Source organism: Nonomuraea lactucae (assembly GCF_003313395.1).
GTDB classification, from domain to species: Bacteria; Actinomycetota; Actinomycetes; order Streptosporangiales; family Streptosporangiaceae; genus Nonomuraea; species Nonomuraea lactucae.
Window position 1 is genome coordinate 1 of record NZ_QNFZ01000168.1, and the last position, 46816, is coordinate 46816.

A 46816-nucleotide genomic window follows, 5' to 3' on the forward strand; every position below is an offset into this window, starting at 1 on the left:
CGGGGCGGGCGGGCGCCGCGGCGCTGGCCCGGGCGGCCGAGGCGCTCGACGCGCTGCCCGGCACGATGAGCACCGCCGACCGAGCGGGCATCGGATCGAACTCGTGGGTCGTCGCCGGCGAGCACACCGCCGGCGGCAAGCCGCTGCTGGCCAACGACCCCCACCTGTCGGCCTCGATGCCGTCCGTCTGGTACCAGGCGGGGCTCCACTGCAGGGAGCTGTCCGACCAGTGCGCGTACGACGTGACGGGCTTCACCTTCTCCGGCGTGCCCGGCGTCGTCATCGGCCACACGAACAAGATCGCGTGGGGGTTCACCAATCTCGGCCCCGACGTGGCCGACCTCTTCCTGGAGCAGGTGACGGGCGACACCTACCTGTTCAAAGGCGAGAAGGTCAAGCTGGAGGCCAGGCAGGAGAAGATCAAGGTGGCGGGCGGAGGGACCGTCACGATCACCGTCAGGAGCACCAGGCACGGTCCGCTGATCAACGAAGTGATCGGCGGCGTCAAACCCGGCGACGGCGCGAACGCGGTGGCCCTGCAGTGGACCGCGCTGATGCCGGGCAGGACCGCCGACGCCATCTTCGCGATCAACGAGGCCACCGACTGGCACGAGTTCAGGGCCGCAGCCGCGCTGTTCGAGGTGCCCGCCCAGAACCTCCTCTACGCCGACGCCGAGGGCAACATCGGCTACCAGTCGCCCGGCCGGATCCCCATCCGCGAGAGGGGTGACGGCACCCTGCCGGTGCCGGGCTGGACGGGCGAGTACGAGTGGAACACCGCCCCCATCCCCTACGACCAGCTGCCGTCCCTGGAGAACCCCGCCGAGGGCTACATCGTCACGGCCAACAACGCCGTGATCGACCCCAAGCGCTACCCGCCGCTGCTGACGAAGGACTGGACGTACGGCTACCGGTCGCAGCGGATCGCCGACCGGCTGCGCGAGGAGATCGGGAAGGGCAAGGTCGACACGGCGAAGATGTCACGCATCCAGCAGGACACGAGCAACCGCCTGGCCGCGACGCTCGTGCCCGCGCTCATGAACGTCACGCTCGCGGGCCCGAGCGAGCAGGCCAGGGAGCTGCTGAGGGGCTGGGACGGCTCGCAGGACCCCGATTCGGCGCCCGCGGCCTACTTCAACGCGGTCTGGCGCCACCTCCTCAAGGCGGCGTTCGACGACGAACTGCCCGAGCAGGCCAGGGCGACGGGCGGCGACCGCTGGTACGAGGTGGTCAGGCGGCTGCTCGACGCGCCCGACGACCCGTTCTGGGACGACACCGCCACCAAGAACCGCACCGAGACCCGCGACGACATCCTCCGCCGGGCGCTGGCCGGCGCCTACCAGGAGGTGTCCGAACTGCTCGGCGATGACACCGGGGCCTGGCGGTGGGGCGACCTGCACCGGCTGACGCTCACCCACGCCTCGCTCGGCACCTCGGGCATTTCGCCCATCGAGGCACTGTTCAACAGGGGGCCGCTGGCGGTGCCCGGCGGGAAGGACGCCGTCAACGCGACCGGCTGGAACGTCCAGAAGGGGTACGCGGTCACCGCTGTGCCCTCCATGCGGATGGTCGTGGACCTGGGCGACCTGGACAGGTCCGGCTGGATCAACCTGACCGGCGCCTCCGGGCACGCGTTCCACGACAACTACTGGGACCAGGCCGCGCTGTGGGCCAGGGGCGAGCTGCTGCCCATGCGATCCAGGCCGGAATCCGTCAGGAAGGCCGCCGTCCACACCCTCCGTCTCCGGCCCTGAGCGTCGGCCCGGACCGGGGCCGGGGCTCATGCCGAGATCGGGCGCGTACGACGACGCTGAGCGTGCTCACCCTGGCCTGGGTCACCCAGTTCGTACGGCTGCGCGAGCGCACGCGCGGTGTGCTGGTCGGCGTCTTCACCGCCGCGTCGGCCGTGGAGCTGGCGGCGATCACGACGCAGGCGTGGCGCGGCGTGCCATCGCACTTCAACACGGCCACCGGCTTCGACACGGTCGTCTCGCGGATCCTGGCGGCAGGGGGCGGCGTGCTGATCGCCGTGGCCGTCTGGGCCACCGTGGCCGCGTTCCGGTGCGCTCCTGCCCGCGCTCGCCTGGCTGGCCGCCCGCACGCTGCCCGCCGAGCAGTCCCGTGTCCGGCTCGTGCGGCTGGCGACGACCGCCTACGCCGGGATCGCCCTGCTCGTCTCCGGGCTGTCCCTGGCCGGGGTGACCGTGGTCGGCCCTGCGACGGCATCGGTGCTCTGCGCGGGCACGGTCTCCGGCCTGGCCCTCGGCGCCCTCACCCTGAGGCTCGAACGGGGAGGACGTCAACCGCGCCTTCGCCACCAGAGCGGCGCGCGGGGATAGCCGCCGTCGTCGAGTCCCGCCAGGCGTTCGAACACGTTGTACGTGGCCTGGTGGCCGCAGAGCAGCACCGAGACCAGCATGGCCAGCAGGTAGAGCGGCAGCATGGGCAGGCCCACGCACCACGCCCACTGGGTGGCGTGCCGGGCCTCGTGCTTGATGAGCCGCTCGTCCAGCGTGTTCGCCTTGGTCAGCACGACGTTGCCGACAGTGAACGCACCCGCGACGGGGAAGCGGTAGCGGTAGCCGTACGCGAGCACCAGGCCGTCGGGGCCAGGCTCCCTGGACGCCCCGCCGACGGCGGCGATGAGCAGACCCAGGGGGGTGGCGAGGTTGAGGTAGTTCGCCACCTTCCGGAACCGGTATCGGCCGTTCATGCGTCTCAGTCTTGACCAATCTTGACAAGTCGGAATAATGATCGACGTCCTGAAATCTCCTATAAGAGCAGGATCATGAGATTCACCACCCTGGGCGCGCTCATCGGCGCCATGGCCCTGGCCGGTGCCGGCGGACTCGCGATGACCCGCACGTCGAACGCCGATCCCTTAGGCACAATCGATCCCCCTCTCCGCGTCGTGGTGGCATCGACCAAGACGCCCACTCCGACTCCGACACCAACCCCCACGATCGGGAAGTACACCGCCAAGACGAAGGTCGTCAAGAAGGACGGCGTCTCCCATCTGAACGTCTCCATCAAGTACGACGGCGCGGCCCGCTTCACCGTCAGGCAGCGCGTCTGCAAGGGCAAGTCCTGCAAGACCGCCACCACCCAGCTCCCCGTCACCACGGGCGCGGGGAAGACCACCAAGAAGCTGGGCACGGGCACGTACAAGGTGAGGGGCAAACCCAAGATCTCCGCCAAGGTCCTGCCGTGGCCCACTCGCACCGTGACGGCCAAGCCCTCGACCACCCCCACTGTCACGGTCACGCAGACCCCGGCCCCGGCCGGCACGGTCACGGTGACCTCGACGGTGACGCAGTCGGCCACGGCCACGGTCACGGCCACCGCCCCCACGGTGACGGTCACGGCCACGGTCACCTTCACCTGCCAGCCGTCCCCGCCCGAGGCGTCCGCGACGCCCACGGCGCTCCCCACCGACCCGACGGCCGGCCCGTCCCCCTCGGACACCGCATCACCGTCGGACACCGCATCACCGTCGAACACCGCGTCACCGCCGGACACGCCACTCTCGGGGCAGACGGCCACCCCGACGGCCACGCCGCCGGAGGCGGCTACGCCCACGGACACGACTCCCTCGGCCACGGTGACGCCCACGCCCACGCCGAGTGACACGGTGACCCCGACTGGCACCGTGACCCCGACTGGCACCGTGACCCCGACGGCCTCAGCGGCCCCGGTCCCGACGTGCCCGGCGCCGACCCAGGAAGTCCCGCCATCGGACTCGCCGTCCCCCACCCCGACCCCGAGCGCCACACCTCAACCGACCGGCACCGACCCGACCCCGACCCCAGCGCCTCCGGCCCAGTGAGATAGTCCCTGCCCGGCGATGTCTCCGGGGTGCCGGGGCTTGGTACGCCCCGGCTCCCGGGGCTCGGCATTCCCGCCCTGGGGTGCCGGGGTTCCGGTGCCTCGCGTGTGGCACGGTCACGGCGTCCCGCGTGGGAGTGCCGGGGCGCTCAAGTGGGTTCGCCCGCCGCCCGGAAGGTCTTGTACGTGCCCTCGTGGTACAGCAACGGGTGAGCGTCGGCCGGGGTGCCGAGGGTGGTGACGGAGCCGACGATGATCGAGTGGTCGCCGCCGTCGTGGACGGCCGTGGTGACGGCCTCCAGGGTGGCGATGGCCCCGTCGAACAGCGCCACCCCCGAGGGCGAGCGGTGGTGTGGCCAGGGCGTGAGCTGGCCGTCGAGGGACCGGCCGCGGTGGGCGAAGAAGCGGGAGGCGTCCTCCATGGACTCCGGCAGCACCGATACGCCCCACACGCCGGACTCCAGCACGGCGGCGTGGAAGCGGGCCAGCTTCTCCGCGCAGAACAGCACCAGCAGCGGCTCCAGCGAGACGGACGTGAAGGAGTTGACCGTCATCGCGTGGTCGACGCCTTCGAGGCTGGTGGTGACGATCGCCACCCCGGTGGCGAACTTGCCGACGACCTTGCGGTACGTCCGCCGGTCCACGTGTCGCTTTACGGAACCATGGTGCACAGAAGCACTTTACGTCGGGCTCCGCGGCACCTGACCGTGCAGCAGCCATGAGCCGCCGGCCCGCGGCGAGGGCGACAGGAAGAAGGCCGCGATCACGGCGATCATGCCGCCGTAGAGGTAGACGTAGCCCGCGGTGCCGCCCGCGATGACCAGGTCGCCCTGGGAGAGCTTCAGCGAGAACGGCATCGAGACCAGCAGCCAGCCCGCGGCCGTGACGGCCGCACCCGACCTGACTCCCATCAGCCTGCCGGCGCCCAGGCAGACGCCGAACAGCCCGAGCAGCCACGCCACTGCGGCGGCCGGGACGGGGCCGAGGTGCCACGCCCCCTGCGTGAACCCGCCCACGATCCCGATGACGACCCCCAGCACGAACAGCATGCCGTAGACGGCCCCGCCCAGCGCCGACTCGGCCTGGCTGCGATGCTCCATGGCGAATGAGGTTAGTGGATCCCGGCAAACAGGTCGTTCTCGCGGTTGTGCGGCTCTCCGAGGCCCCCTGCCTCGACGGGGGCTCCCGGTACGGCGGGACCGGGCACGCCGCCGGCCAGGATGTAGTGCTCCACGCCGAGCGCCTCCTGGCCGATGCCGTTCGAGAGGGCGAACCACGGCTCCCGCACGGTGATCTGGGTGGCGTGGGCGCGCATGGCGGCCAGTTTGGCGCCGACCCACGGCCGCGCGTCGATCTCGGTGGTGATCTCCTCGTCCGAACTGCCGAACGGCATGTCGTCGACGCTCTCCACGACGAACCCGGTGCCGCCCTCGCGCAGCGCCTCCTCGGTGCGCCGCAGCACGGACCGGGGCACGGCGGTGTGGTAGAGCTTCGCGATCTGCCATGCCTCGTCCTCACCGAAGGCGGGGTCGGCCGCGAGCCGGTAAGCCCGCCACGCGACCCGGTGGGCCTGGATGTGGTCGGGGTGGCCGTAGAAGCCGTTGGCGTCGTAGGTGACCAGGACCTGGGGCCGCACCTCGCGGATGATCCTGACCAGCTCGCCCGCCGCCTCGTCGAGGTCGGCCTGCCAGAACGCGCCGGGCCGGTCGTTGGAGGCGACGCCCATCATCCCGGAGTCGCGCCAGCGGCCGGGCCCGCCGAGGAAGCGGTGGTCCTCCACGCCGAGCGCCCGGCAGGCGGCGGCGAGCTCGCCGACGCGGTGCGGTCCGAGGGCGTCGTCGCGGTCGGCGGACAGGTGGGCGAGACGGTCGGGGATGACCTCCCCCTCCTCGCCGAGCGTGCAGGTCACGAGCGTGACGTGGGCACCCTCGGCGGCGTATCGCGCCATGGTCGCGCCGGTGCCGATCGACTCGTCGTCGGGGTGCGCGTGCACGAGGAGCAGCCGTCGATCGGTCATGAATCAGAGCGTAACCAACCCCTGGATACTGGCAGGATTGGGCCCATGAGTGAGAGCTTCCCGCGTCTGTCGGCCAGGACCCGCCGGTTCACGCTCGGGGTTCCCAGGGGGTTCACGATCTCTCCGGACGGCGGCAGGGTGGTGTTCCTGCGCACCCGGTCGGGCACCGACCCGGTGACGTGCCTGTGGGAGCTCGACACCGAGACCCATGTCGAGCGCCTGGTCGTCGACCCGCGCTCGCTGGACGACGGCGACGGCGACGACCTCCCTCCGGAGGAGCGGGCCAGGCGCGAGCGCAGCCGTGAGCAGGCGGGCGGCGTGGTGGCCTACAGCACCGACTCCGCGGTGACGACCGCCGCCTTCGCCCTGTCGGGCGGCCTCTATGTCGCCGACCTGCCGAGCGGGCGGACGCGGCGGCTCGACACACCGGGCGCCGTGGTCGATCCGCGCCTGGCCCCCGACGGGCGGCACGTGGCGTACGTCACGGAGGGGGCACTGCGCGTGCGGGACCTGGCGTCGGGCGAGGACCGCGCGCTGGCCACGCCCGAGTCGCCGACCGTCACCTACGGGCTGGCGGAGTTCATCGCCGCCGAGGAGATGGAGCGGATGCGCGGCCACTGGTGGTCGCCGTCCAGTGACGCGCTGCTGGTCGAGCGGGTGGACGAGGGGCCGGTCCGCGTCTGGCACAGCGCCGACCCGGCCAATCCCGACCGGCCGCCGGTGGCCCAGCGCTACCCGGCCGCGGGCACGCCCAACGCGCTCACCGAGCTGTTCGTGCTGGGTCTCGACGGGTCGCGGGTGGCGGTGCCGTACGAGGACGAATACCTGACGACGGCCGCCTGGGACTCCCACGCGCTGTCGATCGTGACCATGCCGCGCGACCAGAAGGCGCTGCGCCTGTTCGCGGTCGATCCGGAGACGGGCTCGTCCACGCTGGTCCGCGAGGACACCGACCCGGCCTGGGTGGACGTGGTCACCGGTGTTCCGGCCCACCTGGACGACGGTTCGCTGGTGTGGGTGGCCTGCGCCGAGGGCGGCAACCGGCTGTTCGTCGGCGACCGCGCGGTCACCCCGCCGACCCTGCAGGTGCGGGCGGTGCTCGACGTCGACCACGACAGCGTGCTGTTCAGCGCGAGCGGCGACCCCACCGAGATCCAGCTGTGGACCTGGGACGGCCACTCGCTGCTGCCGGTCTCGACCCGTTCCGGGGTGTTCTCGGGGCGGATGTCCGGCGGCGTCGGCGTGCTCACCGAGCAGAGCCTCGACACCGAGGGCGTCTCGACGACGGTGGTGCGCCGCGACGGCATGGCGATCCCGATCCCGTCGCGGGCCGAGCGCCCCGGTCTCGACCTGCGGGTCTCGCTGGGCCGTTCCGGCCGCCGCGAGCTGGCCACCGCGGTGGTCCTGCCGTCCTGGCACGAGCCGGGCTCCGGCCGGCTGCCGGTCCTGATGGACCCGTACGGCGGGCCGCACGCGCAGCGGGTGCTCAACCGGCGCGGCGGCTACCTGGAGAGCCAGTGGTTCGCCGAGCAGGGGTTCGCGGTGGTCGTGGCCGACGGCCGGGGCACGCCGGGCAGGGGGCCGGCGTTCGAGCGCGCGGTGCTGAACGACCTGGCGACGCCGGTCCTGGAGGATCAGATCGACGCCCTGCAGGGCGTGGCCGAGCAGTATCCCGACGACCTCGACCTGGGCCGCGTGGCCGTCCGCGGCTGGTCGTTCGGCGGCTTCCTGGCGGCGCTGGCGGTGCTGCGCAGGCCGGACGTGTTCCACGCGGCCATCGCGGGCGCTCCGGTGACCGACTGGCGGCTGTACGACACGTGCTACACCGAGCGCTACCTGGGCCACCCGGACGAGCAGCCGGACGTGTACGACAATTCCTCACTTTTCGGTGACGCCGCTAAGCTTGATCGCCCACTGTTGCTGATCCACGGTCTGGCCGACGACAACGTCGTGGCCGCCCACACGCTCCGCCTGTCGTCCGCGCTCCTCGCGGCCGGCCGCCAGCACGGCGTCCTCCCGCTGTCGGGCGTCACCCACATGACGCCGCAGGAGGTCGTGGCGGAGAACCTGCTGTTGCTCCAGGTCGACTTCCTCAAGAGGTCTCTGGGCGGGTGACGCCCGGTTCACCCGCCCCTTCTTCGATGGAAAGGGTTTTGGTGAACGACAACATCCGGATCGTCGGCGCGCGCGTGCACAACCTGAAGGACGTGTCGCTGGAGATCCCCAAGAACAAGATCACCGTGTTCACGGGGGTGTCCGGCTCCGGTAAGTCCTCGATCGTGTTCGACACGGTGGCGGTGGAGGCGCAGCGCCAGCTCTATGGGACGTTCAGCTGGTTCATCCGCAACCAGCTGCCGAAGTACGAGCGGCCGCACGCCGACACCGTCGACAACCTGACGACGCCGGTCATCGTGGACCAGAAGCCGGTCAGCGGCAACGCCCGGTCGACCGTGGGCACGATGACCGACATCATGCCGATGATCAGGGCGTTGTTCGCCAGGCAGGGTGACCGGCCGGTGTCGTTGTTCTCGTTCAACGATCCCAACGGCATGTGTCCCGGGTGCCAGGGGCTCGGGCGGGCGGTCCAGCCGGTGGTCGACCGGATGATCGACCGGTCCAGGTCGCTGAACGAGGGCGCGATCCTGCTGCCCGGCTACAAGGTCGGCAGCGTCACCTGGCAGATGTACGGCGCGTACGAGGCGCTCGACCCGGACAAGCCGTTAGGCGACTACTCCGAGGAGGAGCTGCGCACCTTCCTGTACGGCACGGGCAAGGTGTCCGTGGGCGGGATGTTCAACATGACGTACGAGGGGCTGGTCAACCGTTTCGTCCGGCTCAGCCTCAAGCGTGACACCAGCGAGAAGAACCGCGAGGCCGCGAGGCCGTTCATCGAGGAGGGCGTCTGCCCGGCCTGCGACGGCGCCCGCCTGAGCCAGGAGGCGCTGGCCGTGCGGATCGGCGGCCTGAACATCGCCGACTACGCCAGGATGCAGGTCACCGACCTGATCGAGGTGCTCGCCGGACTGGAGTCCTCCATCGCGGACGGGGCGCGCCAGGCGCTGGAGCGGGTGGCCGACATCGGTCTGGGCTACCTCAGCATGGACCGTGCGACCTCGTCGCTGTCCGGTGGCGAGGGGCAGCGGCTCAAGCTCGTCAAGCACCTGGGCAGCACCCTGGTCGGCGTGACGTACATCTTCGACGAGCCGAGCACCGGCCTGCACCCGCGCGACGTGGGCCGGCTGAACCAGTTGCTGAGGGCGCTGCGCGACCGTGGCAACACGGTGCTCGTCGTCGAGCACGACCCCGACGTGATCGCGGTGGCCGACCACGTGGTGGACGTCGGCCCGCGGGCGGGCGTCCACGGCGGCGAGATCGTCTTCGAGGGGCCCGTCGAGCGGCTGCGCGAGGCCGGCACCCTCACCGGGCAGGGCCTGCGCCGGACCGGCCTGATCAAGCAGTCCGTACGGGAGCCGCAGGGCAAGCTGCCCGTCGAGAACGCCACCCTGCACAACCTGAAGAACGTCTCGGTGGCCGTCCCGACCGGGGTGCTCACCGCGGTCACGGGCGTCGCGGGCTCGGGCAAGAGCAGCCTCGTCGCCGAGGTGTTCATGGCGACCCACCCCGAGGCGATCTTCGTGGACCAGTCGGCCATCGGGGCGTCGTCCCGCTCCACCCCCGCCACCTACCTGGGGCTGATGGACGGCATCCGGCAGCTGTTCGCCAAGGCCAACGGGGTGGCGGCCGGGCTGTTCAGCTTCAACTCCGACGGGGCGTGCGAGGAGTGCCAGGGGCGTGGCATGATCATCACCGAGCTGGCCTACATGGACCCGGTGACCACGCACTGCGACACCTGCGACGGGCGCCGGTTCAAGGAGTCGGTGCTGGCCCACCGGCTGCGTGGCAGGTCGATCGCCGACGTGCTGGAGATGCCGGCGGAGGAGGGCGTCGAGTTCTTCACCGAGAAGCAGCTGCGCGCCAAGCTGCGCGCCCTGAACGACGTCGGCCTCGACTACCTCAGCCTGGGGCAGTCGCTCAGCAGCCTGTCGGGGGGCGAGCGGCAGCGCCTCAAGCTGGCGACTCAGCTCCACCGCACGGGCAGCGTGTACGTCCTGGACGAGCCCACGACGGGGCTGCACATGTCGGACGTCGACACGCTGCTCAGGCTGATGGACCGGCTGGTCGACCAGGGCAACACGGTGGTGGTGATCGAGCACAACCTCGACGTCATCCAGCAGGCCGACTGGATCATCGACCTGGGTCCGGACGGGGGCAAGAACGGCGGCGAGGTGGTGTTCACCGGCACCCCCGCCGAGCTGCTGGCCCACCAGGGCTCCCTCACCGGCGAGGCGCTCCGCCGGGCGGTGGGGTCGGTGGGGCAGGTGGGGTCGGTGGGGCAGGTGGGGTAACGCCGGCGGAGCCCTGGGGGTGGTGCCTCGATCGTCACTCTTCGTCCTCGAGCGCGTAGGCGACGACCCGGGACACCCCCAGCCTCGTCCCGTCCCGGTAGGCGGCCGTGTACGCCTTGGCGCCCAGGGCGCGGCGGGCCCGCTCGACGCACTCCTCGTGCGAGCGGGCCTGGATGCGCAGCCGCGACGGCGAGGTGCCGAAGGTCAGCCAGAGATGGTGGGCGATGCCCAGCAGCCGGGCGGCCCGCTCGTGCCGCCCGCGCGCCCCGGCGGTCCAGGCCATGACCTCCAGGCACTGGAGAAGGCCCCACCTGTCGTCCACGGCGCCGTAGTAGGCGGCCACCTCCCGCATCTTGGCCTCGGCCTGACGCCACTCGCCCTGCTCCCAGCGGGCCATGCCGACCGCGTACAGGGCGTACGCGCGGTAGAGCGCCGCGTCGTGCGCCTCGCAGATCCGCACGAGCTCCTCGCCGTACGCGGCGGCGCGGGCCGGGCGCAGGGCGGACGCGAACAGCGCGGAGAAATACAGCGTGAGCCCCACGGCGTGGACGTCGCCGGTCGCGCGCTGCCGGGCGAGGGCCTCCTCCATCAGCGCCAGCCCGCCCTCGGCGTCGCCCGCGGTCAGCGCGCCGACGCCGGACATCTGGATGGCGGAGGCGAGCGTCGGCTCGTCACCCAGCCGCAGCGCCAGCGCCAGGCACTCGTCGATGCTGGGCCGGGCCACCGGATCGCCCTGGTAGAGGGCGAGCAGCCCGTTTGCCCACAGGCCCATCACCCTGGCGACGCTCGGTCCGTCCACCAGCGCGAGGCCGCGTCTCAGCCAGTGCCGGCCCTCGCTGAGAGCGCCGCCGACGAGCCAGTCACCCCAGAGCGCGGACGCGATTTCCAGCCCGATGGGCGCGTCGCCGGAATCGTCGAAGCAGAGGTCGAGGGCGACGCGGACGTTGGCCATCTCGCGGTTCAGCCTCAGGTGGCTGTCGACCTGGTCGGGGGCTATCCGGTCCACGCGCAGCCGCCCGATCAGCCGGTTGTAGTGGTCGATGTAGCGCCGGCGCAGCCCATGCTCGTGCTCGGCGGGCAGCCGTTCGCGGCCGTACGCGCGGATGGTCTCCAGCATGCTGTAGCGGATGCCCGTTCCGTTGGGCTCCGGCCGGCTCAGGATGGACTTGTCCACCAGTCCGGCCATCAGGTCCAGGACGTCCTCGCGCGCGAGGCCCTGTCCGGGGCAGACGGCCTCGGCGGTCTCCAGGTCGGCGCCCCCCGCGAACATCGACAGCCGCTCCCACAGCCGTCGCTCGCCGGGCGAGCACAGCCCGTAGCTCCAGTCCATGGTGGCTCGGAGCGTCTGGTGGCGCGGCAGCGTGCCGGGGCCGACCTCGGCCGGCCGTTCCAGGCATTCGTCGAGCTCGTTCACCAGGTCTTCCACCGGTGTCGTGCGCAGCCGCACCGCCGCGAGCTCGATGGCCAGCGGGATCCCGTCCAGGCGCTGTGCCAGCCGGGCGACCGCGGGGGCGTTGTCGCCGTCGATGAGGAAGCCGGGCCGGATGGTCGCCGCCCGCGCCTCGAAGAGCCGCACGGCGTCGGACCGGGCGATGTCCCGGGTGCTGTCCCCCGGCGCCGGGAACCGCAGCGACGGCACGGCCAGCACCTGCTCGCCGTACACCCCGAGCGACTGGCGGCTGGTGGCCAGGATCCGCAGCCACGTGGTGCCGCGCAGAAGCTGGTGCACCAGGTCCGCGCAGGCGTCGAGCAGGTGCTCGCAGTTGTCCAGCACCAGCAGCATCCGTTTGTCGGTCAGATGCTCCACCACCACGGCCACGGGGTCCGGTCCCGTTTCGCGGACCCCCAGCGCGGCCGCCACGGCCGGCACCAGCAGCGCCTCGTCCTCGATCATGGCCAGCTCCACCAGCCGGACCCCGTCCCGGTACTTCGGTCGTACGAGCTCGCTGACGTGCAGCGCCAGCCGTGTCTTGCCGACCCCGCCCGCGCCGGTCAGGGTCAGCAGGCGGGTCTTGGGCAGGGCCCGCCTGACCTCGGAGATCTCGTGCCTGCGTCCGATGAAGCGGGAGGTGAAGGCGGGTGAAAGGTCCGCCACCTGCCGTGCGGCGGGCAGTAGGTTCTGGAGCCTGTCCTTCACGGCCATGCTCATTCCCCGCCCGGGGGGCCCTCGCCGGACCGCCGCGCCTGCTCGGCGACCCAGGCGGCGATCTGTGCCCTGGAGTTGAAGCCGAGCTTCCGGAGGATGTGCTCGGTGTGGCCTTCGGCGGTGCGCTGAGCGATCACCAGCACCGCCGCGATCTCCCTGCTGCTCATCCCCCGGGCGATGAGCCGGGCGATCTCCGCCTCCCGCGGGGTGAGGGTCTGGTCGCCGTCCGCGGCCCCGGACCGGCGGGAGGCGCCGGACCGGCCGCCCGAGGACGTGTCCTCCATGAGGGCGTAGGCGAGCGCGTCGTCGCGGGAGAGCCTGGTCCCGCGCTTGACGGCCGCCCGGAAGCCCGCCTCGCCCAGCGTCCGGCGCGTACGGGTCTCACACTCCTCGTGGTAGCGCAGGAGATGGCCGTAACCCAGCAGCGGCACGCCGATCGCCTCCCAGACGTTGTGGAGGACGCCCAGCAGTTCGGCCGCCCGCGCGAACTGCCCGTCGGAGGCGGCGGCCCAGGCCAGCACCTCAAGGCTGACCCCGACCCCGACCGAGTCGTCCAGCGCGTTGAACACCCGCAGGCTCTCCTGCTCCATCGCGGTCGCGCGCCGCAGATCGCCCTGCCGCCAGTGCTCGATGCCGAGCGCCGTCATCGTGTACGCCCGGTGCCAGGTCTCGCCGTGGGCATCGCAGACGGCGAGGCTCTCCTCGGCGGCGGCCACGGCGCGCCCGTGGTCGCCGAGGAAGGAGTGCGCGAGGGAGAGCCGGGTGAGCGCCTGCACCTCGCCGGCGGGGTCTCCGGCGGCGCGGTGGCGGGCCACGGCGTCCTCGAAGCAGCCGATCGCCTTCGCGGTGTCCCCGTCGTGCATGGCCACCATGCCGGAGTAGAGCGCGACGTAGCCGAGGACCGGTTCCAGCCCGTACCGCTCGGCGAGCATCCTGCTGTCTTCGAGCAGCCTGGTGGCCGAGGCCCGGTCGCCCTGGATGATGGCGAGCCAGCCGCAGGCCCACATGGCCCGCGCTCTGACCTCCGACCCGCCCGCGGTGTCGGCGAGCCCCTGTTCGAGCCAGTCGCGCCCCTCACCCAGGTGGCAGCTCGTGATCCAGTGGTAGAGCAGGTCGCTCGCCATGTCGATGCAGAGCCCGGCGTGCTCGGCGTGGCAGTACTCCAGTGCGGTGCGCAGGTTCGGGTGCTCGGCCCGCAGCCGGTTGAGCAGCTTGACCTGTGCCGGGCCGAACAGCTGCGCCATCGCGTCGTGCGACAACCGCCGGTAGTACTCGCGGTACCAGCGTTTCACCTCCTGCTCGCGGCCGGACGCGACCAGCCGCTCCCGCCCGTACTGCCGGATCGTGTCGAGCAGCCGGTAGCGCACTCCGGTCGGATGCTCCTCCCTGATCAGGACCGACTTCTCCACCAGGCCGATCACCAGGTCGATGATCTCGTCGCGCGCGATGCCGTCGCCGGCGCAGACCGCCTCGGCGGCCTCCAGGTCCAGGCTGCCGGTGAACACCGAGATGCGCGCCCATAGCAGGCGCTCCTGCTCGGTGCACAGGTCGTGACTCCAGTCGAGCAGGGCGCGGAGCGTCTGGTGGCGGGATCTGGTGACGTGCGGTCCCCCCGTGAGCAGTTGGAAGCGGTCGTCCAGGCGGTCGAGCAGCTGCTCGGCGGAGAGCGCGCGCAGCCGCACGGCGGCGAGCTCGATGGCGAGCGGCAGGCCGTCCAGGCGGCGGCAGATCCGCTCGATGACGTCCCGGTTGTCGTCGGTGACGGTGAAATCGGGCACGACGGCCTGGGCTCTCTCGGCGAAGAGCTTGATCGCGTCGGACGTCGCGGACGAGGCGCCGTGCTGGCCGCCGTGCTGGACCTCGTCGTCCGGCAGCGGCAGCGTCGGCACGGTGAACGCCTGCTCGCTGGCGAGGCCCAGCGGCTGCCGGCTGGTGGCCAGGATGCGCAGCTCGGGGGCGGAGCGCAGCAGCCGCTGGGCCACCACGGCCGCCTCGTTGAGTAGGTGCTCGCAGTTGTCCAGCACGACCAGCATCCGCCGGCCGCGCAGGTACTCGGTGAGCACCTGGATGCCGGCCTGGGCGGAGTGGTCCTGGATCTTCAGCGCGGCGACCATGGTCTGGGGGATCATGCCGGAATTGTCGAGTTCGGCGAGTTCGACCAGCCACACGCCGTCGGGGAAGGCCCGTCGCAGGCCGGTGGCGACCCGCAGGGCCAGCCGGGTCTTGCCGACACCACCGGGCCCCATCAGGGTCACCATGCGCGAATCGCCCATGAGGCGCTTGATTGTGGCCACTTCGTGCTGACGTCCGATGAAACTGGTCACCTCGGCGGGCAGCCCTTCGGCCGGCCGTTGCTTCGAGGTGGTCGATGTGCCATTGGTCATCGATGCCTCGCATCGGCTCCGGCCAGTGGGTCACTATGCGCGGAGAAGAGCCGATGACACCAAGATATGCCCCGTGCCATCACCGCCAAGTTGCAGGGGCCGCCGCATATGCGCTGGTCATCGCGTGTTTTCGAAGACCGGCGCACCGGCCCGGGCGCGAATTTCGGGCAATTTTGGCGCGGGGAGTGCGGGAAGGGTTGAACGCTTGACGGAGCCCGTGCCCGTACGTGGACTGTTCTTTGTCGTCGCCGGTTCAGCCCTGGGCTCCGTTCGCCGCTCCGACCAGGGCGACCACGTTGCCGAACACGTCCTCCCCCCGCGCCATCGCGGCGTGGGCCTCGGGCAGTTCGTGGAAGGCGATGGTCCTGCCGAGGCAGGGATCGATGGTTCCGGCACGGACAAGGTCGTGGTAGGCGCGCGCCTGGTCGTCGTTGGTCCCGTGGGAACCCTGGAATCGCTTCTGCCTGGTCCAGTGGTAACGCAGGTCGACCACCGCGTCGTAGCCGGTCGTCCCGGCGCAGATCACCACCATGCCGCCGGGCCGGCACAGGTAGATACTGGTCGGCACCGTCGCCTCGCCCGGGTGTTCCAGGACGATCGCCGGGTCCCGCCGTTCGCCCGCGATCTCCCACAGCCGCTTGCCGAAGGCGCGGGCACCCGCCGTCCAACGGGCCTGGCCGTCCGCGTCATCGCTGCGCGGTGGCACGCCCCAGTGGTCGAACTCACGCCGGTTGACATAACCCACCGCGCCGTACTTCATCGCGTACTCGCCACGGCGGTCGTCGGAGACCACCGCGATGGCCCTGGCGCCGGCGGCGGCGGCAAGCTGGGTGGCCTGTGTGCCGAGTCCCCCCGAACCACCCCAGACGAGGACGATGTCATCCGGCTGGACCGTGTTCCCCTCCCAGCCGTGCAGCATCCGGTAGGCAGTCGTGCCGACCAGGGTGGGCGCCGCGGACTCCGCCCAGCTCAGTTGCTCGGCCTTCGGCAGGATCTGGTGGGACTGGACCCGGCAGAACTGGGCGAACGACCCGAAATTGGTGTCGTACCCCCAGATCCGGGCGGAGGGCGCGAGCATGGGGTCCTTGCCGGCCGCTGTCCAGGGGTCGTCGGCGTCCCAGTAGCCGGGGTGGATCACGACGTGGGCGCCGACCTCGACGCCACGTACAGCCGAGCCGACGGCATAGACGATCCCGGAGGCGTCGCTGCCCCCGATGTGGAAGTCGTACGACTCGCCGCGCCTGCGCCGCAGGGCGATCACGTCGACCGGGTAGCCTCGCGCGGCCCAGACATTGTTGTAGTTCACGCCGGCGGCCATGACGGCGACGAGCACCTCGTCGGGGCCGATCGGCGGCACGTCCACCTCCTCCACCTGGAATGCCTGAGCCGGGTCGCCGAAGCGGTCCTGCCGCACGACCTGCGCGTACATGCGCTCGGGTACGACGCCCAGCGGCGGCAGCGAGCCGATGGGAACGGTGCGCGAGCTGTTGCTGACCGTTTTCCGGCTTCCGTGCACGGCTGGCGGCATGACATTCCTCCTTGTGAGGGGACGAGCGGCGGTGGTTTCTCCGGGCGCCCCGAAAGGAGGGCTCACCCGGGCGAGGGCGCCGGTGATCTCGTCGAGAGCGGACGGGTCCTCGACGGTCGCCGGCGTGACGTACTGCTCTCCGGCGGCGATGGCCCGCATGGTCGCGCGCAGGATCTTGCCCGAGCGGGTCTTGGGCAGGCGGTCGACCACCGCCACGTGTTTCAGGCTCGCGATGGGGCCGATCTGCTCGCGCAGCAGCCTGATGACGTCCTTCGCCAGATCCTGCTCGGTGGCGCGAATGTCCGCGACCGTGACGACGAACGCGGCGGGAAGGTGCCCCTTGAGCGGGTCCGGGACCGCGATGACAGCGCATTCGGCGATGTCGGGGTGTGTGGTGATGACCTGTTCCATGGCGCCGGTGGACAGGCGGTGCCCGGCGACGTTGATGACGTCGTCCGTGCGGCCCATGACGAAGAGGTAGCCGTCCTCGTCGATGTACCCGCCGTCTCCGGTCCAGTAGTAGCCGGGAAATGTCGTCAGGTAGGACTTGACGAACCGGTCGTCGTCCCCGTGAAGCGTCGTGAGGCCGCCCGGGGGCAGGGGCAGCTTCACGACGATCGCCCCCTGCTCACCGGGGCCGGCGGGTGTGCCGTCGCCGCGCAGGACGCTGACATCGAATCCCGGCATGGGTCTGGTCACCGACCCTTCCTTGGGCGGATGCCGGTCGAGACCGATCGGGTTGGCCGCGATGGGCCATCCGGTCTCGGTCTGCCACCAGTTGTCGACGACGGGTTTGCCCACGCGTTCGCGGATCCATCGATAGGTGTCGGGATCCAGCCGCTCCCCGGCCATGAAGATCGTCCTCAGCTGGGGAAGGTCCACCAGCCGCGATGCCCCGGGATCGGCCTGGCGGATGGCCCGCAGCGCTGTGGGCGCGGTGAACAGGGCCGCGACTCCGTGCTCACGCGCCACACGCCAGAACGTCCCCGCGTCCGGGGTGCCCACGGGCTTGCCTTCGTACAGGACGGTGGCCGCCCCGGCGATCAGCGGTCCGTAGACGATGTAGGAGTGGCCCACGACCCACCCGACGTCGGACGCCGCCCAGAAGACCTCACCGGCGCGGATGTCGAAGATGTTCGACATGCTCCAGCGCAGCGCCACGGCGTGGCCGCCGTTGTCACGCACCACCCCTTTGGGCCGTCCGGTCGTACCGGAGGTGTAGAGGATGTACAGCGGATCGGTGGCCTCCACCGGCACGCACTCCACGGGATCGGCGTGCGGCACGACGGCGTCCCAGTCGATGTCACGTGGCGCCCTCAGCTGGGCCGTCGCCTGGCTCCGCTGGAGCACCAGGCAGTGCCGCGGCTGGTGCTCGGCACGGTCCAGCGCCTGTTCGAGGAGGGGGTGGTACTCCACCACGCGGGAGGGCTCAAGTCCGCATGAGGCGGTGACGACGACACGGGGCCGGGCGTCGTCGATGCGTGCCGCCAGCTCGGGCGGTGCGAATCCGCCGAAGACGACGGCGTGGACGGCGCCGATCCGGGCGCAGGCCAGCATGGCGAACACGGCCTCGGGGACCATCGGCATGTAGATCACGACGCGGTCGCCACGGCGGACGCCGAGGCGGCGCAGGGCGCCTGCCACACGTGCGACCTCGTCGCGCAGTCGCAGGTAGCTGAAGCCGGCTCGCTCCCCCGTCATCTCGCTGTGGTAGATCAGAGCCGTGTCCTGGCCCCGGCCGACGCGCACATGCCGGTCGACGGCGTTGTAGCAGGTGTTCAGCCGCCCGCCGGGGAACCAGCGGCCATGGGGCGCGCCGTCACGGGCGTCCAGGGCACGGGTCGGGCGGCGCTCCCAGTCGATGTCCTCGGCAGCGCGCAGCCAGAAAGCGTCAGGCTCGGTGATGCTGGCCGAATGAGCGGTCGCGAGGGGGCGGTGGTGGTCGGTCCGGATGGTCGTCATCGGTCTCTTTCCTCGTTACGGAGATGCGTGCGACCGCGAGGAAGGACCGGCACCGGCGGCTCGCCGGTGCCGGTGCGCGCACGTCAAGAGGACGCGGAGTCCGCGGTCGGGAGCGAGCCCACGGGGCAGGCGGCCACACCGATGGTGTCGCGGGTGAACGCCTCGACGTTCTTCTGTGCCCGCTCCGGGTCGGTGACCCAGGTCCGGTAGAAGTCGAACGGGCATTCCGCGACGCCCTTGTCGCCGTCGTTTCCGTCGTGGACGCCGGAGTATCCCCGGTGCAGCAGCTTGAACAGATGGTTGGTGGACTGGTCCTGGGCGCGGGCGTCGCGGATGGCGGACAAGGAGAGCTGGGCGTACTGGATGCCGTACTCCTCCGTGCCCGTCTCTCCGAGCGTCCGGCCGTCGAAGCCGATGATCGAGGAATGGCCGAAGTAGTAGTAGACGCCGTCGAAGCCTGCGGCGTTGGCGACGGCGACGTAGCTGTTGTTCGCCCACGCCATGGCCTTGGCCATGTTCACCGTCTGCTCCTGGGCGGGGTACATGTAGCCCTGGCAGCGGACGATCAGCTCGGCGCCCTTCATCGCGCAGTCACGCCAGATCTCGGGGTAGTTGCCGTCGTCGCAGATGATCAGCGAGACCTTGAGGCCCTTGGGTCCCTCGGTGACGTGGGTGCCGTCGCCCGGGTACCAGCCCTCGATCGGGCACCAGGGCAGGATCTTGCGGTACTTCTGCACGATCTCGCCGCGGTCGTTCATGAGGATCAGGGTGTTGTACGGCGGTCTGTTCGGGTGGTCCTCGTGCCGCTCACCGGTGATCGAGAAGACCCCCCACACGCCGGCCTCACGGCAGGCGGCGGCGAAGATCTCCGTCTCGGGCCCGGGGATGGTGGTCGCGGTCGCGTACATCTCCTCGCGGTCGTACATGATGCCGTGCAGGGAGTACTCCGGGAAGATCACCAGGTCCAGGCCGGGCAGGCCCTGCCTGATGCCGACGACCATGTCGGCGATCGTCCGCGCGTTCTCCATCACTTCGGGAGTGGTGTGGAGGCGGGGCATCTTGTAGTTGACCACCGCGACTCCGACGGTGTCAGGGCTGGACGTGATGTCACCGTGCCGCATGGCGGGCTCCTTCAGGTTGTGGTGATCTACGGTGGTGCGGGAGCTTGCGATCAGGTGGTGAACGATGCCAGCCGGGCCTCCCTCTCCTGGGCAGGTGTCCTGAAACCGAGGAGAGCGGCCAGGGCGAGCAGGCCCACGCAGGTCGCGGCGATCGGGCCAGGCCGGCGTAGACGACGGCGGCCCCTGCCACGAACAGCGAGAACCAGCCCACGCCCTCCGGTTCGAGCCGCACCAGGGTGGCCCCTGCGTAGAGCAGACCGACGTTGAGCATGGTCATCCCCCTTCGGCCCGCTCACGGGCCTGCCGCAACTACAACCATCTGGATTTATTCCAGATGAAAGTAATGTGGCGCGGGAGTGTCCTCACTGTCAAGACGTGGGCGAGAAACTTTCAGTGGGCCCGGACGCTCAGAGACACGCGATCACGTCGAAGTCGTAGCCGTCGGCGACCGCGAGATGCACGCTCTGCGCGGCCTGCCGGCCGCGGAACTCCACGGTTCCCCGCGGTCCGTGGTAAGCGACACGGTCGACGACGCTGTCCAGCGCGTCCGGCTGGAGCGACCCGGCGCGGCGAGCGAGCTGGGCCAGCGTCTTCAGGCCCTCGTAGCAGGACTCCGCGGCGACGTTCAGCGCCGGCGCCGTCGGACCGTGCAGGCCCACATACCTGCCGAGCAGGTCCATGGTGTCGGCGTTGGCAAGAGAGCGGAAGTATGCGGCCGCGGTGAACAGGTTCCTCGTGGCCGCGAGCCCGCTGGCCATGAGCATGTTCTCCTCCAGCATGACGCTGAAGCGGACGAGCTTCTCGTGCAGCCCGCGCCTGGCGAACACCCTGTTGAACTCGGCCGCGTCCTGTCCCACCAGGAGCATCAGCACGCCGTCGCAGCCGGACTGCTCGATCAGCGGGATCGCCCGGGCCGTCCGGCCCGATCCGAGCCCGACGAAGCATTCGCCCACGATTCGCAGGCCGAGCTCCTCGGCGAAGCGCGCCACGGCGCGCGCGGTGCCGCGCGGCCACACATAGTCATTGCCGACGATGAACCACCGTTTGGCGCCGATGTTGTCCCGCAGCCACCCCAGCGCCGGCCGGATCTGCAGACGGGGGATCTCGCCGGTGCACAGTGGCCCGCTACCCGCCGCACCGCCCTCGTGCAAGGCCGTGTACACGTAGGGCACCCGGTCGGCGAGGACCGGCGCGACGGCGTCACGCACCGAGGAGATGTGCCACCCGCTCACCGCGTCCACCGCGCCCGCGGCCACCAGGCGACGCAGCACGGCCGCCACGGCCTGCGGCTCCGCCCCTCCGTCGACGATCTCGGCGACCACCTGCCTCCCGATGATGCCGTCCGCGCTGTTGAACTCGTGCAGCGCGAGCTCGGTGACGGCCTGACAGGAGGGCCCGAGGAGACCGGCCGGACCTTGCAACGGGATCACCATCGCGATGCGCAGGATACCCGCCTCTGCCCGTGCCGCCGCGTCTGTCGCCATGTCGGCTCCGGTGGGTTGCGGAACGAGAGTAGTTGATATATTTTCATCTGGAATTGTCTCAGAAGGAAGTTTGACCCGCAAGGGGGCCCGGATGGGAGACGCAGGCATCGACGGCTCGTCATCCGCGGGCGCCTTCATCGTGGCGGCCCGCAGGGCCACCTCACTCGTGGAGCGGGTGGTCAAACCCGAGGGGCTCACCGTCGACCAGTGGCTCACCCTGGAGGCGCTGGCCGATGCCGGGCCGCTGACCATGTCCGACCTGGCGTCCCGGACCATGGTGACCGGCCCGACGCTGACCCGGGTCATCGACCGGCTGGTGGCCACCGCTCTGGCCTACCGGGAGGTCGACGCCTACGACCGGCGGCGGGTTCTGGTCCATCTCAGTACGCGGGGCCGGTCGGCGTACCAGCGTGTCAGCGCCGGGCTCACCGACATCGAGGACGACGTGCTGGCCCAGCTGGACGAAGTCACCACGACGCTCGTCCGGAGGGGCCGGATCGACCACGGTTCGTCGTCCGGCGACTCGACCGTACACACCCGCTGACTGACGCCGCCCGCCACGTCTCCCGCGCTCGGTAGAGCCGCAAGGCCGCCGCGCCCGCTCAGGAGACGTCCACCATCGGGGCCCTCGCATGCCGATCCACGGGCCACGACGATCATGCCGGCCTGCCCACCGAGGAGCACCAGTGAAGATTTCAGAGTACGTGACCTTTGACGCGGTCGGCCTCGCGGACCTGGTCGCCCGGGGTGAAGTGACACCCGCCGAGCTGGAGGCGGTGGCGCTGGCGGCGGCACAGGCGGTCAACGGCCAGATCAACGCCATCGTGGAAACATGGCCCGGCGAGGACGCCCCGGTCCCGGGCAGCACACCGCTGGCCGGAGTGCCCTTCCTGATCAAGGATCTCGGGGTGACCATGGCCGGCAAACGCGTCGAACTGGGCAGCCGGCTCGCGGCCGGGAATGTCGCCCAGGCCGACTCGTCGCTGATGAGGCGCTTCCGTGCCGCCGGGCTCGTGACGTTCGGGCGCACCGCGACACCGGAGATGGCCTACAGCATCACCACCGAACCCGTCCTGTACGGAACGACCCGCAACCCCTGGGACCTGCGGCGCAGTGCGGGCGGCTCCAGCGGCGGCGCGGGTGCCGCCGTCGCCGCCGGAGTGGTCCCGATCGCCCACGCCACCGACGCCGCGGGCTCGATCCGGGTTCCCGCCGCCTACAACGGCCTGTTCGGGCTGAAGCCCACACGCGGTCGCGTCTCCATGGGGCCCGACCTGGACGAGATCTTCAACGGCCTGGCGGTGCAGGGCTGCCTGAGCCGAACGGTGCGGGACAGCGCGGCGGTGCTCGACCAGATCCGCGGCCCGGAACCGGGTGACCCCTACTTCGCCACCGAGCCCTCCCGGCCGTACCTGGAGGAGGTCACCCGCGACCCGGGCTCCCTGCGGATCGGCCTCGTCGTGCGGCCCTGGGGCGGACGACCCACGACCGCCCCCGTGGCCGACGCCGTGAAACGTGCGGCGCACCTGCTCGAATCCCTGGGCCATCGGGTGGAGGAGGCCGAGGTCGACCTCGGAGTCGGCTGGGAGGAGTTCGTCCTGGCCAACGCCCGCCTGTGGACGGCCAACCTGACGGACTGGCTTGACGGCCTGGCCGCCGCCTTCGGCCGACCCCTGGACGACTCCACCCTCGAACCGGTGAACCTGACCAGTTACGCCTACGGGCAGCAGGTCAGCGGCACCCAGTTCGTCAGCGCGCTCGCGGTGCGCAACGCGGTCGCCCGGAGCCTGGCACGATGCTTCGGCGCCTACGACGTGCTGCTCACCCCGACCCTGCCCGAGCTTCCGGTGCCTCTCGGCACCTACGCGGAGGGCGTCGAGGCACTGGACGGCCTTGGCTGGCTGAACCGGCTGTTCGACCGCTCACCGTTCACCGCGGCGTTCAACGTGGCGGGCACGCCGGCCATGTCCGTGCCCCTGGCCTGGGACCACGAGACCGGACTCCCCATCGGGGTGCAGTTCGCCGCCGGTTACGGGCTCGAAGACCGCCTGTTCCGCCTGGCCGGACAGCTCGAACAGGCGAGTCCGTGGATCGGTCGCACCCCCGCGGTGTGGGCGGGCGACCACGAGACCGTGTGAGACCCCCGCGGCTCACGTCAGGGGCCGAATGCGGCGGCGTTCTCCCGGACCCACTGCGCGAAGGTGCGGGCCGGCCTCCCGGTGACCTGCTCCACGGTGGGCAGCACGGAGTCCCCCGCGATCGGCGGGTCGGTCCGCATCTTCAGGAAGAACTCGACGTCCTCGCCGGAGTAGCCGGCCTCGCGCCACTGGGCGACGATCTCGTCCTGGGTGAGCTCGACGTAGCGCACCTCGCGGCCGAGGACCTCGCCGATGGTGCGGACCTTCTCCGGCGGGGTCAGCGCCTCCGGACCGGTCAACCAGTATTCCCGGCCGGCGTGGCCGTCGCCGGTGAGCGCCGCCGCGGCCACCGCGGCGATGTCGGCCTCATGGATCATGGCGCTGCGGGCCTCCGGGAACGCCTCCCGGACGACCCCCTCGGTCCGTACGGACTCGGCCCACTCCAGGGCGTTGGACATGAACTCGACCGGCGCCAGATGGGTCCACTCCAGGCCGCCGGCCTCGACGGCGTGCTCAAGCGGGCTCTTGGCCACGTCGCCCTTGAGCACCGTCACCCTGCGCACCCCGGCCCGGCTCGCCAGGTCGACGATCTCCTCGCCGTTGGTCAGCGGTGCGTAGTCCTCCCCGTCGAAGCTGATCAGGTGCGCGGCCGAGGCGCCGGTGAACGCGGCTGCGAGGCTGGAGGCGTCGGCCAGGTTCCCGGCGACCGCCTCGGCCCCGGCCGGGAGGTCGGCCCTGACCGGGTCGCGGGTGAGGGCGCGGACCCGGTGCCCGGCGGCGAGGAGCTGTTCGACCAGGGAGCGGCCGACGTTGCCGGTGGCGCCCGCGACAAGGATGATCTTGGAATCGTGTGTCATGGCGGAGACGTTAGGAGCGATCGCGGTCGATTCCTGTCCGCGGCGGGTGGGAGAGTCGTCCCGTGTTGGAGACCTCGGCCCGGCTGCTCCGCCTGCTGGGCCTGCTGCAGGCGCATCGCCACTGGTCGGGGACCGAGCTGGCCGAGCGGCTCGCCGTGAGCTCGCGGACCGTGCGGCGCGACGTCGACAGGCTGCGGCTGCTGGGCTACCCCATCGAGGCGACCGGCGGCGTGGGCGGTGGCTACCGGCTGGGCGTCGGCGGCTCGCTGCCGCCGCTGCTGCTGGACGACGAGGAGGCGGTCGCGGTGGCGGTCGGGCTGCGCACCGCGGCCGGCGGCGCCGTCACCGGGATCGCCGAGACGTCCGTGCGGGCGCTCGCCAAGCTGGACCAGGTACTGCCCTCGCGGCTGCGCCGGCAGGTGGCCACGCTCAACTCTGCCGTGGTCACCATGCCCGCGCTCGGCCCCACGGTCGACGCCTCGCTGCTGGCCGCCGTCGCCGCGTCGGTGCGCGATCGCGAGCGGCTGCGGTTCGACTACGTCGCGCATGACGGCTCGTCCGGCGTCCGGGACGTGGAGCCGTACCGGCTGGTCACCAGCGGCCGGCGCTGGTATCTCTTCGGCTGGGACACCGCGCGGTCGGACTGGCGGACGTTCCGGGCCGACAGGATGTCCCTGCGCGTCCCGGCCGGCCCCCGCTTCACCCCGAGGCCGCTGCCCGCCGACGACCTGGCCCACTACCTCACCGTGGCCACCACCACGAGCCCGCACCGCTACCAGGCGGTGCTCACCATGTACGGCTCGGCGCGGGAGGTGGCCGACGAGGTGCCGCCCACCCTGGGCACGGTCGAGCCCGTCGACGACGGCAGGTGCACCCTGCGCATCGGCTCCGACAGCCTCGACCAGCTCGCGGTCTGGGTGGCCGCGTTCGGCTTCGAGTTCGACGTCCGCGAGCCGCCCGAGCTGGTGGAGCACCTCCGTACGCTGACCGCCCGCCTCCAGCGGGCGGCGTGGCCGTCGCGGGACGGCCACCGGAACCGGCTACCGGGTTGACCGCGCGGACGGCGTGGGCGTGCCGTGCCAGCTGCTCCACAGCGCCGCGTACGAGCCGCCCGCGGCCACCAGCTCGTCGTGCGAGCCGAGCTCGCTGATCCGGCCGTCCTCCACCACCGCGACCCGGTCGGCGTCGTGAGCGGTGTAGAGCCGGTGCGCGATCGCGATCACCGTCCGGCCCTGAAGCACCGCCGCGAGCGAGCGCTCCAGGTGCCGGGCCGCGCGCGGGTCGATCAGCGAGGTGGCCTCGTCCAGCACGAGCGTGTGCGGGTCGGCCAGCACCAGGCGGGCCAGCGCGAGCTGCTGCGCCTGCGCGGGCGAGACCGCCGTCCCGCCGGAGCCGACGACGGTGTCGAGGCCATCGGACAGGGCCAGCACCCAGTCGAGCGAGTCGACCGCCGCGAGCGCCTCCCGCACGGCCGCGTCGTCGGCGTCCGGCCGGGCGATCAGCAGGTTGTCGCGGAGCGTGCCCTTGAACACGTGGTGCTCCTGGGTGACCAGCGCGACGTGGCCGCGCAGCTCGTCCAGGGGCAACTCCACCAGCGGGACTCCGCCCACCGACACGGCGCCGGCGCGGGGGCCGTGGATGCCGGCCAGCAGCCTGCCCAGCGTCGACTTGCCGGCCCCCGAAGGGCCGACCATGGCCAGCCGCTCCCCCGGCCGTACGGTCAGGGACACGCCGTGCAGCACGTCGCGGCCCTCCCGGTAGGCGTAGTGGACGCCGGACGCCTCCAGCAGCTCTCCCGAGGGGCGCGCCGAGGAGGGCTCCCGGTCGTCGGGCACGTTCGCCACGCCGAGCAGCCTGGCCATGGCCGCGCCGCCGACCTGCAGCTCGTCGATCCACATCAGGAACCGGTCGAGCGGCTCGATGAGCTGCTGCGCGTACAGCGTGGCCGCCGTCACCTGGGCCAGCGACACCCAGCCGGAGGAGTAGAACAGCCCGCCGACGAGCAGCGTCGCGACCATCGGGACGACGTAGCCCAGCTCCACCGCCGGGAACCAGATCGTCCGCAGCCCGAGCGTGTAGCGCTCGGCCGCGAACGAGCGGGCGATGTCGCGGTCCGTCCGCTCCTCCCGGCGCCGCTGCAGGCCGAGCGCCTCGACGGCCCGCGCGCCCTCCACGGTCTCCGCCAGGCCCTCCGTCATGTCGGCGTAGGCCGCGTTCTCGCGCAGGTAGCCGTCGCGGGCCCGCTTGAGGTACCAGTGGGTGGACACCCACAGCAGCGGCGCCGATACCAGCATCGGCAGCATGAGCAGCGGGCCGACCAGCAGCACCGCGCCCATGGTGATCGCGAACGTCACCACCGCGATCAGCGTCTCCGGCACGGCGTGCCGTACGGTCCTCGACAGCGAGTCGACGTCGCGGGACGTGCGCGTGATGAGGTCGCCCGCGCCCGCCCGCTCCACCGTGGACAGCGGCAGTGCCAGCACCCGGTCGACGAACTCCTCGCGCAGCTCGGCGAGGACCTTCTCCCCGAGCTTGGCCGAGGCGAGCACCGCGTATCGCACGAGCACGCCCTGCAGCAGCAGGAAGGCGCCGATGCCGGCCACCACCAGGGCGACGTTCGCCCCGGTGCCGTCCTCGACGTCCTGCACCAGCGTGCCGAGCTGCCAGGGAACGGTCAGCCCGGCGACCGCCGAGAGCCCGTGCAGGGCCAGGGCGGCGGCCAGCCGCCCCGGGTATTTCAGTGTCAGCCGCCGGGCGTAGGCGCGCACCTGTCGCTCGTCGGCGACCGGCAGGATCTCGCGGGCCATCGTCAGTCCTCCCCTCTGGTGACGGTCGCGGCGTAGGCGGGCGAGGCGTCGAGCAGCTCCAGGTGCGTGCCCTCGGCGATCACCCTGCCGTCCTCCACGTAGATGACATGGTCGGTGCGGTCGAGCACCAATGGGCTGGTCGTGCAGACCAGCGTGGTGCGGCCGGCCCGCGCCTTGGCCAGCCGGTCAGCGATGCGGGCCTCGCTGTGGGCGTCGACCGCGCTGGTCGGCTCGACCAGGATGAGCACCTCAGGGTCGGCGAGCAGGGCGCGGGCCAGCCGGAGCCGCTGCTGCTGGCCGCCGGAGAACTCCCGCCCGGCCTCGGCCACCCGCGCGTCCAGCCCTTCGGGCAGCGCCTCGACGACGTCCTCGGCGCACGCGGTGCGCAGCGCCTGCCGTACGTGCTCCACCGAGGCGCCCCCGCGGACGTCCAGCTCGTCGCGGAGCCCGCCCGTGAACAGCCGGGCGCCGTTGTCGGCGACCAGGATGCGCGAACGGACCTCCGCGATCGGCAGCGACGCCAGGTCGGCCCCGCCGAAGGTGACGTCGCCGTCGGTGTAGCGGCCCAGGCGGTCGGCGATGGCGATCGCGTCCTCGGGCCGGGCGGCGGCGACCGCGGTCAGCGACCCGGGCTGGAGCGTGACGCCGCTGAAGGAGTCGCGCAACACGCCGCCCGCGCTGCCGCCCACGCCGCCGGAGACCTCCGGCCGGATGGACAGGATGCGCACCACGCGGCGGGCGGCCACGTGGCCCTTGGTCAGCTTGTCGGCGGCCTCGGTCAGGGTGCGCATGGGGCCGATCAGGAAGACCGCGTAGGTGTAGAAGGCCACGAGCTGACCGGCCGAGATCTCCCCGCCCACGGCGAACGACGCGCCGACGCCGGTGACGGCCGCGACGAGGATGCCGGGCAGCAGGATCTGGGCGCCCTCCAGCATCGACTCGACCCTGGAGACGGCTACGCCGGCGTGCCGCACCCGCTGCGACTCCTCACGGTAGCGATCGGCGAACACCTGCTCGCCGCCGATGCCGCGCAGCACGCGCAGCCCGGCCACGATGTCGGCGGACCGGGTGGACAGGTCGCCGGTGAGGTCGCGCTGCGCCTTCTGCCGCCTGTGCAGCGGCCTGAGCAGCGGCCCGACGGCTAACGCCATGATCGGAACGCCCACCAGCACCATGAGGCCGAGCGGCGGCGAGGTGGAGATGAGGATCACCGTCACGGTGACGATCGCCACGATCGAGCCGGTGCCGCGCAGCAGGATGTCCATCGCGCTGCCGATGTGCGCGATGTCGGAGTTGCCGACGCTCACCACCTCGCCGGTGGACAGCCGCTTGGGCAGCGTGGCGCCGAGGCGGGCGGCCTGCCTGGCGGTCACCTGGACCGTGCGGTAGGCGGCGGCCAGCCAGTTGTAGACCGCGAGCCGGTGCCGCATGATCCCGGTGTAGGCCTGCGCCAGCCCCAGCCCCAGCAGGACGGCCGACCAGATCAGCAGGGCGCGGGTGTCCTTGGCGGTGAGGGCGTCGATGCCCTTCCCGAGCACGGCCGGCACCAGGGCCTGCACCATCCACCAGACCGTCGCGAACGCGATGCCGCCCAGCAAGGAGGGCAGCTGCATGCGCGCGTTCCACCACAGATAGCGGAACGGGCTGCGGATGTCGGGCACGCCGGGATCGGCCTGAGGAAGGGAGCGCATAGCCTGTCAAGATTGACAAACCGCGTTGGCGCCCAGCAAACCATTTTCCGGCCGCCCGCGCGTTCTCCTGGGGCGTTGCGGTCAAGGCCCCCCGGAGGGGCGCGCGGCGCGGGAGGGTGCGCGAGAATCGGTCCCTGTGAGGCACGGGTACACCAACGACACGGTCGGCGACGGCGCTCTGGTCGTCAAGTGCTACCAGGGCCCCGAGGCGGCGTTCCGGCTGCGTACGGAGAGCAGGTTCCTGCGCCGGTTGAAGGGCCGGCTCCCGGTGCCTCCCATCCACAAGATCACGAAGACGAGCGTGACCACCAGGTTCGTGCCCGGCGCGCACGGCCAGGACCTGCTCGACGAGGGCCGCGCCGCCGAGGTGCTCGCCGCCTGCGGCCGCGCGCTCGCCCTCATCCACCGGCTGGGCATCGTGCACGGCGACTACGGGCCGCAGAACATGCTGTTCGACCCGGCGACGTGCGAGCCGGTGGCCATCCTCGACTGGGAGTGGGCGCACCCGGGCCCGCCGGTGGAGGACCTGTCGTGGTGCGAGTGGACCGTGCGCACGCACCACCCGGAGCACGTGCCGCTGCTGCCGTCCTTCTTCACCGCGTACGGCGAGGCGACGCCCTCGTGGGAGCCTCCGCCGTGGGAGGAGCGGCACTCGGCCATGCTGGTACGCTGCCGCGACCTGCTGGACTTCGCGGCCCGCTGGGAGCCGGGCGGCGAGGGCGAGAAGCTCTGGCGCCGCCGCCTGGAGACCACGGCCGCCTGGACCGCTCACTCTCCCTGATACAGACGGGCCAGGTCCACGAGCTCGACATCCGCACGGCGTTCGGCGTGGCCGCCTAGGTCACCGCTGAAGCCGGACCTGGCGAACAGGAGGAGCTTGGGCGGCCCGTTCACGCGAGTGACAGGGAGCAGCTCGCGCAGATGCTCAAGCCTGCGCAGATGCGGCAGGTCCATGGGGGTGAGCGTGCCCTTGGCCTCCCCTATCGCGATGATCCGGTCGGTGGCGCTGGATGAGCAACTGATGCAGGCGCACGATCGGCTCGGCGATCCGGAAGACGCTGCGCTTGTCCCGCAACGCGTCGTCGACCTGTTCGACCAGACCGAGGCTCCTCCCTGAGCAGGAAGCCTCCCTCTCGGAACATCGCGGAGGCGGGATTCAACAGGCGCCGCTGGACCCATCGGTCGAAGTGGTCGAGGTCCGCTGGCCCTGAGCCGCCGCTCATCTCCAGATAGGCGGGGGTGCCGCCCACCAGCGAGTGAACCCGGAACGCCAGCTCCGGATCGTGGCTCACTCCCCAGAAGTCGCTCGCGTCCCGGAACCCGAAGGGCCGTACGACGAGTTCCAGGACCGCTCTGCCGCGCAGCGGTGCGCCGCCACTGAGCAGCTGAGCCATCGTGGTGAGAGCGCTGCCGCAGAGGATCACGCGCGTCCGGGTGTGCTCCTTGGCAACCCCAGAGGGGTGAAAGCCTGCTGAAGGTAGGAGGGCAGCGCCGGCGTGGCCGAACCAAGGTAGGGGAACTCGTCGATGATCACAGGTACGGCCCGCTCCTCGCCCAGGCGGAGGAGCTCGTCCAGCGCTTCCCTCCAGGAGGCGAACGCCACGGGCTGGCGCAGCCCGCGGTGGGCGGCGTAGGCGGCTCCGAGGTCGGCGAGGTTCTGTGCCTGCGTCTGCTGGGTGGCCGCGAAAAGGAAACCGTCCGTCTCTCGGGCCACCCCCGCAAGGCGGCTACTTGGCGTTGGCCTTGAGGTAGTCGCTGTTCAGCTGGGCGATCGTGTCCAGGGGGATGCCCTTGGGGCAGACGGCGGTGCACTCGCCGGTGTTCGTGCAGCCGCCGAAGCCCTCGGCGTCCATCTGGTCCACCATGGCCTTGGCGCGCGACAGGCGCTCGGGCTGGCCCTGCGGCAGCAGGCTCAGGTGGGTGATCTTGGCGGCGGTGAAGAGGGAGGCCGAGCCGTTCGGGCAGGCGGCCACGCACGCGCCGCAGCCGATGCAGGTGGCGGCGTCGAAGGCGGCGTCGGCGTCCTCCTTGCGCACCGGGACGCTGTGCGCGTCGGGGGCCGAGCCGGCCGGCACCGAGACGAAGCCGCCCGCCTGGATGATCCGGTCGAAGGCCGAGCGGTCCACCACCAGGTCCTTCACCACCGGGAACGGCGCGGCGCGCCACGGCTCGATGGTGATGACGGCGCCGTCCTCGAAGTGGCGCATGTGGAGCTGGCAGGTCGTGGTGGCGCGCTGCTCGCCGTGCGCGACGCCGTTGATGACCATGCCGCACATGCCGCAGATGCCCTCGCGGCAGTCGTGGTCGAAGGCGATCGGGTCGTCGCCCTCGAGGATCAGCCGCTCGTTGAGCACGTCCAGCATCTCGAGGAACGACATGTCGGGCGAGACGTCCTCCACCCGGTAGGTCACCATCCGGCCGGAGTCGGAGGGGCCGCTCTGCCGCCAGACCTTCAGGGTCAGGTTCACTTGTAGCTCCGCTGGGTCATCTTGACGTACTCGTACTCGAGCGGTTCCTTGTGCAGCACCGGCACGCCGGACGGCGAGTGCTCCCACGCCGACACGTGCGCGAAGTTCTCGTCGTCGCGCAGCGCCTCGCCGTCGGCGTCCTGCGACTCGGCCCGGAAGTGGCCGCCGCACGACTCGGTCCGTACGAGGGCGTCCAGGCACATCAGCTCGGCCAGGTCGAAGAAGTCGGCGACGCGCCCGGCCTTCTCCAGCACCTGGTTCAGCTCCTCGGCGGTGCCGGTGACCTTGACGTTCTCCCAGAACTCCCTGCGCAGCTCGGGGATGCGCTCCAGGGCCTTGCGCAGCGACTCCTCGGTGCGCTCCATGCCGCAGTAGTCCCACATGAGCTTGCCCAGCTCGCGGTGGAAGGAGTCGGGCGTGCGCGTGCCGTTCACCGAGAGCAGCCGGTCGATCTTGGAGCGGACCTTGAGCTCGGCCTCGGCCACGTCCTCCTCGTCCACCTCGCCGTACGGCCCGGCGGCCAGGTAGTCGCCGATGGTGGTGGGCAGCACGAAGTAGCCGTCGGCCAGGCCCTGCATGAGGGCGGAGGCGCCGAGGCGGTTGGCACCGTGGTCGGAGAAGTTGGCCTCGCCGATCACGAACAGCCCAGGGATCGTGGACTGCAGGTCGTAGTCCACCCACAGGCCGCCCATCGTGTAGTGGACCGCCGGGTAGATGCGCATCGGCACGTCGTAGGGGTTCTCGCCGGTGATGCGCTCGTACATCTCGAAGAGGTTGCCGTACTTCTTCTCGACGGCGTCCCGGCCCAGCCGGTTGATCGCGTCGCGGAAGTCGAGGTAGACGCCGAGCCCGCCGGGGCCGACGCCGCGGCCCTCGTCGCAGACGTTCTTGGCGGCCCGCGAGGCGATGTCGCGCGGCACCAGGTTGCCGAACGCCGGGTAGATGCGCTCCAGGTAGTAGTCGCGCTCGTCCTCGGGGATGTCCCCCGGCGCGCGGCCGTCGCCCTTGCGCAGCGGCACCCACACGCGGCCGTCGTTGCGCAGCGACTCCGACATCAGCGTCAGCTTCGACTGGTACTCGCCCGACACCGGGATGCACGTGGGGTGGATCTGCGTGTAGCAGGGGTTGGCGAAGTACGCGCCCCGCTCGTGCGCCCGCCAGATCGCCGTGGTGTTGCAGCCCTTGGCGTTGGTGGACAGGAAGAACACGTTGCCGTAGCCGCCGGTGGCCAGCACGACCGCGTCGGCCACGTGTCGTTCGATCTCGCCGGTCACCATGTCGCGCACGATGACGCCCCTGGCGCGCCCGCCGGAGATGATCAGGTCGAGCATCTCGTGCCGGGTGAACATCTGCACGGTCCCGGCCGCCACCTGCCGCTCCAGGGCCTGGTAGGCGCCGAGCAGCAGCTGCTGGCCCGTCTGGCCGCGGGCGTAGAAGGTGCGTGACACCTGCGCGCCGCCGAACGAGCGCGTGTCGAGCAGACCGCCGTACTCGCGGGCGAACGGCACGCCCTGGGCCACGGCCTGGTCGATGATGTTCACCGAGACCTCGGCGAGCCGGTAGACGTTCGACTCGCGGGCGCGGAAGTCGCCGCCCTTGACCGTGTCGTAGAAGAGCCGGTAGACGGAGTCGCCGTCGCCGCGGTAGTTCTTCGCGGCGTTGATGCCGCCCTGGGCGGCGATGGAGTGGGCGCGCCGCGGCGAGTCCTGGTAGCAGAACGACTTGACGTTGTAGCCGAGCTCCCCCAGCGTGGCCGCGGCCGAGCCGCCCGCCAGGCCGGTGCCCACCACGATGACGTTGAGCTTGCGCTTGTTGGCCGGGTTGACCAGCTTGGCGCTGAACTTCCGCTTCTCCCAGCGGCCCTCGACGGGCCCCTCGGGCGCCTTGGCGTCGCGGATCTCCGTACCCTCTGCGTACTTCACTTGACGGCTCCGAACGTGATCGCGAGGGGCGGGGCGAGGAACCCGATGACCAGGACGGCGGAGACCAGCGCGGCGGCCCCCTTGAGCGCCCGGTAGCGGGTGCGGTTGGCCCAGCCGAGCGTCTGGAACGCGCTCCAGATGCCGTGCCGCAGGTGCAGGCCGACCATGACGACGGCCACGACGTAGATCAGCGTCACCCACCAGCGCGACGCGTCGAACCCGGCGATCATCCGGTCGGCGGGGGCCGAGCCGGAGCCCTTGGGGTTGACCACGCCGAAGGTCAGGTCCAGCAGGTGCCAGACCAGGAACAGCAGTATCGTGACGCCGCCGAAGCGCATGATGTGCGTCGTGTAGCCGCTCGCCTGCGACTTCTTCGTCACGTACTTCACCGGCCTGGCCTTGCGGGCCCGCCGGGCGAGGGAGATCGCGGCCCACAGGTGCAGGACCACCGAGGCGGCGAGGACGACCTCCACGATCGTCAGCAGCGTCCGGTACGGGGCGAGGGGCTCCAGCAGGGTGCGCAGCGCGTGCGCGTACTCGTTGAACGAGTCACGTCCCAGGAAGATCTTGAGGTTGCCGAGCATGTGGCCGACGAGGAAGAGCACCATCACGACGCCGGTGACGGCCATGACGGCCTTCTTGCCGTTCGACGAGGCCAGGAAGCCGCCGGGCTTCCTGGACGACGGCCTCTTCGCGGGGGGAGCGGACTTCGGGGAGCTAACAGGCGCGGTCGCGGCACCGCGCTCTATCGTGGCAGTCACGTCTTCGACGCTAGGTATCCAGCGATGATCCGTCCAAGTCATGGCGGATCTGGTTTCCATAGCCTCAAGCTATGATGTCTGGATTATACGGCTTGCGCGCGAGAGACGGCCGCGGCCGGTGCGAGGAAAATCACATGCAGTTGCAGCAGCTTGCCTACTTCGTGGCCGTGGCGGAGGCCAGGCACTTCACCCAGGCGGCCGAGCGGATGCGGGTCGCCCAGCCCTCGCTCAGCAAGCAGATCAAGGCGCTGGAGACCGAGTTGGGCGCGCCGCTGTTCTCCCGCGCGCGCGGCAACGTCATGCTCACCGCGGCCGGAGAGGCGCTGCTCCCCCTCGCCCGCAGGATGCTGGCCGACGCCGACACCGCGCGGCAGGAGGTGGCGGAGCTGGCCGGGCTGCGCAAGGGCCGGGTGCGGCTCGGCGCCACGCCGTCGCTCTGCGCCGGGCTGCTGGCCGACGCGCTGGCCCGCTTCCACCGCGACTATCCGGGCATCGAGCTGCTGGTGGAGGAGGGCGGCTCGCGCGACCTGGTCAGGGCGCTGGCCCGGGGCCAGATCGACCTGTCGCTGATCATCATGCCGCTGCAGAGCGACGACCCGTCCCTGGTGACCGAGGAGATCCTGCGCGAGAACCTCGTCGTCGCGGCCCCCTCCCACCAGGCGGCGCGCCGGCCGTACCTGCGGATCGAGGAGCTGCGGGGCAGGCCGATGGTGATGTTCCGGCGCGGCTACGACCTGCGGGAGGCGACGCTGTCCGCGTGCCGCCAGGCCGGGTTCGAGCCCACGCTGGCCGTGCAGGGCGGGGAGATGGACGCGGTGCTGCGGTTCGTGGAGGCGGGGCTGGGCGTGGCCGTGGTGCCGTCGATGGTGCTCGACGGGCGGCCGGGCCTGACCGGCACGCCGCTGGCGCCGCCCGGACTGAGCCGGACGATCGCGCTCGCCCACCGCAGGGACGTGGCGCCGGCCAGGGCCGCGCGGGCGTTCCGGGCGACCCTGCTGGCCTTCGTGGTCGAGGCCGGTCAGGAGGGCACGCTTCCACAAGGGGTCGAACTCATCGCACAATGAGCAACGAGAGTCCGGACTGCTGTGAAGAGACGGGTGTGACGATAACCTTTCCCGAATCGCTGACGCTGCTGCTCATCGAGGACGACGACGGCGACGCGTTCCTCGTCGAGGAGTTGCTCAGGCAGGCCGACGCGCCCGCGGAGATCATCTGGGTGCGCAGCCTGCGCGAGACGAGGGCCAAGCTGACCACCGACATCCAGTGCGTGCTCGTCGACCTCTCTCTGCCCGACGCGACCGGACTGGAAGCGCTGGAGGCGGTCCTCGCCATGGCGCCGCACGCGGCCGTGCTGGTGCTGACCGGTCTGCGCGACGCGCACGTGGGCGTGACCGCGGTCAAGGCGGGAGCGCAGGACTATCTGGTCAAGCAGGACGTCGACGCGCGGCTGCTGGCCCGGGCCATCCGCTACGCGATGGAGCGCAAGCGGGCCGACCTGGCGCAGATCGCGCTGGTCGAGGCGGAGCTGACGGCCAAGGAGAACTCCCGGCTGGAGAACGGCCTGCTGCCCGTCGCGCTGCTGCGCACTGAGGCGATCGAGCACACCACGCGCTACCTGCCGGGCAGCCGGGGCTCGCTGCTGGCGGGCGACTTCCTGGACACCGTGCAGACCCCGGACGGCGCGATCCACATCGTGATCGGCGACGTGTGCGGGCACGGCCCCGACGAGGCGGCGCTGGGCGTGGCGCTGCGCATCGCCTGGCGCACGCTCGTGCTGGCCGGGCAGACCGACGAGCCGTTGCTGCGCACGCTCGACACGCTGCTGCGCGCCGAGCGCAAGGCCCCGGAGATCTTCACCACGCTCTGCATGGCCACGATCACGCCGGACCTGCGCCTGGCCAGGATGCGGGTGGTGGGCCACCCGCCGCCACTGCTGGTGCGCGACGGCGTGGTGGACGTGGTGGACGGCACGCCGTCCGGCCCGCCGCTCGGCATCTTCAACGACGCCAGGTGGACGGTCATCGACGTCCCGCTGGGCGAGGAGTGGGCGATCATGCTCTACACCGACGGCCTGATCGAGGCGGCCATGGGCGAGCATGAGCCGCTCGGCGTCGAGGGCCTCGTCGACCTGGTACGCGCCCACGGCACGTCCGGGGATGGCGGGATCGACCTCGACCGGCTGATCGGGCACGTGGGCACGCTGACCGACGACCTCGCCGTGGTGCTGGTCCGGAGGAGATCGCGGTGACCATCAACCCCCTGCCACCCGCCAGGCAGCCGACCGGCCTCGGCAGGCTGCCGATGGCCCGCTGGTTCGTCGTCATCGGGCTGACGGTCACGCTGGCGTTCACGGTGAGCATCGTGCTCACGGTCCTGCTGATCGAGCGGGTCCGCGGAGCCAGGCCGCGCCCGTACGTCGAGGAGCAGCTCGACCGCCTCTACGTGGCGCTGGTCGTGCTCCTGCTGATCGTGGTCGTCGCCAGCGTGGTGCTGGCGGTCATCGTCCGCTACGTCGTGCTCAAGCCCATCGCCCAGCTCACCGAGCAGGTGCGCAGGGTCGCGGCCGGCGACTACGACCACCGGCCGATCGTGGATCGGCCCGCGGAGCTGTCGGAGCTGTCGAGCCACGTCGACTCCATGCGCGGGCGCATCGTGACCGCCTGGCGCACCGCCGAGGAGCAGGCCGCCGAGCTGCGCAGGTCCAACAGCGAGCTGGAGCAGTTCGCCTACGTGGCCAGCCACGATCTGCAGGAGCCGCTCCGCAAGATCGCCAGCTTCACGCAGATGCTCGACCAGCGGTACGGCGACCAGCTCGACGACCGGGCCAAGCAGTACATCCACTACGCGGTGGACGGCGCCAAGCGCATGCAGCTGCTCATCAACGACCTGCTCGACTTCTCCCGGGTGGGGCGGGTGAGCGGCGAGCGGACGGTCACCGACTCGGGCGCGGCGCTGAACGCGGCGCTGGAGAACCTGTCGGCGGCCGTGGAGGACTCCGGGGCGGCCGTCTCCTCCGGGCCGCTGCCGAAGGTCGTCGGCAACCGGCTCCTGCTCACCCAGCTCTTCCAGAACCTGATCGAGAACGCCATCAAGTTCCGCTCGGGCGAGCCCCCGCGCGTCAGCGTCACCGCCGAGCGGGCGGGCGCGATGTGGGAGTTCAGCTGCTCGGACAACGGGATCGGGGTCGAGCCCAAGTACGCGGACCGGATCTTCCTGATCTTCCAGCGGCTGCACGCGAGGGACGTCTATCCCGGCACCGGCATCGGGCTGGCTCTCTGCCGCAAGATCGTGGAGTATCACGGGGGGCGGCTCTGGCTCGACGGCGACGCGGAGGGGCCGGGCACGACGTTCCGCTGGACCCTGCCCGCGGCTGGAGAGGACGAATGATCGACTGGCGCCCCATCGAGGTGCTCCTGGTGGAGGACGACCAGGGCGACATCCTGCTGACCCGTGAGGCGTTCGAGGTGAACAAGGTGCGCAACCGCCTCCACATCGTCAACGACGGTGAGCAGGCGATGGCGTTCCTGCGCGGCGAGGCCCCCTACGAGGACGCGCCGCGGCCCGACCTGATCCTGCTCGACCTCAACCTGCCGCGGATGGACGGCATGGAGGTGCTGCGGGAGGTGAAGGACGACGCCGAGCTGCGGACCATCCCGGTGGTGATCCTGACGACGTCCGAGGCGGAGGAGGACATCCTCCAGGGCTACCGCCTGCACGCCAATGCCTACGTGTCCAAGCCTGTGGATTTTGAGCAATTTATCCGGGTTGTCCGGCAAATTGATGATTTTTTCGTCACGGTGGTTAAGCTCCCGTACCAGGGGAACCGCCTCTGACGGGCGGACGTGACAGGAATCACAGCGGGTCATCGAAAAAGTGAGTGACCCTTCTCACAAATGCCCGCGTGGGCGTCGTAACGTATCCCCCACCAAATGCGCGCCTGAGCGGAGACGGTGGCCCGCGGCACGCGCACCGAGCGAGATATCCCGGACCCGAGCCGAGAGGGTCCGCGGGAGGTGGAGAGGTCCCCGATGACCCAGACGACGCCCGACGCATCCGCAAGAAGGCAACGTGCGCAGGTCAAGGTGCGCACGCTACGCGCCGACCGATGGTGGCTGGCCCCGCTGCTGACCTTCCTCGGGCTCAGCTCTTTCCTGGTCTACGGCGTGTGGGCGATCCTCGACGGCAGCTACTACGTGCCGTCCGCCGAGTACATCGCCCCGTTCGCGTCGCCGTGCCTGGCGACCTCGTGCCCCGAGGGGGCGAGATTCCTCGGCCTGGCGCCCTTCGGCGACTGGTACACGCTGCCGCCCGGCCTGCTGATCCTCGGGCTGCCCGGCGGGTTCCGGCTGACCTGCTACTACTACCGCAAGTCCTACTACCGGTCGTTCTGGCTCTCGCCGGCGGCCTGCGCCGTTCAGGAGCCGCACGGGAAGTACACCGGCGAGACCCGATTCCCGCTGATCATCCAGAACGTCCACCGCTACTTCTTCTACCTCGCCCTCGTGATCGGCGCGATCCTCGCCTACGACGCCGTCCTGGCGCTCGTCCACACGCCGCTCGGCCTCGGCAGCTGGATCCTGCTGCTCAACGCCGTGCTGATCTTCGGCTACACCCTGGGCTGCCACTCCTGCCGGCACATCACCGCGGGACGGCTCAACCACTTCTCACGTCACCCGCTCCGCTACCGGGCCTGGACGTTCGTCTCCAAGCTCAACGCCAAGCACCAGCCCCTCGCGTGGGCGTCGATGTACTCGGTGATGGGCGCCGACCTCTACGTCCGCCTGGTCGCCAAGGGCATCATCGCCTTCCCGTACGCGTAAGGACCGCCTCCAGTGGAAAACACCTTGAACATCGAGCGTCACGAATACGACGTCGTCGTCATCGGAGCGGGCGGCGCGGGTCTGCGAGCCGCCATCGAGGCCCGCCAGCAGGGCAAGCGCACGGCGATCGTCTGCAAGTCGCTGTTCGGCAAGGCGCACACCGTCATGGCCGAGGGCGGAGCGGCCGCCGCGATGGGCAACGTCAACTCCGAGGACAACTGGATGGTGCACTTCCGTGACACCATGCGGGGCGGCAAGTTCCTGAACAACTGGCGGATGGCCGAACTGCACGCCAAGGAGGCCCCCGACCGGGTCTGGGAGCTGGAGGCCTGGGGCGCGCTCTTCGACCGCACCAAGGACGGCAAGATCAGCCAGCGCAACTTCGGCGGGCACGAGTACCCACGCCTGGCCCACGTCGGCGACCGCACCGGCCTGGAGCTGATCCGCACGCTGCAGCAGCGCGTGGTGGCCCTGCAGCAGGAGGACCACGAGACGCACGGCGACTACGAGGCCTACATCAAGGTCTTCGCCGAGTGCACGGTCACCCGCCTGCTCAAGGACGGCGAGCGCATCTCGGGCGCGTTCGGCTACTGGCGCGAGACCGGCAACCTCATCGTCTTCGACGCCCCCGCCGTGGTGCTCGCCACCGGAGGCATCGGCAAGTCGTACGTGGTGACCTCCAACTCGTGGGAGTACACCGGCGACGGCCACGCGCTGGCACTGCTCGCCGGGGCCAATCTGATCAACATGGAGTTCATCCAGTTCCACCCCACGGGGATGGTCTGGCCGCCCTCCGTGCGGGGCATCCTCGTCACCGAGTCGGTCCGCGGCGACGGCGGCGTGCTGCGCAACTCCGACGGCGAGCGCTTCATGTTCAAGTACATCCCCGAGGTGTTCAGGGACAAGTACGCCACCACCGAGGATGAGGCCGACCGCTGGTACACCGACCAGGCCAACAACCGCCGGCCGCCGGAGCTGCTGCCGCGTGACGAGGTGGCCCGCGCGATCAACTCCGAGGTGAAGGCCGGCCGCGGCTCGCCCCAGGGCGGCGTCTTCCTGGACGTCTCCTCCCGGCTGCCCGCCGAGGAGATCAAGAGGCGGCTGCCGTCGATGCACCACCAGTTCAAGGAGCTGGCCGACGTCGACATCACGGCCGAGCCCATGCAGGTGGGCCCGACCTGCCACTACATCATGGGCGGCGTCGAGGTCGACGCCGACACCGCCGCCGCGGCCGTGCCCGGGCTCTTCGCCGCGGGCGAGGTCTCCGGCGGCATGCACGGCTCCAACCGCCTCGGCGGCAACTCGCTGTCCGACCTGCTGGTCTTCGGGCGGCGGGCCGGGGCGGGCGCCGCGGCGTACATCGACGGGCTGGCCGCCCGGCCCAAGGTGTCGCCCCAGCTCGTCGAGGAGGCGCGCGCCGAGGCCCTCGCGCCCCTCGAACGCTCCGGCGAGAACCCGTACGAGGTGCACCAGGAGCTGCAGCGCACCATGAACGAGCTCGTCGGCATCATCCGCAAGGCCGAAGAGGTCGGCGAGGCCCTGGAGGTCATCGAGAAGCTCAAGGAGCGCGTCCGCCTCGTCGGCGCGGCCGGGTCACGCATCTACAACCCCGGCTGGCACCTCGCGCTCGACCTGCGCAACATGATCCTCGTCTCCGAGTGCGTGGCCCGCGCCGCGCTGCTTCGCGAGGAGAGCCGCGGCGGGCACACCCGCGACGACTTCCCGAGCATGGAACCGGAATGGCGCCGCAAGCTCCTCATCTGCCTCACGCCCGACGGCTCGTCGATCACCGTCAAGGAGCAGGAGCAGCCCTCGATGCGGCCCGACCTGCTCGCTCTGTTCGACACCGAAGAGCTGAAGAAGTACCTCACCGACGAAGAGTTGGCCGAGTTGGACGGGATTGCGAAGTCATGAGCTACAAGGCAAAGTTCAAGGTCTGGCGCGGTGAGGGCGGCGAGGGCAGGCTCGAGGACTTCACCGTCGAGGTGAACGAGGGCGAGGTCGTCCTCGACATCATCCACCGGCTCCAGGCGACCCAGGCGCCCGATCTCGCGGTCCGCTGGAACTGCAAGGCGGGCAAGTGCGGCTCCTGCTCCATGGAGATCAACGGCAAGCCGCGGCTGGGCTGCATGACCCGGATGTCCACGTTCGAGGAGGACGAGACGATCACGGTCACCCCGATGCGGACGTTCCCCGTCATCAAGGACCTGGTCACGGACGTCTCGTTCAACTACGAGAAGGCGCGGCAGATCCCGTCCTTCACGCCGCCGGCGGACGTGCGCCCCGGCGAATACCGCATGCAGCAGGTCGACGTCGAGCGGTCCCAGGAGTTCCGCAAGTGCATCGAGTGCTTCATGTGCAACAACGTCTGTCACGTGATCCGTGACCACGAGGAGAACAAGCCCGCCTTCGCCGGGCCCCGCTTCCTCATGCGGATCGCCGAGCTCGACATGCACCCGTACGACGTGGCGGACCGCCAGGAGGCGGCCCAGGAGGAGCACGGCCTCGGCTACTGCAACATCACCAAGTGCTGCACCGAGGTCTGCCCCGAGCACATCAAGATCACCGACAACGCCCTGATCCCCATGAAGGAGCGCGTGGTCGACCGCAAGTACGACCCGCTGGTCTGGCTCGGCAACAAGATCTTCCGCCGCCCGAAGTCGTAGCCGCTCCTAAGTCGAAGCCGCTCGCGTTCCGGCCGGTGCTCGCCACCGGCCGGGACCCGCGTGGGACTGGAACGCACCAGGGCCTGCGCCGGCGGCGAGGATCCCGATCAGCCGGGTTGCGTCCGTTGTCGGTCAGGCGGCCTGTGTCAGGTAGGCGGCCTGACGAGGACCTATCTGGTCGGCGGCGGCTACTTCGAGCGGCGCCAGAAGCCGCGCTTGTCCCGCTGCCGCCCCTCCTGGCCCGGCATCGGCTGCTCCACCGTCGCCTGCTCCACCGTCGCCTGCTCCGCCCCCGACAGATCCGCGCCCGGCTGGTGCGCGGTCGGCTGGTGCGCGGTCGGCTGGTGCGCGCCTGGCTGGTGCGCGGTCGGAGGAAGGTGGTCGGGCCGGGTCGCCCGGTGCTCGGGGTCGAAGGGGTGGGCGGTCTGCTGCCAGGGCTCGGAGTCGCCGGTCTCGGCGGCCGAGGCGGAGCTCACCGGGTGATCGGGCGGGCCACCGCTGTGGGAGGCGGAGCCGTCACCGTACGGAGCGGAGCCGCCCGCCGGGATGTCGGCAGGAGGAGGCTCCGGCGGGACCAGGGGCTCGAACGGCGCCCGGTAGCCCTCCGAGCGACCTGAGGCGGCGGACCCGTGGCTGTAGGAGTCGAACTCGTCCGGGTGGAGGACCACCGCCTCGGTCGGCGGGGCCGCGCGGTCATCGGCGGCGAAGCCCTGCTGGGCGTACGCGCCGGGGTCCTGGTAGACGGCACCGTACTGGACCTCCCCGCTGGGGTAGGTATGGACGGGCACGAAGCTGATGATCGGCGCGTACGCCGTCGCGGTCGGGTAGCCGGGCGGCGGGTACGCGGACGTCGCGTAGCCGGGACCGGCCGGGTAGCCGGCGGCACCGGGATAGCCCGGCTGTCCCGGACCGCCCGGGTAGCCCGGACCTGGGTAGCCCGGACCGCCCTGCGGGCCCATGCCGATGTCGGCCCGTATCGCCTGAGGCCCCGCCTTGCGCACCGCCGCCGCGTGGGCCATCCGGCGCAGCCGTCCCTCGAAGATGAGCACCGCGAACAGCGCTAGCAGCACCAGGATCAGCGCCGGGATGCTGAGCCGCCGGGTCAGGCCCAACTGGTCGAACTCCGGCTGCGCGGCCCGCACCTCCAACTGGACCGGCTCGCTGGCCGAGGTCTCGGGCGGGGCGCTGCTGGGAACCGTCGAGGGCGTCTCGGAGCCGACGATGGGCGGAAGCGAGACGCTCGCCTCCGTGCTCGGCGACGTGCTGGCGGGCGGCACCTCCACGCTCTGCGAGGTGACCGGCTGGAGGTTCTGACTGGGAGCTGACGGCGGCGGGGTCGGCGCCGGGTCGCTGGACTTCGTCTTCTTGGGGGCCGGCGTGCTCGTCTTCGGCGGAGACTTGGTCACCGTCCGGGTGACGGTGGTCTCGGGATCGTCGGGCGTGGGCGTGGGCAGCGTGGTGGTGACCGTGACCGTGACCTCTGGGTCGCAGGCCTCGCCCGCCTCGCAGGGATCGACCGGAGGGTCGGCCGCCGCCGTGGCGCTCGCACCCTGCACGATGAACGGTGTGGCGCCGAGCCCGGTCAGGCCGAGGGCCACGACCATGGCGGCGACGGCCATCGCTCGCGTGCGTGCCACCTGTGCCCCCCGCGCGTTCCCGAAACCTTGGTCAAGGGAATCTTAGTCGCGTAAAAGGCACAGTAAAGACTGATCTACAGGAGCTTTTTCCGGATACGTGCCCGTTGCGCCCGAGAAACACCCCATAGTGCGACGAGAAGCACCGCGATGCCCCCGGCCACCCAGGGCAGTCCCCTGGCCCCTGCCAGGAAGTTCACCGTGTGCGGCTGGTCGGGGCGCGCGCCGGAGGCGGCTATCTGGCGCGGCAGCGGCGCGCCGAACTCGCCGGTTGACGACGAGGGAAACTGCGGGTTACCGGATGGGACCGACAGGGGCGCGGGCGCCTGCTGCCCGAGAGCCGAGGGAGTGGCGTTGGGAAACGTCAGCCCCTGCTGAGGCATCCCCGCCACCTGAGGCGGCCCTCCGTAAGCCTGAGGCGGCCCTCCGACGGCCTGCGGCGGCACGCCCACGGTCTGGGGTGGCACACCGACGGCCTGCGGCGGCACACCCATCGTCTGGGGTGGCACACCCATGAGCTGAGGCGAGATCCCCATGGGCCGCCGAGGGTGAACCCCCACGGCTCCCACGGTCTGGCCGTGCCCAGGCCCATGGCCCCCGGGCACCGCCGCGAAGCCACCATCCCTCTGGGTGCTCCCCTGCCCGCCGTGAGCGCCTCTCACCGAGCCCCGGCCGTCCAAGGAGGCGCTGCCCGCGTGACGGTCCGTCGTGGTGCCGCCACCGCGGCCGTACGGGCCTGGGTCCGCCCCGCGGCCGCGCGTCACGGAAGGCAGCCGCTTCGCGCGGCCCTCCATCACGAAGGTCCCGCGCGGCTCGCCTGCGTCGCGTGGACGGCTCCGATCGGGCGCCACCGGGGCGGCCATGACCTCCGGGCCCTCGACCGGCATGGCGGCGGCCCTGCTCAGCACCGTCACACCCTCGCCGTCTGCCTCACGCAGCCGGCCCACGGCCGCGAGCACGACCTCCCGTACGCCCTTGGGCACCCGGAGCCGCACGTCGACGTCACGCCACCCCCTGACGTCTCCCAGCTCGCACACCGGGGCCCTCTTGAGCGACCCCGAAGCGCGCGATCCGGCGGCCTGCGCCGCGGACAGCGCCCTGCTCACAGCCGACTGGACCGCGAGCGACTCGGGCGCGGCGGGCACTGGCCCGGCCGCGGACGACGCGGAAACGACCGAGAACGCTCCTCGCCCGGCCGCCCTCGCCGCAGTCGATGTGTCCGGCCCGACCGGCCGGCGCGCCGCCGGCGCGAGTGGTGCCGCAGCGGGCTGGACGGTGGCCAAGGGGGCGGTGGTCGGGGGGGCGGTGGTCGAAGGGGCGGTGGTCGAAGGGGCGGTCGCAGGAGCGGGTGCCGCAGCCTCAAGCGTGCCCGCCGTCAGGGCCGTGAACGTGAGCGCGGCCGACGAGACCGGGCGCGACGCCTCGGTCGCGCCCGCAGCACCGTCACCCGCCCTCGGGACAGGGTCGCAGGCCACCCACGACAGGGCGCGCGCCGGACTGGCCGCCAGGGCGAGGCGGGCGTCGCGACCGGTGCCGTCGAGCCTGACCCTGAAGCTCAGCACGTCGCCCGCCCTGACCCGCTGCGCCCGCCCGTCAGGACCGTCCGTCCGGACCACCTGCCCCCGCCGGTCAGAACCGTCCGCCCCGACCCGCTGCGCCCACCGGTCAGGCGCGTCGATCCGGTCGAGCACCGCCGTCACCTCGCCCGCCGTCACCGCGCCCTCCGCGGTCACCCTGCTCGCCGTCGCGGGCGCGGTGGGCAGCCCCACCACGACCAGCGTCCCTGCCACGACCCAGCCCCGCTTGATCACGTCGCGTTCTCCCCCGGCGGCGACAAATAACTCCCAGCTCTCGTTATGTTACACAGAGTGACACTCTAGCCCCGCAGCACGCTCTCCACGGCCTGCATGACGGGCAGGTCCGCGCCCAGCCACGGCACGTCGTAGTACTCACCGGGCCCCAGCCACCGCAGCGCCAGATGCTCCTTCGCCATGGGCTCACCGGACGCCACGGCGGCCAGCCAGACGCGCAGCACGTATCCGGGGGCCAGCTCCCAGTCGCCGCCCACTCGCTCGCCCACGGAGATCTCCACCCCGAGCTCCTCGCGGCACTCCCGGACCAGCGCGTCGTGCTCGCTCTCCCCCGGATCCACCTTGCCGCCGGGGAACTCCCAGCCGCCGGCGAGCGCGGGCGGCTCCGCGCGTTGCGCGGTGAGCACTCGTTCACCGGGTGCGACGATCACCGCGGCGACCACGACCACTGTCATAGTGCGGCATTCTGCAGCTTCTTGAGCTGCGTCTGAACGTCGGGGTGCTGCAGCGGCCGGGTGAACCCGACGATGTTGCCCCGGCTCTCGTAGCCCGTCACCTTGATGGGACCGCACAGGCGGCACCGTGCCTCGATCATCTTCCCCTTCGACACGACCATCCCGACGTGGCCTGGGTTGTTGGGCGACGTGCCGGGACCCGCGTTGAAGAACACGAGGTCTCCCGGCTGCTCGCTCCCCTGAGAGATCTTCACTCCGAACGGCCACTGCACGAACGTGGTGCGCGGGATCGACAGCCCCGCCGCCCGGTAGGCCGCGTAGATGATGCCCGAGCAGTCGAACGCGTCGGGCCCGGTGCCGCCCCACAGGTACGGCTTGCCGCGCTGCGCCAGCGCGTACGCGAGGATCCTGGCGACCACGTCGCTGGGCGCGGCCTCGACCAGCGGCTCGTCGCACGCGTCGTCACCCTCAGGCGGCACCTTGACCTCCCCCGACTTGGCGTAGCGCTTGGCGATCTGCTCTACCTGATCTACGTACCACCAGGCCCGGTTGTAGACGAACAGGGCGCGCCGCACGTTCTCCGGAGCCCCGTTGCGCTTGAGCATCCTGGCGGCGCCCAGGATGGCGTCGGCCGGGTTGTAGATGTCGCCGATGCCGTCACCGTCGCCGTCTGAGGCGTAACCGTTGAACCGCGCGGACATCTGGATCCGCGCCTTGCCGCCCCACGTGCTGATCAGGAACTGCATCGGCCCCGCCGCGCCCGCGTAGTTGGTGCCCCTCTTCACGCCCGGCAGGTCGGAGCGGCCGTGGTCGGTCTCGCGCTTGCCGACCGCGGCCAGGATGTTCCACTGGACGCCGACCTTCTCGCCGTGCTTCCTGTAGAGCTCGAGATAGTCGGCCGGGATGTCGGAGGCGGCGGTGTCCGAGGCGTCCTCCGGCTGCTCGCCGCCGCTGCAGTCGGGCGGCTCGCCGCCGTTGCCGACGAACGACGGAATCCCCGTTAAGAGCACCGGAGACACGATCACCAGCGCGAGCAGCACCGCCCCGGCCGCGCCGAGCGCCAGGGCGACGCGTGTGCGGGAAAGGTTCACCCCTCGCTGTCCCCGTCCTGGCCCTCACCGGCGGGCTGCAGGTCGAAGACCCGCCAGTCGGTGCCCATCTGGCTCACCGTGACCGCGTAGTCGGCGGCGAGCTGCCTGCCGCCGCTCTTGGCGGCGATCTGCTGCGTGCCGGTGACGATGAAGACGACGGACGTCTTCTCGACGGACCTGATCGACTTGATCCTGGCCGTGGCCGTGGAGACGACCTCGTCGGCGCGGTTGCGCTCGACCGTGCCGGGTGAGGTGAGCGTCCTGGCCAGGACGTTGCCGAGGTCGGCCGTGGCGAACGCCTTCACCCGGTCGGCGTACGCGGCCGGGTCCTCGTCGAAGCGGAACGTTCCGTACGCGGCGGTGAACCGCTCGGCGAGGTCCGCGGCGGCGGCGAGCTGCGCCTTCGTCATCGGCAGGTAGGAGTAGATGTCGAACGGCGCGCCGCTGGCGGTGGCCAGCGGCGTGCTGCGCGCGGGTGGCGCCGTGGCGCTGCTCGTCGCGGTCGGTACGGGCTCGTCACCGGCGTCCCGGCCCGAATCGGGCCACATGGTGAGGTAGACGCCGACGGCGGCGATCACCACCACGATGGCGGCGAAGGCCAGCCCCCGCTTGTCACCCGGCTGGGCCATCCTCAGTCCTTGTCCTGGCTGCTCGGCTTGAGCCAGAACGGCACCGGCGGCTCGTCACCGCCCGAACCACCGCCGCTCCGGCGGCTGGGCAGCCAGAGCGGGGGCGGCTCGGCGGAGCGGGACGGCGCGTCCGCGGCGCGGGAGGAGCCGCCGAACGGCCCGCTTCCCGACGAACCGCGGCTCGACCGGGAGC

General features: G+C 71.2%; 39 protein-coding genes. 16 read left to right on the forward strand and 23 right to left on the reverse strand.

Annotated features, from left to right (window positions below):
- Both DQW85_RS11180 and DQW85_RS11185 read left to right on the forward strand, forming a co-directional pair.
- Positions 1–1754: penicillin acylase family protein (locus DQW85_RS11180; RefSeq protein ID WP_162794898.1), on the forward strand; the 1754-nt coding region annotated here is incomplete at its 5' end.
- A gap of 378 nt (positions 1755–2132) precedes the next feature.
- On the forward strand, positions 2133–2339 hold the full coding sequence (locus DQW85_RS11185) for a hypothetical protein (protein WP_113700275.1): 207 nt from the start codon (positions 2133–2135) through the stop codon (positions 2337–2339).
- Here the strand turns inward: DQW85_RS11185 and DQW85_RS11190 are convergent.
- Positions 2300–2713, reverse strand: coding sequence for a hypothetical protein (locus DQW85_RS11190; protein WP_113700276.1), 414 nt, complete (start codon positions 2711–2713; stop codon positions 2300–2302). The two genes, DQW85_RS11185 and DQW85_RS11190, sit on opposite strands and share 40 nt — an antisense overlap.
- A 75-nt stretch (positions 2714–2788) precedes the next feature.
- On the opposite strand from DQW85_RS11190, the gene DQW85_RS44395 reads away from it, so the two are divergent.
- Complete coding sequence (locus DQW85_RS44395; protein WP_162794899.1) at positions 2789–3826, forward strand: hypothetical protein; 1038 nt, start codon at positions 2789–2791, stop codon at positions 3824–3826.
- Positions 3827–3974: 148 nt separating this feature from the next.
- On the opposite strand, the gene DQW85_RS11200 is transcribed toward DQW85_RS44395, so the two are convergent.
- The 3 genes from DQW85_RS11200 to mshB are packed head-to-tail and all read right to left on the reverse strand — an operon-like array spanning position 3975 to position 5842.
- A complete protein-coding gene (locus DQW85_RS11200; protein WP_113700278.1) occupies positions 3975–4469 on the reverse strand; it encodes a flavin reductase family protein in 495 nt (164 codons plus the stop codon).
- 36 nt (positions 4470–4505) lie between these two features.
- Positions 4506–4925, reverse strand: coding sequence for a DUF6113 family protein (locus DQW85_RS11205; protein WP_113700279.1), 420 nt, complete (start codon positions 4923–4925; stop codon positions 4506–4508).
- 11 nt (positions 4926–4936) lie between these two features.
- A complete protein-coding gene (gene mshB, locus DQW85_RS11210) occupies positions 4937–5842 on the reverse strand; it encodes an N-acetyl-1-D-myo-inositol-2-amino-2-deoxy-alpha-D-glucopyranoside deacetylase (protein WP_113700280.1) in 906 nt (301 codons plus the stop codon).
- 45 nt (positions 5843–5887) lie between these two features.
- Here mshB and DQW85_RS11215 point away from each other — a divergent pair, with 45 nt between their 5' ends.
- Together DQW85_RS11215 and DQW85_RS11220 are read left to right on the forward strand one after the other, a co-directional pair.
- A complete protein-coding gene (locus tag DQW85_RS11215) occupies positions 5888–7957 on the forward strand; it encodes a S9 family peptidase (RefSeq protein WP_113700281.1) in 2070 nt (689 codons plus the stop codon).
- A gap of 41 nt (positions 7958–7998) precedes the next feature.
- Entirely contained in the window at positions 7999–10248 is a 2250-nt protein-coding gene (locus DQW85_RS11220) for an ATP-binding cassette domain-containing protein (RefSeq protein WP_338043373.1), read from the forward strand.
- 34 nt (positions 10249–10282) lie between these two features.
- Here DQW85_RS11220 and DQW85_RS11225 read toward each other — a convergent pair whose 3' ends face one another.
- From DQW85_RS11225 to DQW85_RS11250, 5 genes are all read right to left on the reverse strand, one after another.
- Positions 10283–12385 carry an ATP-binding protein gene (locus tag DQW85_RS11225; protein WP_162794900.1) on the reverse strand — a complete coding sequence of 701 codons (2103 nt, stop codon included), beginning with the start codon at positions 12383–12385 and terminating at the stop codon, positions 10283–10285.
- A gap of 8 nt (positions 12386–12393) precedes the next feature.
- Entirely contained in the window at positions 12394–14778 is a 2385-nt protein-coding gene (locus DQW85_RS11230) for an ATP-binding protein (protein ID WP_113700284.1), read from the reverse strand.
- Positions 14779–15031: 253 nt separating this feature from the next.
- Complete coding sequence (gene ccrA / locus DQW85_RS47615) at positions 15032–18268, reverse strand: crotonyl-CoA carboxylase/reductase (protein ID WP_113700285.1); 3237 nt, start codon at positions 18266–18268, stop codon at positions 15032–15034.
- Between the two features lie 83 nt (positions 18269–18351).
- Entirely contained in the window at positions 18352–19389 is a 1038-nt protein-coding gene (locus DQW85_RS11240; protein WP_113700286.1) for an aliphatic amidase, read from the reverse strand.
- Between the two features lie 407 nt (positions 19390–19796).
- Entirely contained in the window at positions 19797–20873 is a 1077-nt protein-coding gene (locus DQW85_RS11250; protein ID WP_205315034.1) for a substrate-binding domain-containing protein, read from the reverse strand.
- Positions 20874–20964: 91 nt separating this feature from the next.
- Between DQW85_RS11250 and DQW85_RS11255 the strand changes: the two genes are divergently transcribed.
- Positions 20965–21417, forward strand: coding sequence for a MarR family transcriptional regulator (locus tag DQW85_RS11255; protein WP_113700287.1), 453 nt, complete (start codon positions 20965–20967; stop codon positions 21415–21417).
- Positions 21418–21559: 142 nt separating this feature from the next.
- Positions 21560–23011, forward strand: a complete 1452-nt coding sequence (locus tag DQW85_RS11260; protein WP_113700288.1) for an amidase — start codon at positions 21560–21562, stop codon at positions 23009–23011.
- Between the two features lie 17 nt (positions 23012–23028).
- Here DQW85_RS11260 and DQW85_RS11265 read toward each other — a convergent pair whose 3' ends face one another.
- Complete coding sequence (locus DQW85_RS11265; protein WP_113700289.1) at positions 23029–23868, reverse strand: NmrA family NAD(P)-binding protein; 840 nt, start codon at positions 23866–23868, stop codon at positions 23029–23031.
- A gap of 62 nt (positions 23869–23930) precedes the next feature.
- On the opposite strand from DQW85_RS11265, the gene DQW85_RS11270 reads away from it, so the two are divergent.
- Positions 23931–24920 carry a helix-turn-helix transcriptional regulator gene (locus tag DQW85_RS11270; protein ID WP_113700290.1) on the forward strand — a complete coding sequence of 330 codons (990 nt, stop codon included), beginning with the start codon at positions 23931–23933 and terminating at the stop codon, positions 24918–24920.
- Here the strand turns inward: DQW85_RS11270 and DQW85_RS11275 are convergent.
- Positions 24909–26675 carry an ABC transporter ATP-binding protein gene (locus tag DQW85_RS11275; RefSeq protein WP_113700291.1) on the reverse strand — a complete coding sequence of 589 codons (1767 nt, stop codon included), beginning with the start codon at positions 26673–26675 and terminating at the stop codon, positions 24909–24911. The two genes, DQW85_RS11270 and DQW85_RS11275, sit on opposite strands and share 12 nt — an antisense overlap.
- 2 nt (positions 26676–26677) lie before the next feature.
- Complete coding sequence (locus tag DQW85_RS11280) at positions 26678–28366, reverse strand: ABC transporter ATP-binding protein (RefSeq protein ID WP_113700292.1); 1689 nt, start codon at positions 28364–28366, stop codon at positions 26678–26680.
- Positions 28367–28502: 136 nt separating this feature from the next.
- Here DQW85_RS11280 and DQW85_RS11285 point away from each other — a divergent pair, with 136 nt between their 5' ends.
- On the forward strand, positions 28503–29147 hold the full coding sequence (locus DQW85_RS11285) for a phosphotransferase (RefSeq protein WP_113700293.1): 645 nt from the start codon (positions 28503–28505) through the stop codon (positions 29145–29147).
- Here DQW85_RS11285 and DQW85_RS45785 read toward each other — a convergent pair.
- From DQW85_RS45785 to DQW85_RS11305, 5 genes are all read right to left on the reverse strand, one after another.
- On the reverse strand, positions 29135–29320 hold the full coding sequence (locus DQW85_RS45785; protein WP_205315035.1) for a hypothetical protein: 186 nt from the start codon (positions 29318–29320) through the stop codon (positions 29135–29137). The genes DQW85_RS11285 and DQW85_RS45785 overlap by 13 nt on opposite strands.
- 466 nt (positions 29321–29786) lie before the next feature.
- Positions 29787–30080 carry an ATP-binding protein gene (locus DQW85_RS45790; protein ID WP_205315036.1) on the reverse strand — a complete coding sequence of 98 codons (294 nt, stop codon included), beginning with the start codon at positions 30078–30080 and terminating at the stop codon, positions 29787–29789.
- A 13-nt stretch (positions 30081–30093) separates the two neighbouring features.
- Positions 30094–30834 carry a succinate dehydrogenase/fumarate reductase iron-sulfur subunit gene (locus DQW85_RS11295; RefSeq protein WP_113700294.1) on the reverse strand — a complete coding sequence of 247 codons (741 nt, stop codon included), beginning with the start codon at positions 30832–30834 and terminating at the stop codon, positions 30094–30096.
- Positions 30831–32756 (reverse strand): fumarate reductase/succinate dehydrogenase flavoprotein subunit, encoded by a 1926-nt coding sequence (locus DQW85_RS11300; protein ID WP_113700295.1) that lies wholly within the window; start codon positions 32754–32756, stop codon positions 30831–30833. Before DQW85_RS11300 ends, DQW85_RS11295 begins: the two co-directional genes overlap by 4 nt.
- On the reverse strand, positions 32753–33517 hold the full coding sequence (locus DQW85_RS11305; RefSeq protein WP_240197089.1) for a succinate dehydrogenase cytochrome b subunit: 765 nt from the start codon (positions 33515–33517) through the stop codon (positions 32753–32755). Before DQW85_RS11305 ends, DQW85_RS11300 begins: the two co-directional genes overlap by 4 nt.
- A 134-nt stretch (positions 33518–33651) precedes the next feature.
- On the opposite strand from DQW85_RS11305, the gene DQW85_RS11310 reads away from it, so the two are divergent.
- The 7 genes from DQW85_RS11310 (at position 33652) to DQW85_RS11340 (ending at position 41003) form a co-directional block, all read left to right on the forward strand.
- Entirely contained in the window at positions 33652–34581 is a 930-nt protein-coding gene (locus DQW85_RS11310) for a LysR family transcriptional regulator (protein ID WP_113700297.1), read from the forward strand.
- 35 nt (positions 34582–34616) lie between these two features.
- Positions 34617–35765: a PP2C family protein-serine/threonine phosphatase gene (locus DQW85_RS11315; RefSeq protein ID WP_240197090.1), complete on the forward strand. Its 1149-nt coding sequence runs from the start codon at positions 34617–34619 to the stop codon at positions 35763–35765.
- Positions 35762–36904: a sensor histidine kinase gene (locus DQW85_RS11320; RefSeq protein ID WP_240197091.1), complete on the forward strand. Its 1143-nt coding sequence runs from the start codon at positions 35762–35764 to the stop codon at positions 36902–36904. The genes DQW85_RS11315 and DQW85_RS11320 overlap by 4 nt, the downstream gene beginning before the upstream one ends.
- Positions 36901–37350, forward strand: a complete 450-nt coding sequence (locus tag DQW85_RS11325; protein ID WP_205315037.1) for a response regulator — start codon at positions 36901–36903, stop codon at positions 37348–37350. The genes DQW85_RS11320 and DQW85_RS11325 overlap by 4 nt, the downstream gene beginning before the upstream one ends.
- Before the next feature lie 195 nt (positions 37351–37545).
- Positions 37546–38337, forward strand: coding sequence for a hypothetical protein (locus DQW85_RS11330; RefSeq protein ID WP_113700299.1), 792 nt, complete (start codon positions 37546–37548; stop codon positions 38335–38337).
- A gap of 12 nt (positions 38338–38349) precedes the next feature.
- Positions 38350–40251: a fumarate reductase/succinate dehydrogenase flavoprotein subunit gene (locus DQW85_RS11335; protein ID WP_420819153.1), complete on the forward strand. Its 1902-nt coding sequence runs from the start codon at positions 38350–38352 to the stop codon at positions 40249–40251.
- A complete protein-coding gene (locus tag DQW85_RS11340; RefSeq protein ID WP_113700300.1) occupies positions 40248–41003 on the forward strand; it encodes a succinate dehydrogenase/fumarate reductase iron-sulfur subunit in 756 nt (251 codons plus the stop codon). The genes DQW85_RS11335 and DQW85_RS11340 overlap by 4 nt, the downstream gene beginning before the upstream one ends.
- Positions 41004–41191: 188 nt before the next feature.
- Here DQW85_RS11340 and DQW85_RS11345 read toward each other — a convergent pair whose 3' ends face one another.
- The 6 genes from DQW85_RS11345 to DQW85_RS11370 form a co-directional block, all read right to left on the reverse strand.
- Positions 41192–42640, reverse strand: a complete 1449-nt coding sequence (locus tag DQW85_RS11345) for a hypothetical protein (protein WP_162794901.1) — start codon at positions 42638–42640, stop codon at positions 41192–41194.
- Positions 42641–42714: 74 nt separating this feature from the next.
- Positions 42715–44448, reverse strand: a complete 1734-nt coding sequence (locus tag DQW85_RS11350; RefSeq protein ID WP_113700302.1) for a hypothetical protein — start codon at positions 44446–44448, stop codon at positions 42715–42717.
- A 65-nt stretch (positions 44449–44513) separates the two neighbouring features.
- Complete coding sequence (locus DQW85_RS11355; RefSeq protein WP_113700303.1) at positions 44514–44903, reverse strand: (deoxy)nucleoside triphosphate pyrophosphohydrolase; 390 nt, start codon at positions 44901–44903, stop codon at positions 44514–44516.
- A complete protein-coding gene (locus tag DQW85_RS11360) occupies positions 44900–45994 on the reverse strand; it encodes a C40 family peptidase (protein ID WP_113700304.1) in 1095 nt (364 codons plus the stop codon). The genes DQW85_RS11355 and DQW85_RS11360 overlap by 4 nt, the downstream gene beginning before the upstream one ends.
- A complete protein-coding gene (locus tag DQW85_RS11365; RefSeq protein ID WP_113700305.1) occupies positions 45991–46623 on the reverse strand; it encodes a hypothetical protein in 633 nt (210 codons plus the stop codon). Before DQW85_RS11365 ends, DQW85_RS11360 begins: the two co-directional genes overlap by 4 nt.
- A 2-nt stretch (positions 46624–46625) precedes the next feature.
- Positions 46626–46816, reverse strand: a 191-nt coding sequence (locus DQW85_RS11370) for a hypothetical protein (RefSeq protein ID WP_205315038.1), incomplete at its 5' end; no start/stop codon positions are given.

Excerpts from the sequence above, each read along its gene's own strand:
- DQW85_RS11230 (WP_113700284.1), bottom strand. The coding sequence starts at position 14,778 with ATGACCAATGGCACATCGACCACCTCGAAGCAACGGCCGGCCGAAGGG.
- DQW85_RS11325 (WP_205315037.1), top strand. The coding sequence starts at position 36,901 with ATGATCGACTGGCGCCCCATCGAGGTGCTCCTGGTGGAGGACGACCAG.
- DQW85_RS11205 (WP_113700279.1), bottom strand. The coding sequence starts at position 4,925 with ATGGAGCATCGCAGCCAGGCCGAGTCGGCGCTGGGCGGGGCCGTCTAC.
- ccrA (WP_113700285.1), bottom strand. The coding sequence starts at position 18,268 with ATGACGACCATCCGGACCGACCACCACCGCCCCCTCGCGACCGCTCAT.
- DQW85_RS11250 (WP_205315034.1), bottom strand. The coding sequence starts at position 20,873 with ATGGCGACAGACGCGGCGGCACGGGCAGAGGCGGGTATCCTGCGCATC.
- mshB (WP_113700280.1), bottom strand. The coding sequence starts at position 5,842 with ATGACCGATCGACGGCTGCTCCTCGTGCACGCGCACCCCGACGACGAG.
- DQW85_RS11355 (WP_113700303.1), bottom strand. The coding sequence starts at position 44,903 with ATGACAGTGGTCGTGGTCGCCGCGGTGATCGTCGCACCCGGTGAACGA.
- DQW85_RS11310 (WP_113700297.1), top strand. The coding sequence starts at position 33,652 with ATGCAGTTGCAGCAGCTTGCCTACTTCGTGGCCGTGGCGGAGGCCAGG.
- DQW85_RS11275 (WP_113700291.1), bottom strand. The coding sequence starts at position 26,675 with ATGGCCCGCGAGATCCTGCCGGTCGCCGACGAGCGACAGGTGCGCGCC.
- DQW85_RS11265 (WP_113700289.1), bottom strand. The coding sequence starts at position 23,868 with ATGACACACGATTCCAAGATCATCCTTGTCGCGGGCGCCACCGGCAAC.
- DQW85_RS44395 (WP_162794899.1), top strand. The coding sequence starts at position 2,789 with ATGAGATTCACCACCCTGGGCGCGCTCATCGGCGCCATGGCCCTGGCC.
- DQW85_RS11215 (WP_113700281.1), top strand. The coding sequence starts at position 5,888 with ATGAGTGAGAGCTTCCCGCGTCTGTCGGCCAGGACCCGCCGGTTCACG.
- DQW85_RS11255 (WP_113700287.1), top strand. The coding sequence starts at position 20,965 with ATGGGAGACGCAGGCATCGACGGCTCGTCATCCGCGGGCGCCTTCATC.
- DQW85_RS11190 (WP_113700276.1), bottom strand. The coding sequence starts at position 2,713 with ATGAACGGCCGATACCGGTTCCGGAAGGTGGCGAACTACCTCAACCTC.
- DQW85_RS11340 (WP_113700300.1), top strand. The coding sequence starts at position 40,248 with ATGAGCTACAAGGCAAAGTTCAAGGTCTGGCGCGGTGAGGGCGGCGAG.
- DQW85_RS11330 (WP_113700299.1), top strand. The coding sequence starts at position 37,546 with ATGACCCAGACGACGCCCGACGCATCCGCAAGAAGGCAACGTGCGCAG.
- DQW85_RS11280 (WP_113700292.1), bottom strand. The coding sequence starts at position 28,366 with ATGCGCTCCCTTCCTCAGGCCGATCCCGGCGTGCCCGACATCCGCAGC.
- DQW85_RS45785 (WP_205315035.1), bottom strand. The coding sequence starts at position 29,320 with ATGGACCTGCCGCATCTGCGCAGGCTTGAGCATCTGCGCGAGCTGCTC.
- DQW85_RS11365 (WP_113700305.1), bottom strand. The coding sequence starts at position 46,623 with ATGGCCCAGCCGGGTGACAAGCGGGGGCTGGCCTTCGCCGCCATCGTG.
- DQW85_RS11240 (WP_113700286.1), bottom strand. The coding sequence starts at position 19,389 with ATGCGGCACGGTGACATCACGTCCAGCCCTGACACCGTCGGAGTCGCG.